This window comes from Psychrobacter sp. UBA5136 (genome assembly GCF_002414005.1).
Classification (GTDB): Bacteria; Pseudomonadota; Gammaproteobacteria; order Pseudomonadales; family Moraxellaceae; genus Psychrobacter.
Map to the genome: position 1 here is coordinate 1 of NZ_DHYG01000053.1, position 57,671 is coordinate 57,671.

Here is a 57,671-nt window from a genome sequence, read left to right on the forward strand (position 1 = left end):
AAAGTTGAGAGTGGGGTTATAGATGGGGATTAATAGCCATTTGCCAAGGCTAACTCAGCGCGCATGGCATCGATAGCAGACTTATAATCTTTCTGGTTAAAAATGGCGGAGCCAGCAACAAACATATCCGCGCCAGCTTCAGCAATAGCGCGGATGTTATTGGCCTTGATACCGCCATCGACTTCCAATCTAATATCACGGTCACTGGTGATAATACGCTGACGCACTTGGCGTACTTTATCCAGAGTACTGTCAATAAACGACTGCCCACCATAGCCAGGATTGACGCTCATGAGTAAGATTTGATCAACCTTATCCATGACATAATCTAGGTAATGCAGCGGCGTTGCGGGGTTTAATACCAAACCACATTCAGCGCCGCCATCTTTAATCAGCTGCAAGGAGCGGTCAACATGCGAGCTTGCTTCTGGGTGAAAGGTGATAATACTGGCACCTGCCTCTAAAAACTGCTCAATCATACTATCGACTGGCGACACCATAAGATGCACATCGATTGGCGCCTCAACACCATAATCACGTAGCGCTTGACATATCATGCTACCAAAAGTCAGATTGGGCACGTAATGGTTATCCATCACGTCAAAATGGATGACATCGGCACCTGCTTCTAACACCCGCTCGACCTCCTCGCCCAGTCTGGCAAAGTCAGCCGATAAAATAGAAGGCGCGATAAGATAAGGTTTAGAGAGGCTAGTCATAATTAAGCTACCTAATTGGGTTGATATAAAGGTTTAACAGTTGGTTTGTCTGTTGAGTTGCCAGTTTATCTGTCGAAGTATCTATCGATTAGCCCATTTGCGCCATGCGCCAGTGGTGCTCGATATGATCATTAATGACGGTTTGAATAAAATAATAGCTGTGGTCGTGACTGGCATGATAACGTAATGTCAGCGGCTGCTGCGCCTTTTCACACGCTTCTTGCAGTTTAGGAGTCTGCAGCTGACCTTCTGCTAAGAAGTTATCGGCAGCGCCTTGATCGACCAAAATACTCGGGTACTGTTGCCCAACGTCTGCTATCGTCTGTGAAGCATCTGCCTGCTTCCATAACGACTTATCATCGCCAAAGTATTCTGAATAAGCCGCTTGACCCCATGCTGATTCGCTGGCCGCACAAACAGGCGATAAGGCAGAAACACTAACAAACTTACTTGGAAATTTAAAGCCCAGTAGTAAAGCGCCATGACCGCCCATCGAATGACCAGTGATGCCGATACTATCAATTGGAAACTCTGCGCGCAGTAAGTCGTATAATTCATCAACGATATAGCTTTGCATATTAAAGTTTTCTGCCCACGGCTGCTGCATTGCATCGACATAATAGCTTGCGCCCTGCCCGACAAAATAACGCTCATCGTTTGGTACATCCTGACCATCACGACTTCTTGGAGAAGTATCGGGCGCGATAAAAATCATGCCAAGCTCGCTACATTTTTGTTGAAAATGCGCTTTATGGGTGACGTTATCCGCATTACAGGTCAAACCCGAGAGATACATAACTGCTGGACAGCGGCGTCCGGCCAGCGCTTCATCTGGCAGATAAATACTAAACGTCATCGGCGTTTTGGTCGCGGTTGATTCATGACGATAGTAGTGCTGCTCGCCATCGAAGCAGCGGTTGACACTGATCTGCTCGATTTTTGAGTGGGTAGATAAACTGTGTTTATAAGTATTATTCATAAGTGATATCCTTTTTATCCGAGATAAAATAAGCGATGAGTGCTAACTATTAGTCATTATTATTTAATCATTATCACTGGTAAGCGAACAGTTAGAGACATTTATTTAAAAACAGTCAGTCACTCAATCGTAGCATTTTAAAAATTCAAAAAGCGCTTGTTAATGGCGATACGAGCCATATTGACCAGCATACCTCAATCATTCTCAGGCATGTTATCGATTGCGCTTGAGGTATCAGGAGCTTGGGTAACCTTAACAGAATTTGGCCGATTAGTCATATTAGCAAGTGACGGGCGTGTTTTATCAAACAACACTTGCTCAAATGCTGGCAGGGCGGTTTCCATTAAGCTACCGATGACCATTTGCGGCTCTGAAGGCTCAAACCCCATATAAAGCTCACGCTCTCGTACGCGATATGCAGCATCTTTAAACGCATCAGAAAAACTGGTATTTTCACGCAAACTTTCGGCAAAGAAAGCCTGACCAAAATACGTCATCTCAGCACTATTGGTGCAACCGAACGACATCTTATCGGCAGCAGACGCAGTAATAATCACCGTCGTTGGCGACGCCAATTCATCGATAAACGAGCCTGAATAGCACGCCGACACCACAATCACGCGCCAACGGATACCAGACGCATCCAAGGCTTCACGCAGCCACGCGGCATCCAAATTATCCATGGCTAGCGGTGGATTCGCCAGTTGGACGATATTTTCATTACCGTGTGATGACAGCGTAAGAAACAGCACATCTTCATCGGCATTCATCTGCTGACCGATGGTTTTTAGGCCGCGCAAAATACTGGTCTTGGTCGCAATCGGCTCATCTAGCCAGGTGTAATCGTTATTAATCAATGCCAATGAATGTCCGCTGGTACCAAAGCGCACATCAAACAATTCACGTACTTTATTAATCTCAGAACGAAAGACGTCTTGACCAGAAAATCCTGCCACACCCATAAAATACCAGTCACTTTTGCCTGGGATACTAGGATCTATACGCTCTAAAGCCTCCTGCAATAAACGCGGCTGCTCATATAAAGCCGCTTCTTCTAAAACGGGCTCAACAGGGATTTGCTTAAATATCGGCTGGTCTGCGACATTGCGTTGCCAAATGGTCAGTAATGCCACCGCCCCTATCAAGACGATGATACGCTCCCACCAAGAGATGCGCAGGCGGCGGAAAAATATCCATAATAACGCGAGGGTTTGCCATAAAAACAGCACTAAAAACAATATCGGTAAAAAGGAGTAGCTCCAACTTGGCAGCCAACCATAGCTACCAAAAAACTGCACGAGGCTTTGGAGGAGTGCTGATAAGGTATCGGCAACGAGCCATAGAATGACGGGCACAAAAACCAGCGTTTGATTGCCCGCGCGGCGTGCCAAAATAATGCCGCTGAGTAAAATAATCGTTGGCCAAATTAAGTAGCTAACCAACCCTTGCTCATTAAAGATGCTGCCGTCTGCCGCGGCCAACCACGAAAACAGGACATTGCTGCCCAGCGCTAATAGGGCGAATACCGCAAACTGGATAAAGGTGGGTTTTACCCAAGAAAACGCCCGCGTCGACCCGACTAGCATCCACAAGGTTGCAATGATATTGGCAGCGAAATTGAGCGAAAAGCGCTGGAGCGATACGGTTTTTAACGACGCAAGTGACAAAGACTTAAACCTCTAGCCAGTCGAGAGAAATAACGCCAATCAATAATAAAAGATTTTGCTGCGCGTGTTTTTAACATGCCACTGCATATAATAAGTCTACACTTTGACGTGGTCTGTCGGCAGCAATTTTATCATTAATTAGCGATAAAATAGGATTAAAAAGCGAGGAAACTGGTTTAATAGTTTAGCTCGCTAATCTATCGCAATTGTAACGGATTGTCGGTCAAGAGGATAAGGCTGATTTGTAAAAACTGCTCGAAAATCACTCTAAACACTGACTAAAATTCCACTAAAAAAGGAGGCCTTAAAATCAAGACCTCCTTTTTTATTAAACAGCAAATATTATTTCATCAATAGCTCATTGACGCGTTTGAGATAGGCCGCTGGGTCTTCTAATTGACCGCCATCAGCCAGTAATGCTTGATCAAAGATTACCTGAGCCAGCTTGTCGAAATTGTCGTCAAACTGCTCGCTACCCTCTAATTTTTTAATCAGTGGATGGTCAGGATTGACCTCAAGCGTTGGTTTGCTCTCTGGTACATCTTGACCCATCTGTTTGAGCATCTGAATCATCTGCGGGCTCAGCTCACCTTCACCAACCACTAGGCAGGCAGGGCTATCCACCAATCGCGTTGAGACTTTGACATCTTTTGCGCGCTCGCCAAGTGCCGTTTTTAACTTATCAACGACTGGCTTCATGGCCTCCACCGCTTTTTCCGCTTCAGCCTTTTCCGCTTCGTCTTGCAAGTCGCCCAAATCAACCGCACCTTTAGCGATATTTTGCAGCGGTGTACCATCAAACTGGGTTAAAAAGTTCATCGCCCATTCGTCGACACGGCTGGTCATCAAGATAACTTCGATGCCTTTTTTCTTAAATAACTCAAGCTGCGGACTGTTTTTTGCCGCCGCTAAATTATCCGCGGTGAGATAATAAATGGCTTTTTGACCGTCTTTCATGCGACCTTTATAATCTTCAAAGCTGGTCTCAACCTTGTCATTCATGCTGGTGGCATAACGCAGCAATTTGGCAATGCGCTCTTGATTGCCCATGTCTTCGCCAAGACCTTCTTTAATCACATCACCAAATTCGCTATAGAATTGGGCAAATTTTTCTTGCTTGTCGCTATCTTCGCTATTGGCAAGGCTCGACAGCAAGGTCAAAATACGACGCGCGTTACCATCACGGATAGATTTGACATCGCGTGATTCTTGCAGGATTTCGCGGCTGACGTTAAGTGGCAAGTCTGCTGAATCGATGACCCCTTTGACAAAACGCAGATACATGGGTAGCAGCTGCTCGGCGTCATCCATAATAAAGACGCGCTTGACGTAAAGCTTTAAGCCATGTTGCTGCTCACGCGTGTATAAATCCATCGGCGCTTTTTTTGGAATATATAAAAGCTGGGTATACTGTACGCGGCCCTCAACGCGGTTGTGTGTCCATGTCAACGGCGCGTCAAAGTCATAAGTGATGTTTTTATAAAAATCAACATATTCCTCATCTTCAATTTCAGATGCTGAACGTGTCCAAAGCGCACTGGCTTTATTGATGGTTTCCCACTCGTCGGTTAATACCATTTGACCGCCGGCTTGCGCGTCGCTGTCATCGCCTTCTTCTTTGACATCTTCTTGCCAAACTTCTTTACGCATCTGAATCGGCAGGCTGATATGGTCTGAGTATTTATTGACCAAACGCTTGATTTTACCGCGGTCTAAATAATTATCTTCGCCCTCGCTATATTCTTCTTTTAGGTGCAAAGTGATGGCAGTGCCGCGCGCCTCTTTGGTAATTGGCTCAACGGTGAAGCTGCCTGTACCATCTGAAACCCAGCGTACGCCTTTGTCAGCCGGCTCGCCCGCTTTACGCGACTCAACGCTAATGGTGTCAGCAACGATAAAGCCTGAGTAAAAACCAACCCCAAACTGACCGATTAATTGACCGTCTTGCTTTTGTGATTCAGACAATTTGTCGAGGAAAGCCTTGGTACCAGATTTGGCAATCGTTCCTAGGTTTTCGATAGCGTCGGTCTCATTCATCCCGATGCCGTTATCGATAAAGGTAATGGTTTTGGCGTCTTTATCGACAGCGATACGAATTTTTAACTCGCCGTCATCCTCATAAAGGCTGTCGTCATTGGTTGCTTCAAAGCGCAATTTGTCGCAAGCGTCCGAGGCGTTAGATACGAGCTCACGCACAAAAATATCGGCATTAGAATAGAGCGAATGCGTCACCAAATGCAGAAGCTGCGCCACTTCTGCTTCAAAGCTATGTTTTTTTATTTCTGGGCTGTCTTTCTTAACATTGATGTCATTAGCGTTTTTATTATCCGCTTGGGCCTGTTCACTCATAAAAACTCCTATTATTGATACCAAAAATGCTGTTGCCAGCACACATAAATCACAAATTTTCCAATACCAGCAGTGACGCGAAACCGACTAATCAGACTAGGCTATAAACACTGCTGGGCTGCTTAATCAGATAAGGGCGCGGGTAAAAATTTCAAGCGCAAAGAGACTAAACTGAGCTAAAAAAATGATTAAGCATCAAAAAACCGCTCTAGTTTCCTAAAGCGGTGTTTTTAGATAAATACAGACGAGATAAATGCTAACGTTTTAGTTTTCTACAGATATTATAGGCAGCTAGGTAAATGACGAGCAGGATCGCTATCACGTGCTGCCATAGCGTCTTCAACGCTCATGCCTAATGCCTTGGCAACGCCTTCCCCATAAGCAGGGTCGCACCAGTTGCAGTTGCGGATATGACGATATTTAATAAAATCAAGCGCATCACCCATTGCGCGGGCGGTATTGTCAAACAATAGCTGCTTTTGCGCCTCATTCATCAGTTTAAACAGCGCCCGCGGCTGGCTAAAATAATCGCTATCGTCTTCACGAAAATCGTAGTGCGCTGCATAGCCATCAATCTTTAAAGCTGGCTCAGCATACTGCGGCTGATCTTGCCACTGCTCAAAGCTGTTTGGCGTGTAGTGTGGTCTGCCGCCATAATTGTCATCTACTCGCATTTGTCCATCACGGTGGTTACTGGTCACCGGACAACGCGGTTTATTAACTGGTATTTGCTTATGATTGACCCCAACACGGTAACGCTGGGCATCGGCGTAGCTAAATAGACGCGCTTGTAGCATACGATCTGGTGAGGCACTGATTCCGGGCACGAGATTGCTTGGCGCAAAAGCCGCTTGCTCGACGTCCAAGAAATAATTGTCTGAGTTTTTATTAAGCTCAATCTCGCCGACTTCAATCAGCGGATAATCACCTTTTGGCCATACCTTAGTTAAGTCAAACGGATGGTACGGCACTTTATCCGCATCGGTTTCTGGCATGATTTGCACGTACATTCTCCACTTCGGGAAATCGCCATTGTCGATGGCATTGAGCAAGTCTTCTTGATGGCTTTCGCGATTACTAGCGATAATTTCAGCGGCTTCGGCATCGGTTAAGTTCTTGATACCTTGCTGGGTACGGAAGTGAAATTTGACCCAAAAACGCTCATTGTCGCTATTAATAAAGCTATAGGTATGCGAGCCAAAACCGTGCATATGTCTGTAAGACGCTGGGATACCGCGGTCACTCATGGTAATGGTGACTTGGTGCAAAGATTCTGGCAATAAGGTCCAAAAATCCCAGTTATTGGTCGCCGAACGCATATTGCTACGCGGGTCACGCTTGACCGCTTTGTTTAAATCAGGAAACTTGCGCGGGTCACGGACAAAAAATACTGGCGTATTATTACCGACCAAATCCCAAATCCCTTGCTCGGTGTAGAACTTTAGGGCAAAACCGCGAATATCACGCTCTGCATCAGCGGCGCCGCGCTCGCCTGCCACGGTACTAAAACGGGCAAACATCTCCGTTTGCTTACCGACTTTGCCAAAAATATCCGCACGCGTATATTTGGTAATATCATTGGTGACAGTAAAAGTACCAAACGCGCCAGAACCTTTGGCGTGCATACGGCGCTCGGGGATAACCTCACGGTTTAAATCCGCAAGCTTTTCGTTTAGCCACAAATCTTCTACTAACAGTGGTCCGCGTTTACCAGCGGTTTTGCTGTCTTCATTATCGACCACTGGAGCACCATTGCTCATGGTCAAAGGTGTGGTATCGTAAGGACATTTGTTATCGTTCATGGTGGTACTCCTGGGAATAGTAGATGAATTAAAATACAAAATTTATTCTGAATACGCGTCTATTAATATCTTTAAGATGGTAGTCAGGGTTTCTGAAAGATGGCTTTTTTGGTTCATAGTAACCTGTCAATACGGGCATTACAGTGGCATTGCAGTGACATTACGTTGTTAATGCTAGTCTGAATGCTTGGCTGTCGTTTTGTTAAATACTATTACAACCGATTGCCATTAATTTGTATAATAAATTAATCACATCCTTTGGTTTTGTTTTTTAGAAGTACCAAATTTTTCTATGAGGTTTTAACAGCTCGTTCTGCTGCCAAGTTAGATCAACGCGGCATCGGGCGAATGGTTAAGATTTGCTCGCTACGACCAAACGGACCGTGGACATCATGCAGCACGGCGCTGGTTAGCCCTATACCATCGTCGCCATATTGTTGCACCGCTTCGATGCCAAGCCAGCGCCCCTTTGGCGCACGATGCATATGAATTTGCAAATCGGTATTGGGAAACATCCACTCCAAACTTGACAAGCCAAGTCCAAGGCGCGGCACGATACCATTTGCCGTATCAACCATGCCTAACAGATGTACCAAGTCGTCAGTTGTTTCGCCTTCTACCATGTCGAGATCATTGGTAATCCATACCATACCCCGGCCAGCGCGGCGCTCGGGTTCAGCAACGAAGCGTACGCTTTCGATAAAACCGCCCGGCCAGCCTTTCATATCTTCCCAGACGGGCAAGTCCTCAGGCTGATGCAGGGCTTTTTGGTCTTCAAGTCCGGCAATCTCGCTGGTATCTTGCGTCATCAATCGCCATGCGCGCGCAATAATGGCATCACGACCGCGACTGCTCATAACGGCTTCAATCAGCTCAATCGTTCTGCCCGGACGAATACAGCGCGTCGTAACCGTAAAATCATCGAGCGGTATCAGCCCTAAAATATCGAGACTAATACGGGCAATACGCATATTTGCTTGCGGCGCATAGCCTTCAAGCTCGGCGGTCAGCAAACCAGTCGCTGGCGCCATGTGCTGCTCGTGTTCATTCCAAGCACCTTGCGCATGCTTAGTTGGCTGATAATGGGCAACGCTGACACCATCTTCTTGTTGTTCGCGTTTGATGAGGCGGTAATAAGCTGACATGACTATCCTTAATGTTTTCGATTCTCTTTTTTATTTACTCGGACTTTAATAAAGGCGTGTTATTTGATCAGCTCTCGCTTTCTCATCCTAAGGAGCTTACGACTTTTTAAAGTTAAAAACAGCAAGCCAATCATGATGACCACAAGTGCACCATAAAAAAGACTGTATGTTTCTATAAATTGCGCTATATCTAGTGCAAGCATCATCACCAATATACCGATGACAAACATGTTGATCTTCAATTGTTTATTGACTTCTTTAAGATTGGCTTCTGCTAGTACGAACCTTTTTCTTTTTTTATTCACTACCCCTCCTATGTTTTATAGGCCCTCGAGTTAGTCAACCACTCTATATATTATTTGCCTACTTGCGTGACGGGAATACGCAGCGCCTTTGGTAAACTAAAGGTGACATTTTCCTCAATACCTGACAGCTCGCTTGGGAAGTCTCCACCCCAATCTTGCAGCTGCTGTAGCACTTCTTGGATTAATACCTCGGGTGCAGACGCGCCAGCAGTGACGCCAACGCTTTGGATGCCATCAAACCAGCTTCTATCCATTTCAGTGGCATTATCAATCAAGTACGCACGGCAATCCATACGCTCAGCCAACTCACGTAAGCGATTAGAGTTTGACGAATTTGGTGAGCCAACCACTAAGACCACTTCACAGCGACCGGCTAAATCCTTGACCGCGTCTTGGCGGTTTTGGGTGGCATAGCAGATATCGTCTTTACGCGGACCTTGGATACTGGGGAATTTTTCCCGCAGCGCATCAATCACGCGCGCGGTGTCATCCATCGACAAGGTCGTCTGGGTGACAAATGCCAAACGCTCAGCGTTTTGTACGGTGAGCGCTTCGACATCGCTTTCATTTTCGACCAGATGAATCTGACCGCCGTGACGACGATTAAAACGTCCCATGGTGCCTTCGACTTCCGGATGCCCTGCATGGCCAATCAGTACCGCATCCATACCATCTTGGGCAAATCGTGCCACTTCGATATGTACTTTGGTGACAAGCGGACAGGTAGCATCAAATACCGTCAAATCGCGGCGCTCTGCTTCATCTTCGACGGCTTTTGAGACGCCATGAGCAGAAAAAATCACAATCGAGCCATCAGGCACTTCGTGTAGCTCTTCGACAAAAACCGCGCCGCGATTGGCCAAATCTGAGACCACAAATTTGTTATGCACGACTTCATGACGCACATAAATGGGTGGCTCAAAACGTGTCAATGCTTCGTTCACTATCGCAATCGCGCGATCCACACCAGCACAAAATCCACGTGGATTGGCAAGATAAATTTGCATAAGAGGGCCTATCATTAGATAATTTAAAGGTAAAACTTAACGACAAACTGCTGCGTATTCACATTTGAGATAAAATCAATGCTCTACTTTAGCATAATTTGCTTTTATTGCCTTTGAAAATAGCGATGCATCAAAAGTCTCAGTATTAAAAAGCTAAGGCAATGAAAAGCCGGCGCTAAATAACATAAAAGCGCTAAAAGCAGTTTATAATGGTGCAACTCAGCATGGCACAATGATTAAGAATGATTAAGACTGCTAACACCATATATTTAATGCCATACATGATGGCATTTTTTCTTTTTACCAGCCTTTTGTCTTTTAACAGCACACTTTGCCAGAACCCGCTCTATTAGGAAACACTTCATTAGAAAACACTTCACTAGGAAACACTGTATGACAGGTTCATTATTTATTATTACCGCCGCCTCGGGTACAGGCAAGACCTCACTGGTAAAACAATTACTTGCCACCACCAATGACTTGACCGTTAGCGTGTCGCACACCACGCGCGCGCCGCGTCCGGGTGAAATCGATGGTCAGCATTATCATTTTACCGACGTCGACAATTTTGTAGCGGCCATCGGTGAAAATAAGTTTTTAGAACATGCCGAAGTGTTTGGTAATTACTATGGCACCTCAGAGCAAAGCGTACGCACACAGTTAGAAGCAGGCGTCGATGTCATTTTAGAGATTGATTGGCAAGGGGCGCTACAAGTCAAAAAAATATTTACCGATGCGATTATGATTTTTATTTTACCGCCGAGCCTAGCAACTTTACGACAGCGCTTGTCGGCGCGCGCGCAGGATAGCATGGAAGTCATCGAGCAGCGTTTGGCTGGCGCAGTCACTGAGATGGCGCAATACGTGCATTTTGATTTTGTGGTGATTAATGACAATTTTGAAGTGGCTTTAACTGAGCTAAAATCCATCATCGTTGCCGACAGACAGACGCTTAAACGCCAGCAGCAGCGCTATCACCGCACTATTACTAATTTGCTAAACAGCCAAGTCGATGAATAAGCGGCGACCAAAATAGCTTTAAGTGCCCGTAGATATAAAAAGCAACTACGCGCCTAAGCAAAAAATGCTATAATGTCTAGCTATCCCCCTTTTATATTTTTGATATTATTTTTATTGAGTGGCAGCCATCTGCCGTGACTGATAAAAACAACCGAGGTAGCTATTTATGGCACGAGTGACGATTGAAGATTGTTTGGATAATGTTGATAATCGCTTTGAGCTGATTTTGGTGGCAAGTAAGCGCGCCCGTCAATTGGCCAAAGGTATCGCTGAGCCGATGGTTGACGTTGATAACGACAAGCCGACTGTATTGGCATTGCGCGAGATTGCCGCGGGCAAAATCACCCGTGATATTTTAAATCAGCCAGAGCATAGTTTTGCCACAAGCTCGCTAGATTTAGCGTTATCAGGTGATCATAGCTTTTAGTAAGAGGTACAACCACTTTATTAAGTGCTGACATCTCTGAACGATAAGAACCACAGCAGCGGCTGTGGTTTTTTGGTTATAAAACTAAAACTATTTATAACACCAAATGCTTGCCAATTTTCGCGACCACTTATAGCGAAAATCCTACCACTTAGGTGGAATTTTTTAATTTATGCCAGACTTACGCGCATAAGAGTTGACATTGAGAACGATTTACGATTAATTAGAGGGTGGTCTGCCCATCTTTTAGTTTTGCTTTCTTAAGCTCTTGCAGAGCAGCTCAGCATTTATTCAGTTGTCATTTACTCAACAGTCCTAAACCGACGAGCAGTGTTAAAGCCATTAGAAGCTCTCAACCGTCAAACAGTCTTAAACTGATAAATAGGTATTGGAAAATAGGATCGCCGCTTTATGAGTCAAGCCTTACCAAAACTCAGTCATCCTTTAGTCGATGACGCTCAATATAATCTGCTGCGCTCAGTAGGTTATCTCACGGCTGCGGAACGCCGTGATATTATTGATGCCTGTGAGTTCGGTGATATTGCGCATATCAAAGACAAGCGCAAATCAGGAGAGCCTTATATTACCCATCCGATTGCCGTCGCCGAAATCTTGGCAGGCTTTCGCTTGGATCGCGATACTATTATCGCAGCCATCCTGCATGACACGGTTGAAGATACCGAGGTTAGCGATGAGCAGATTGAACAGCGTTATGGCAAAATAGTTGCAAGATTGGTCGATGGCGTGACCAAATTAAAATCGTCAACGCATAATAAGCAAGAAAACAAAGCTGCTACCTTTCATAAAATCTTGACCGCTACCTTGGCCGATCCGCGGGTATTGATTATCAAACTGGCTGACCGCTTGCATAATATGTCAACGCTTGACGCCGTGCGCCCTGAAAAGCAACGTACCACGGCGCAAGAAACCTTAGATTTTTATGTCCCCTTTGCGCGTTTGATGGGTCTTAATGACATTGCTGACTATATTGAAGTGCTTTGTTATCGAAATCTTGACTCTGATATGTATAACAAGCTGTCTGATAAGCTGCTACAGCATGGTCTTGGGCGTAATTTTCAACGGGAAGCCATTCATCGTTATTTAAGCATCGTTTTAAATAATCTTGGCCTTGATGGCATGGTTAAGGTCTTGGACAATCGCGTGGTTATTTTCCGTCAGTTTTTCCGCAATCGCGGTGAAATCAATGCGCTACTGCGCCATTATGCGTTTGAAATTGTCCTTGATAATATCGAAGCTTGTGACAAACTGGCTTATTATCTGATTAAAAAGTACCAAATTGATGATAGTCATATCGCGGATAATATTCGCCGGCCGCTGCCCGGTGGCAATCAGTCGCTGACCTTGATTTATGAGCGCGATAATGACTTTGTTAAAGTGACCATTTTAACCAAGCAGATGCAAAGCGCAGCACGGCTTGGCGTTATCGGCGCCGAACATGCCTCCGATGTGAGCCAGTCGGTGATTCAAGCGTCACTACGCAATATGAAAGATTTGGTTGATGAAGACACTTTGGACGCGGACAGCCCTGATTTTTCAGCGGCGGTCTCTACCATTAATGAGCTAATGGACTATCTGCATTCGAGCAAAATCATCTGCTACAGCCCGCAAGGCCGCGCCTATGAGCTGCCGCAAGGCGCAACGGCGCTCGACTTTGCCTATGCCGTCGGCCCTATGGTTGGTAATGTCGCTGTCGGCGCCAACGTCGATAACAAACATGCCAAACTTGGTACGGTGCTTAAAAACGGGCAGTTGGTCGAGATTGAAGTCAGCAGTCAGTCCGAGCCAAAAGCTGAATGGCTGGGCTTTGTGGTGACTAATAAAGCCCGCGTAGAGATTTTGCGCTGGTTTAAAGATTTATCGCCTGCCGATAAGCAGCACCACGGCAGAGAAGCTTTAGATCGGGCGCTAAAAACCTATCAAAAAAGCCTTGATGATTTGACTGAGAGTGATTGGAAAAACCTCACCGAATGGCGGGGTCTGACAGAAAAAAACGCCCTGTTTGAGCAAATCAGCTCGGGCACGCTATTGCCGCAACTTGTCGTTACGCGTTTATTCAGCGATGAAGTCAGCGATATCCAATCGCAAGAGAGCGTTGATGATATGACCCAGCCGCAGCAGCTGATTGTCAATGCGTCAGGCGTTGAGCTTGATTTTGCCAATTGCTGTCATCCGATTTATGGCGACCCTATCGTTGGGCATTTATCGCGTCACGGCTTGGTTGTCCATCGCCACAAGTGCTTCTCGCTGGACGATATCCGTAAAGACAATCCTTATCAGGTTATCCAGCTGCGCTGGCGCAATGATAAAGCCGTTAAGCAGGGCGACTCATCAGGGGAACATAACAGCAAAATCCGCTTCCCTGCTTACTTAAAGCTATCAATTGCCCTAAGCGATGAGCAAATCAGCGAAGTGATTTATCATTTGCGTCAGTTAAATATCGGGGTTGAAAAGGTCGACGTACGTAGTAGCGATACTATTATTCATATTGTCGTGCGTAGCCGCAATCATTTAGCACAAGGTATCCGCGAACTACGCTCACTGCTTGGTTTTCCAAATATCATCCGCCTCTATCAGCTATAAAATCTATTGAAATAAATGTTAAAATCCATCCCTTTTAAAGACATTCAATTTTGAGTATTTAACGTCGCCTAACATTTCTGGCTAATTTTTTAACTAAGTAAACATCAAAACTCTCATAAGGATATAATATGACTCGTCAAACCATTCAAACTGATAAAGCGCCTGCCGCCGTTGGTACCTATTCACAAGCGGTAAAAGTAGGCAATACTGTCTATATTTCAGGTCAGTTAGGTTTTGACCCTGAGACGATGGAGCTTAAAGAAGGCTTTGAAGCGCAGGCGAAGCAAGTATTTGAAAACATCAAAGCCATCTGTGAAGCGGCTGGCGGCAGTTTAAATGATGTGGTTAAATTTAACGTCTCTTTAACTGACCTAAATGACTTTGCGGCGTTAAACGAAGTATTCGTTGCCAATTTAAGCGAGCCATATCCGGCCCGCGCAGCCGTGCAAGTCGCCGCGCTACCTAAAGGCGGTGTGGTTGAAATTGAATCTATCATGTATATCGAATAACCTTATTATTAAGCTCTAACCTTTTACCTTCATTCATAATAAGCTTAGCATCATGCTAAGCTTATTCGTCTCTGGCTGTTTATATTTCCGTTTTTATCCCTATTTTCTATTAATCTGATAAAAAACTGCGAAGCCCATTTATGTTGCTACAAGTTGCCCTACCCGTGCCCCTTTATCGGGTATTTGACTATCGCTTACCGGCCGATACGACTGCGCTGCCAAACGGCGTTTCAATGCCGCTACCGCCAGTTGGTAGCCGCGTTGAGGTGCCGTTTGGTCGTCAAACCTTAATCGGCATCGTGATTGCGCATATTGCTGCAGCAGATAGCGACGTCCCCCTCAATAAGCTTAAACCTATTAATAAATGCTTAGATGCTGAGCCTATTTTAGATGCCAGCATGTTAAAGCTCGCTCACTGGTTGGCGCGTTATTATCATTATCCGCTCGGTGACGTTTTAGCCGTTATGTTGCCAAGCCTTGTGCGTCAAGGAAAGCCGCTAGATTTACTGATTACCCACTGGCGGATTTTGCCGCACGTCACTGACGACGACTTTCATAGCAATGCCGTCAAGCAAAAGCAGCAGTTTGATATGCTTAAATTGCACGGCGAGCACGGCGCCAGTGAGGACGTCTTGCTATTAGAAGGTATGCAGCGACCTTTTTTAAAAACATTGGAAGAAAAAGGTCTTATCGAGCGCTATATTAAAGCAAAATCTGCGCCTGCGCCGGTTACCTTAGCAAAAATGCCGCTTGACCTAAATGAGGAACAACAGCTTGCCGTTACCGCGATTGTTGCCGCCCATAAAGATGAACGCTATACAGGATTTTTATTAAATGGCATTACCGGAAGCGGTAAAACCGAAGTCTATTTGCAAGCGATGCAGGCGGTATTAGAAGCGGATAAGCAGGTGCTGATATTGGTGCCAGAGATTGGATTGACGCCGCAGACGCGCGCGCGCTTTGCCAGCCGCTTTGCCGCTCACATTGTTTTGCTGCATTCGGGTATGAACAATACCCATCGTCTGCAAGGCTGGCAAGATTGCCGTACGGGTCAGGCGCAAATCATTATCGGCACGCGCTCAGCGCTGCTGTATCCGTTTGCAAATTTAGGCTTAATTGTCGTTGACGAAGCACATGATGGCTCTTATAAGCAGCAAGACACCTTGCGTTATCATGCCGCTGACGTCGCGCTCTATCGCGGCTTACAAGCCAATATCCCCGTCGTCCTTGGTACGGCCACCCCATCTCTTGAGCATCTAAAACTGGTCGACGACGGTAAGCTTATGGAATACCAACTGCAAACTCGTCCCGGTTTGGCCAAACCTGCAACCATGCAGCTGATTGATGCGCGCCTGCAAAGTACCCATCAGCAAACCACGGACGATGGCGCGCGTTATGATACGGGGCTGACCGATGCGCTTATCGACGCGATACGGCAAACGCTAGAAGCGGGCGAACAAGTCTTGGTATTTTTAAATCGCCGCGGCTACGCGCCAGTGTTGCTATGCGAAGCGTGCGGCTGGCAAGCAGATTGCCCGCGCTGTGATGCCCATTTAACCGTGCATTATAATAGCCAATCGCAAGCTGGCTCTTATTCAAACAGTTCTTATTCAAGCAGCTCCTATTTAAAATGCCACCACTGCGACTGGCAAGCCTATATTCCAGCGGTTTGCCCTGATTGCGGCAGTCAAAATTTAGAGGCCAAAGGTATCGGAACCACTAGGCTCAGCGAAAATCTGCACGCGATTTTTGCCAATCCGCAAACCAGCAAAACGCTGTATCCTATTATCCAAATCGACCGCGATACCACCAGACGCAAAGACAGCTGGGAAAATATCTACCAACGCATTAATGAAGGTAAGCCTGCCATCTTGGTTGGGACGCAAATGGTCGCCAAAGGCCATCATTTCCCCAACGTGACCTTGGTTTGTTTGCCGAACGCCGATCGCGGTTTTTTATCCGCCGACTTTCGCTCGCCCGAACATACTGCTCAATTGATGATTCAAGTGGCAGGCCGTGCTGGGCGCGGTGACAAATCTGGGCGCGTGCTCATTCAAACGCTGCAACCTGACAATGAGCTGTTATTAAAATTGGTGAAAGATGGCTATTTATCCTTTGCGCGCGAGCTGCTGCAAGAGCGTAAAATGATGGGCTTGCCGCCGCATAGCTATGCCGCCCTGATACGCTGTGAAGGCAAAACGTTAGCCGCCACTATGCAAGCGCTAAAAGATGCCGTAAGCATCTTGCCAAACGGCCATAATCTTGCCGTGCTCGGCCCTATCGATGCGCCGATGAGTAAAAAGAACAGCCGCTACCATGCACAATTGCTCCTTTTAGCTAAAGACAGACAGCAATTACATCGGGTATTACGTTACTGGTGGCAACCTGTACTTGCTTTACCAAGCGCGAAATATCTTAAGCTAACTTTGGATATTGACCCTATCGGTTGGTAACATTTACACCCATCTATTACGCTTCAATGCTAGCTATCACTCTATAGCTGTCCTTTCTCAAAACTAATCTTAAAACTAAGTCATGCATAGCCATACAAAGCCATGCAAAATAGACCATTCATCGTTTACTGCCTAGATACAGCAAGCCTTTATTAAATATGCTAAATTCTTTATATCTGTCTGGTTTATGCACAGCAAGCGCAGCGTTATAAACCATCCCTTTCACCTTTTATTATCATGAGTGCTGTTATGAGTCAAAAGCATCCAAAACCTGAAGAAAACGACCATTCTCATCAAAATGCGGCGGCCGGCACTCATAAACACGGTCAGCAGAATGGGGATGATAATACCAAAGACAGGTATTCTGAGGCGAATCAAGACCATCACGATCATGATGAACACCTAGAGCAAACGGTAGCCGCGCGCGATACTAAGGGTTATCAGCGTACCTTGCTGTTTAGCTTTCTTATTATTACAGGCTATATGTTTATCGAAGCCATCGGCGGCTGGCTCACGGGCAGCCTTGCACTGTTGTCCGATGCTGGTCACATGCTCAGTGATGCCGTGGCGCTTGGTGCGACATTAATGGCATTTAGAGTTGGTGAAAAAGCGGCCACCCATCAAAAAACCTTTGGCTATAAACGTTTTGAGATTTTGGTGGCGACGGTCAATGGCGCGACGCTAGTGGCTATTGCCATTATGATTTTTTATGAGGCGATTAAGCGCTTTAATTCACCGCCCGAAATCGCGACCCAAGGCATGCTTATCGTTGCCACCTTTGGTATGTTGGTCAACATCTTGGTCGCGTGGCTGATGCACCGCGGCAGTCGCGGCGGAGAGGCTCATGGTCACAGTCACGGTAGTAATTACGGTGACAGTCAGGGACAGCAACATAAAAACGACAACGAGAAAAATAAAGGCGAAAAATCAGTTAACCTCAATATGCAAAGTGCTTACTTGCATGTGCTAAGCGACTTGATGGGTTCGGTTGCCGCTATCGTCGCCGCGCTTTTGATGATGGGCTTTGGCTGGGTTTGGGCGGATGCGGCGGCCTCGGTGATTGTCGCCATATTGATTTTATTTAGTGGTTACCGCGTCGTCCGTGATTCGGTACATATCTTGATGGAAGGGACGCCAGAAGGCATATCGCTGGTGGAAGTCGAGGACAAATTGCTTAGCCATCCGCAAGTCCAAAAAGTTCATGACCTGCACGTATGGAGCATTACCAGCGGTCTAAATGCCTTATCTTGTCACGTGGTTGTCGATGGCGAAATGAGCATTTATGAGTCCAGTATTTTGATTGCTAACTTAGAGCAAAGCCTACTTAAACTTAATATTCATCACGCGACCATTCAGGTTGAAAGCTTGGCGCATCCGCAAAATCAGATACATAGCGATGCTTTAGTTTGTGATATTTCACAGCAAGGAGCTGATAATAATAGTCATATTGGACATAATCACTAGATGTGAAAAATTAACCTTTAAAAATGATAAAGTTTTTATCTAAGTAAAAATTGAGTCGCCGCTTATCTAATGGAGTACCAATTATTAGCGACGCTTTAGCAAATAACTTTTTATAAAGGAGCGGCAATAACGCAGCATAAGCCAAATTAGCCAAAGCGTTGTCATCAACCAAATACCTAGGCCTGCTCCCAAAAACATCATGCGAATCCAAAAATCTAGCGCCCCATCCATGATGTGCGGTAAATAGGCAGGTCCCATATTTGACGCCAACAGCAACCAAATCCCAAATACTAGTGCTAAGCCTGCGCCAATCATACTTATGATTATTTTGCTAAAGGTTTTTAATAAGACGCGCCAATTATCATGATTTGAGGAATATTTTGAGCCATTATTCATAAAAACAGCTCCTAAGAAAGAGGCTTAATTTCAAATAAGCTTATATCACGCCGGTTTTTAGCATTGTAATAGCATGTTAAAAATGATGGGGAATTTGGCTTCGTCGCCATATTTTTCTTCTAAATTCTGTATACTTAAGGCTTAAAACCTTTAATCATAACCAATTGATGACCTTTTGCCATGTCGAGACGCTCCGCTCCTTTCGTTGCTCCAAGCTACATTGATGACCCTATTTCAAGCGAGGGTAAAAAGCATGCCAAAGCCTTGCTATCAACGCTACAAGAAGACATTGCCAGCTTCCGAGAGGCGCAGTTTCCGCCCGATATTTTGCGGCAAATCCGTGATATGCCGATTTATGAAGGCAATTTAGCCGAAGTCCAAGCCTATGAGCAGCGGTGGCATAACTTGCTTGAGCGCGCGCTGGCGTTTTACCCTGCCGCCAATCTGCCGCCTGACTATCTGCCGTTGCCCGCCAGCCTTGAGATACCGCAGTTTATTTATCATGTGCAAAGGCTGCATTTGACCAAGACCCGGGCCAAGGAATCCAAAAGCTTTGGTTCGGTCGGTGCGCTTATCGATAAATGCGGCGATTATAGCGCCGATGAAATTGCGCGTATGAGCGCGGTATTTGATAACGATGATGAGGCGCGATTGGTGGCACACCGTGAGTTTATCGATTTACGTGCGTATGTGTTTTGCCGCGATAACAAGGGTGAGGTGTTGGAGCCTGAGCGCGTCCGCTTTTATCGTACGGGGCTTATCGTTCATGCCCTACCCGATTTTAAAATCGTCGATAGTCGCCAGACCCCGCGTAAGCGCCGTAACGATGCTTATACTAATCCGCTGGCAGATAACGGCGTGTGGAAGATTTATCGTAAAAAATAAACTGTGCTAGATTTTTAACTATTGCCATACCCCGCTGTACTGCTTATTTTATCGTTACCGCTAAGGATTCCAGATGTTCGCTGCCGCCACCGGCTCACCAAATTTGATGTTACAAGCTACGATTTTCTTGGGGGCAGCGCTGCTGTTCGTGCCACTTGGTAAGCGCTTTGGTATTGCAACCGTTTTGGGGTATTTGATTACCGGTCTGATATTAGGTCCCAGTGGTTTAGATGTCGCAGGCGACGCGGAGAGCTTATTACATTTCTCCGAGTTTGGCGTGGTGATGCTGCTGTTTATCATCGGGCTTGAGCTGCAACCATCACGCTTGTGGGCTCTGCGGCGCTCAATATTTGTCCTTGGTGGCCTGCAAGTCGGTCTGACTGGCACGCTATTGATATGGCTGTTACATCAATTTTTTGCTTTACCATTTGATACTGCTTTTATCGTTGGTTTTGGTCTTGCACTGTCATCGACTGCGTTTGTGCTGCAAATCCTAACGGAAAAACAGCAGCTTTCTAGCACTCATGGCCGCGAAGCCTTTACGATTTTATTATTCCAAGACATTGCCGTTATTCCTTTGTTAGCGGTCATTCCGTTTTTATCAGGGGTGCGCGAGCAAAGCTATGATTTGATTTATTTTGGCAAAGTTTTTGCTGTTTTCGCCGGCCTTATCTTTGCTAGCCGTTATATTATTCGGCCCTTCTTTAAGTTTGTGGCGTCAAGTGGCGCGTCAGAATTACTAACCGCAGTCGCCTTATTTATCGTGATGGGCGTGTCTATCTTGATGGGGCAAATTGGACTATCGATGGCATTGGGTGCGTTTTTAACCGGGGTTTTATTAGCAGATTCTGAATATCGGCACGAGTTAGAAGCAAGTATCGAGCCTTTTAAAGGGCTGCTACTGGGGCTGTTTTTTATGTCGGTCGGTATGCTGACCGATGTCAAACTTATCTTAGCAAAGCCCGTCTTTATTATCGGCTGCGCGATGGCGTTGATGGTGATTAAATTCGCCGTCATTACCGCCATTGCAAAAGTAACAGGCAATCGCTGGCCGACCAGTATTCGCTTGGGTGTCACCCTGGCGCAAGGCGGTGAATTTGCCTTTGTGTTATTTAGCGTGGCAACAGCGCAGAACGTCTTGCGCCCTGAGCTTGCCAATACCTTAAACCTTATCGTCACCATTTCTATGGCCCTCACGCCATTTGCCTTTTTATTATTAGAAAAAATTGGTGAGCCACTCTTTGCTAAAAGTAAACCAAGCCGCGAGTACGATACCATTCCTGACGATGAGCATCAGGTAATTATTGCTGGTTTTGGGCGTGTCGGGCAGATTATTGGTCGGGTGCTACGTATGCACAATATTGAGTTTACAGCGATTGAACGCTCGGCAAATCGCGTTGATTTCGTGCGTAAATTTGGTAACCAAGTCTATTATGGCGATCCAAAAAACCCCGAGATACTACGCGCCGCTGGTATCAAAAAAGCGCGCGTTTTTATTCTCGCCATCGACGATTTAGAGCGCTCCATTACCACCGCGCAATATTTGCGTAAAAACTATCCTGATATGATTGTCTTGGCGCGCGCCCGTGACCGACAGCATTACTACCGCTTGCGAGAAGTCGGCGTACGTCATATTTGGCGGGAAACCTATTTATCATCTTTAGATATGTCGCGAGAATCGCTACAGCTGCTCGGTATCTCACCAGAAAAAGCGCGCGAAACGGTACAAACCTTCCGTGATTATGACGATGATTTGATTGAACGCCAGCAAGCAATTTATGACGATGAGGCAAGCATGATTGAATCAGCACAATCAGCCATCGCCGAGCTTGAGAGTTTATTTGACGAAGACATCGATAAAGCGCGTAAACTGGATTTGACCGATTTTTATGATGCGCTAAAAAGCCAAGCAACCCCTGCCGGTGAAAAAGACGATCTGACGGCCGATTCTAAAAATTAATTGCCATTAGCTTTTAACCAGCATTTAATTGTCGCTTAGCCGTCATTTAGACGTCATTTAATCATCACTACAGCTTTTAGGCGCCTGCCTTTTATTTAGCGAAGTCGTACAGCTCCAATCATCGCTATTGGGCAGATGATAAAAAACCAGTGTCTGCTCATTTAAGTAACGCAGTGGAAACTTAACGTTCTGAATGGTGGCAATCACCGCGCAATCGGTGTCTGTCACGCCTGCGGCTTTGGTAGCAATGTCGACATTGACTTGCGGTGTGCTCATATTTAAAGGCAGCTCGGTTGGACATTGGCCTGTTTGCCGATAGGTCAGCGTCACGCGATTTTGCGCTGTTTTAGCCGTATCGTAAGCATCGAATAACACTTCATTTTCTTTTGGCTTGGCGACAATTGGCAAAAACTGTACCTTTATCACCGTTAAGGCAAAGGCAAAAAACCCAAAACCCAACGCCAAACCAAATAAACTGACCCCGCCTTCCTTTTTCAAATGCGCTTTTTGCGCGGCTTCATCACGCGGATAATCATTGACAGCGTCAGCAATCTCGCGCCGTGCCATACGGTAATAATAAGCGTCCGTCCAGCGGGCAACCATAAACGACCAAAACAGCCAAATCAGCGCCGCGATAGCAATACGTATGCCCATTTGATAAGTATCGGCAATATAGGGCATCGCGATAAATTCAAACGCCACCAGCACCAGCGCTACATTTAGCTGGATAAATGACCAGCCTGCGACGCTATAGACAATCGCATCCATGTAGCGCTTACGATACAGCAGCCACGGAAAGGTCACAAAAAACGCCGCCCAGTGCCATTTTGGCGACAGGTAGCCTTGCTCATCAAACTCCTTAAAACGTTTAAGATAATAGCGCTGGCTACGTTGACTGATAAACCATTTATCCAGTTGTTCACGTTTGGCAGCGCTCAGTTGTTCTTGATAAAAAGGGGGCGGCGAATCCGTCTCGATAAATAACATGGTGATAAGCCTTACTTGTTATTAAGTATAAAGGTAACGCAATGATTTTTATACGATATTTCTGATTAAAAAATTTTTTAAACCATTCTTTTTAGATGATGCTTATTACATGATAACGCCAAAAGCCGCTTATAGAAAACCCATATATGTGACAGCCGTATATAGAAAAAATAGCTTTATGGCCTTGTATTTTATGGCAAAACCCTAGGAGAACACGAAATACAGCGTAAGCTTGCTAAAATTGGATTGTCCGTTCACAGCCGTCACGATTTCACTTATAATGAAGCAACTTTACCTACCTAATTAAGCCTTGTTAATCCTATGAGTCAACATTCTGATATTAATCCCAGCGTCGATGCTATCCAAAGTGACGTTGAGCAACGTCGCGATGATCAAATAAGCGCTGACGACAGCAAACACATTCGTATCGTTAATACCTTTATGAAACGCCGTACGCACATGAATAAAAATGCCGAGCTGGCATTGACGGCGCCAGAGTTCGCGCATTACTTGGTCAATAACAGCTTCGGTGATGGCAATCTTGATGGCATTAATGATTTGCGCGCCTTATTTGCCGATAGCCCTAATGGCAGTGATGCGCCGCTAACCTTGGAGATTGGTTTTGGGCTGGGTGATTCGTTTATCGAGATGGCTGCTGCTGAGCCGTCGCGTAACTTTGTTGGCATCGAAGTCCATGAGCCAGGCATTGGCAAGTGCGCCTATATGGCGGGCACGCAAGCGCTAACCAACGTTAAAATTATCAACGGTGATGCCATCCAATTGCTAAAACAACTACCAGAAAACCATATTGACCGTATCCAGCTTTACTTCCCTGATCCATGGCAAAAAAAGCGCCATTATAAGCGCCGTTTTGTTAGCCCTGAGCGTATGGCCATTGTCACGCGCAGCTTAAAGCAAGGCGGCTGGTTCCATACGGCAACTGACTGGGAGCATTATGCTTTTTGGATGCTAGAAGTGTTAGATGGTTTTGCTGGACTTAGCAATCAAGCGGGCGCCGGCAACTTTACTGACCGTCCTGACTTTCGTCCAATGACGAAATTTGAGCGCCGCGGTTTAGAGCGCGGGCACGGCGTTTGGGATTTGATCTATATCAAGGACTAAGCTTGATCGCTTTACCCTCGCATTTCTGCATGATAGCAGCTAAGATACGGATAAAGGACTTAGCTGCTTTTTTTGGCACTTCATGTTTCTACTCTTGGCTTAGCTCTTGACATACATGGTTTTGGGTGTTTTAGCTACTCACTTAAAGATTTATCGGCTTTTACAGACTGACTTACAGCTGTAGCGATATGTGAAACATAAGCGTTACAAAGCGATTTTTTCGCTAAATTTACAGTTGCAAAAATAGAAATAACCCTTATTTAGTAGACAGCTTATATTTTTTGTCGGCGCAAACATCGATAGTATAAGGGCTTCGCGAGTTCTCCCCATAAGCTGTGGATAACCCTGTGTATAAGTCGCCACTTGACAGGTATTTCCCTAGATAGCTTAAAGGGTTAGGTAAAATCGTTCATTTTTTGTACAATTTAAAAACCATTAATAATCAATAACTTATATGACATTTAAAAGTAAAATAAAATATTTTTACTATTTTTCAAAATTAATTTAATCCGTAGCAATGTTTCACAAGCCTAAAATAAAAATACTTTTTTTATTGTGGACAACTCATAAAACTATTGACAAGTAACGCTGTTATCACGTTCAAAACTGAGAAGCAACTAAGAATCAAAGCTCCCTTATTTTTAAAAATAGGGGCAAAATCGCAGGCGACACTCACTGTCGTTTAGCCTCCTAACCGCCTAAATTTTAAACTTGGTTTTTGTTATAATAGCCTTATCTAATCAACAGTGATAGAAAATAGGAAGCCTCAAAAAGTCAGCGCCAAATAAACCCCAACCGTGTTATGGCAAATAAGCACGAGCATTTATGAACTTTATTTTGCTTTTGCCATGATTTGATTTTACTGTATAGTAAGGTGATATATTCGATATCACTGTCTGCAACCCAATATAACCATCCACTCCCAACTTGCTAAAAGTGTTTTTTACTGATGATGAAAGTCGTGAGTCATTTCACTGAGCAAGTCGTTATTCGAAAAGTTTTAAACATATCGTTTTAGACACCCAGCTCTAAGCATATGGATTTAAGTAATCAACACTCTTATCATTTTACATTTATTATTTATGACAAGGAGTCCTATATGGACGACAATAAAGCCAAAGCCCTTAAAGCGGCGTTAGGTCAAATTGAGAAGCAGTTTGGTAAAAACACCATCATGCATCTTGGTGATGATTCAGCCACGCTTGACGTCGATGTGGTATCGACAGGCTCATTAGGTTTAGATATCGCGCTTGGTATTGGTGGTCTGCCAAAGGGCCGTATCATTGAGATTTACGGTCCTGAAAGCTCTGGTAAAACGACCATGACGTTGCAAGCCATTGCCGAGTGCCAAAAACAAGGCGGCGTCTGCGCCTTTATCGATGCAGAGCACGCGCTCGACCCTGTTTACGCGCGTAAACTTGGGGTCAATACCGACGATTTACTTGTCTCACAGCCAGATAATGGTGAGCAGGCACTTGAGATTACCGATATGCTGGTGCGCTCAGGCGCAGTCGATATGATCGTTGTCGACTCAGTAGCAGCGCTAACCCCGCGCGCCGAAATCGAAGGTGAAATGGGCGACTCGCACATGGGTCTGCAAGCACGTTTGATGAGTCAAGCGCTGCGTAAAATCACAGGTAACGCCAAACGCTCAAACTGTATGGTGGTCTTTATTAACCAGATTCGTATGAAAATCGGCGTTATGTTTGGTAGCCCTGAGACCACAACCGGCGGTAATGCGCTAAAATTCTATGCATCTGTACGTATGGATATCCGCCGTATCGGTGCGGTGAAAAACGGCGATGATATTATCGGTAACCAAACCCGAGTTAAAGTCATCAAAAACAAAATGGCGCCGCCATTCCGTCAAGCGGAATTTGAAATCACTTATGGTGAAGGCACTAACCATCTAGCCGAAGTGATTGATTTGGGCGTTGAGATTGGCGCCGTCGGTAAAGCAGGCTCTTGGTACAGCTACGGCGATGAAAAAATCGGTCAAGGTAAAGCCAATTCGGTATTGTTCTTAAAAGAAAACCCGGCGATTGCAGAAGAAATCGAAGCCAAAATCCGTGCTGAAAAACTGGGTACAGGTGTGGCAAGCAACACACCAGATGACGACGTCGTTAGCAGCGACGAAGAAATGACCCCTGAGCCGATGCAATAAACGTTTGGTGATTAATCGCTATGATTTATTATGAAAATTAAAACCTTAGCGGAAATACTCGCTGAATCGGAAGCCGGTTCAGCGAGTACTAATAATGCCAAATCAAAAAAAACTTCTAAACCTGCTCACCATTCAGAGCCTACTAAACACACCTATAAAAATGAGTCCAAAAAGCCCAGCAAGACTGGCAAACGCGCGACTTATGCAAAAAAAGAAGCATTTCTTTTTCAAGATGACGCTATAACTGATATAGACTTACTCGTTTCATCTTCCTCTCATCCTAAAACATCTTCTAAAAGCAAAAAGCGTCAAAAACGCTTTCACCCAGCGGCTACCTTTAGCCCTGCGCCTAGTGACGTGCCTGCTTACCAACCTCCAGAAGTACAAAGCATCAAACAGCTGCTTGCCGAGGTTAAACATAATGTTCATGATAGCGAAGATAATGACCATACGGATAGCAAAACTGATAACGGTAATAGTGTATTAAACAATCAAGCCGACAGCCAGACCGATAACCTACCCGCTGCTCTTAAAGCTTATTTGCGCACGCCTGAGCAGCGCCAAGCGGATATCGATGCCATCAAAGCAGAAAGCCGTTTGCGCTGGCTGGCATTTTATTATTTATCACGCCGTGAATACGGCAAAGCTGAGCTCAAACAAAAATTGCTGGATAAAGAGCAAGACCCAGACAAAATCGATGCCCTACTCGATGAGTTTGCAGAAAAAGGCTATCAAAGTGATTACCGCACCACGCTTACGCTGATACGCGAGAATATCCGTAAAGGTCGCGGTCGCGCTCGTATTAAGCAGGAGTTTTATCATAAAAAGCTCGCCATGCCTGCTAACATTGATGAGCTGATTGACATGGCCAACGCCGAATCGGAGGAATTTAGCGAATTTGTCGATGATAGCGCGGATAATTTGGTCGATGGCGTCGATTGGTTAAAGCTCGCCGTCACTGCTCGTACAAAAAAGTATGGCAATGATATCCCGACTGAGCAAAAAGACAAAGCACGCCAGCTGCGTTTTTTACAATATCGCGGTTTTACTAGCGATATCTGCTTTGCGGCGTTAAATTATACATTAGAGACCTTGGATGAGCGCTTTTAATCAATCCCAGTAAACAAATCGTGTTAGTTATTAGTAATATCGCCAAGCGCTTTATTGATAATAACCAAGCAATTAGCAATTAGCAATTAATAATAACCAAGCAGTTTCCACCAAATCAAACCTGCGCCTATCCACACCACTAAATTGACCACACTCATAATGGCCCCAATGCTCCACCATTCTCCTAGTGTCACATAACCTGAGTTAAAAATAACGGGCGCGGTGCCAGTGGCATAATGGGTCAGCGTCATCATGATATTGCCTGCGGCAGCCAAAATAAGCGCGTACAACATCGGCGGCGCGCCTAAGCTTAACCCTACGGCATAAAAGGCGGCAAACAGGGCGGTGATATGCGCGGTGGTACTAGCAAAAAAGTAATGAATATACAAATAAACCAACGTTAAAATCACCACAGCCCCAATCCAGCCAACGCCTACCGCTCCAATCATGGTTTCGATATTGCTTGAGAACCAACCGACTAAACCCAGTTTGTTAAGGTAAGCGGCCATCATAATCAGCGCTCCAAACCATACAATGGTGTCCCATGCCGATTTTTCTTTAAGCACATCATCCCAAGTCAATACACCAGTTAGTATGAGCGTCGTCAAACCAATAAAAGCGGTGGTCGTCGCATCCACGCTTAGCTGCTCACCAAAAATCAGTGCTGGAATATTGGCCCACAATAGCAGCATCAGCGCAAAGACGCCCAACATGATTTTTTCTTGTGTGCTCACCTGCCCCATCTCGGTCAGATTGTCTTTGGCAAACTTTTTTGCGTCAGGCGTAACTTTGACATCGGGTGGATAAATCAGATAAATCACCAATGGCATCAATAGTAAACAGAGTAACCCCGGTACAAACATTGCAACCGCCCAAGTCGTCCATGACAACTGAATCTCACTACCCGTCGCTTTATTGACCAAATCTACCACTAAGGGGTTTGGCGCTGTGGCGGTGACAAACATGCCGGATGTAATCGGGTTGGCGTGATAATTAACCATCGCCAAATAACGGCCGATTTTGTTTTGCGTGCCTTCTTCTGGCGTCGAATGAAAGCTTTGCGCAATCGACTTCATGATTGGGTGAATAATCCCGCCACCGCGCGCCGTGTTAGATGGCGTGATAGGTGCTATCATCAGCTCCGCTGCGGCCAACGAATACGCGACGCCGACGGTTTTTTTACCAAAAATTGAGATAAAGTAATAAGCGATACGCCGGCCCAAACCTGTTTTTATGAGTCCTCGTGATATCATCACTGCAATACCAATCAGCCAAATCAGAGGACTTGAGTAGCTTGATAACGCATCGGCAATGGCTTGTTTGGGACTCTCACTCGTCACGCCAGTCAGCGCCACCAGCGTAACAGCGATAATGGCAAGCGCACCGATGGGCAAGACTTTCCCGATAATGGCAACAATGGTAGCAATAAATAACGCCAACATATGCCATGCTTCTGGCGTCACCCCATTTGGAATCGGAATAACAAACCAGATGATCAAACCAACTAGGATGGCAATCGCTGCTTGAATAGGCTTAAATGGCATGAGTGATATATCCTTATAAAATGCTTATACCTTTATATCGCTGATAACTTTAAATAAAGCGCACTTTTGAGCAAAACTGACTTAAATAAATCAAAGCTATGAAGCAGACCTAAATAAATTATACAGCTATCATAAATTTTTTAAATCACCTTAGTACCCTTGTTCACGGTTTTTAACATATCTATATTTTTAAAATTTAAATGAAATAAATAATAATGAACTTACTTTGCATCTTTCAAACGGCAATAATCTTTATAAAGCAGACAAAAAAAGAGCGCATATATATGCACTCTTTTTTTATTAATAGACCGTTAAAAAAGATAATTATCTTATTTTAACGCTCCTAAACGACTTGATAATTGATTGATGATTTGATCAATCTCTGCATTGGCTTCAGATTCATGCTCTAAATTGCCATTCGGCGTTAACTGATTCATAACTTCAGGCAATAGCTCAGCAAGACCTTGGCGTACTTCCACCTCATTTGCGCCTGTATGCGCCGCTACCTGCTGAATCTCATTTTCATCAAATAAACGGGTAATTTCATTCGGATCTAGATTATCATTGGCTTCTTGATTGCTCATCCAAGAACGCGCTTGGTTTTCATAGCCCATACCCGTGATTTTTGCCAAAGCGCCACTTAAACCACCATTACGTTTAATCCAGTTTAGCACCATCGGCATAAGCGCAGCGATAAGCATGCCTTTGCCGCCAAATCCCGCACGCGAAGTCTGACCGCCCATCGCCTGACCACTTAAGACGCTACCTAAAATATCGCCAAGTCCGCCCGCACCTGAGCTCATGCCGCCACGTTGGTTTGCGCCTGTAAACCCGCCGATGATGTCATCCAGACCAAAACCGTTGTCAGTGCGGCGCTCATAACGCTGTGGATTATAGCCACTCGGTTGGTTGCTGCCGCCTAAGACGCTACCCAAAATATCACCTAACCCGCCTGTGCGGCGCGGATTGATACGTTGGTTGACCGGATTGCGGTGTGCGTCCTCTGGATCCATTGCACTGCGCGCTACTTGACTGACTAAATTGCCTAATAAACTCATCACGTCTTCCTTTTTATTATAAGAACTTAGCGTTAATATAACAAATCTCTTACTTGGCCTAGATAGACGTTTTGTTATGGCATGTAGCCGCTCGTTAGTGTTTAAAAGGGAGAACGGACAGAGAGATACAAGGAATTGCACAATATAGATGAGGCTGCTTACATTTAGTGCTTAACTGCATGGTTGTTATTTAGGCAGTTTTAGGAGCAATGGTATTGGCTAAAACCGTTAATTCACGCCATTGCTCTGCGCTGACTTGATCGCGAAACACCGCGACGGATAAATGGCGCTGATAAGGCTCTACGATAATAAACTTAAAACATATCACCCAATGATAGCTACTGACTGCCGCAAGCTCAGACTGCCAAAGTGCGTCGCCGCGACTGCTCCGTATCAGGAGTTGCCAATGTTGATAGATGCTCTTGCCCAGGGGCGGCTGACTTATATGCAGCAATATCGGTCGCGACAGCGCCAAGTAGCTTACGACGGTGACGCTAACGATAAGTATCAACACATACTGCCATAACGCCAATGAGGCGAGCCCGGCCAATATCAGCATCACACTTGCTAAAAACAGATAAAACAGCAAACGTATACGGCTAGCAGGCTTGATCGGTGCGTCGATACGTAGCGAGGTTGGCGATGTCATAATTGGGTATCCAAGCAGGACTTTATTTATATAATCGAGGCTTATAGGTCAAAGGTTTATATTTTTAGCAAAGCTTAGAAGGTTATATAGTCGGTTCAAAATAAAATCAATACGCTAGTATCATCATGCTACTGGGATCATCTTTCCTTGCTGGCTGTAGGCAGGCGTGACAGAGGCTGCGAAAAAACCATCCCGGTAGCGCCCGCCCTATATCGATCTTAAAGCTATCGAACTACATCGAGCTTTTATTATGGCGCCATGTCTTAATTTTATTGACCAAATTCCAAATCGCTTCATTTTCCGGACGGCTTTGGTTGGTGAAATAATCCAATAAATCAGGATCTTCGTGGGTGAGCATTTCGGCAAAAGTTGCTTGTTCGCTAGGGTCAGCGATTAAATATAGCTCTTTAATATAAGGGTCAATATAAAAGTCCAATTCTTTTAAACCACGGCGTGCTTGATAAATAATACGGCGCTGCTCGAGAGTTGGCTCTGGTTGCTTGCTTGGCTCTGGTTGCTTGCTAGTTGTCATAAAAGTGTTCTCATAGGTTTAAAGATAAATATACAGATGAATCTGCTATAGTATTCAAGCTCATTTCTAAAAAAGCTTTATCAAAAGCAGTCTCATAGATAGGTAGGTATTAGCTTTGATTATACGCCGATAATTGCTGCCATAATGCCACCGCTTGCTGCATCATAGCGACATTGTGAGTCCGGATGATACTTGCGCCCTGCTGTAGTGCAAAAAGACCCGCCGCCGTTCCTACCGCATCACGCTCTATCGCTTGGGTAGTGGCAACCGCTTCGACCCCACTTTTGCTCAAGACTTCTGCCAAAAATCGCTTACGTGAAATACCAAACATCATCGGCAATTTAAGGGTTTGTAAGCGTTCAAGCTGACCTAATAACGCGCAATGATGCTCATAGTTTTTTGCAAAGCCAAAACCAGGATCGATAATGATTTTTTCACGCTTGACGCCAAGACCGGTTGCCTCATCGATACAGACAGTCAGCTCGGCACCGACGTCTTTCATCACATCATCATACTGGGCAAGGCTATTCATTGTCGTCGGCTCGCCGCGCATGTGCATCAGCATGACCGGAATATCTAGCTTGGCTGCCATCACGGCCGCGCCCTCACGCTTAAGCGCACGGACATCATTCCAAATATCAGCGCCCGCTTCAAAAGCTGCCTGCATAACGATAGGATTGCTGGTATCAATGGATAACCAAACATCATTGCCTATATGCTGACGAATCGCTTTGACGACTGGCACCACGCGCTGCATTTCTTCGTCGGTTGACACAGCAGCGGCATTGGGCCGAGTAGATTCACCGCCGATATCGATAATGCTTGCGCCAGCGGCTATCATCTCTTTAGCGTGAGTAAGCGCGCTATCAAGCGCACTAAACTGCCCACCATCAGAAAAAGAATCTGGCGTGACATTTAAAATACCCATAACGTGCGGCTGCGATAAATCTAAAGTTTTATCGCGGCTCGTCACTTGATAGCTAGGTAAAGGGTCAAATAATGACATAACTTATCCATTACAAATTAATTTCTAAAAAATCATTTTAATTTTATTTATACCATTTAAGATATAACTGCCTATGATAGCAGCAAATCTTATCCTGTCCTAAAGTCATGAGCAAATGACAGCCATAAAAAAAGCCCTTTATAAAAAAGGGCTTTTTTTATCGACTATCGATTAGATTGTAATAAACGAGATACTACATCGCTGGTAATGGCGGCGGTGTTGAATTCGTCGGTTTAATATCATTTTTCGATAAGTTTACTTCGTTATGCTGATAGACTCTTGGTGGACGTGGCTCTTCACCGGCCAAAATATCCTGCAATTGGTCACGGTCAATAGTTTCCCATTTCATCAAGGCATCTACCATCGCATGTATCTTCTCTTGATTGCCTTCAATCAATTCGCGAGCGATATCATACTGCTCTTCCAACATACGGCGTACTTCTTCATCAACTTTTTGCTGCGTCGCCTCTGAAATCGTCCGACCACCGCCGCCAAAGTAACCTTGGGAGCTATCGTCATCTTCATAAACCATGACGCCGAGCGCATCTGACATACCGTATTTGGTTACCATTGCGCGTGCCATTTTGGTTGCGCGTTCAAAGTCATTTGATGCACCAGTTGACATCTGGTTAATAAATACTTCTTCAGCAATACGGCCACCAAACAATATCGCAATATCGTTAAGCATTTTTGATTTATACATGCTTGTCTGATCGTGCTCAGGTAGCTGCCAAGTAACCCCAAGCGCAAAACCACGCGGCATAATCGTCACTTTATGTACAGGATCGGTGCCCGGTAGTAATTCAGCAACGAGCGCATGGCCTGACTCGTGATAAGCCGTGGCGCGGCGCTCTTCTTCACGGATGACCATGGATTTCCGCTCAGGACCCATATATAGCTTGTCTTTAGCATCTTCAAAGTCATTCATATCAACGCTACGCTTATTACGGCGTGCAGCAAACAAAGCAGCTTCGTTGACGAGGTTTGCTAACTGCGCACCACTAAAGCCTGGCGTACCACGCGCCAACGCATGCGCATCGACACCGATAGTATTTGGTAATTTACGTAAATGGACTCTAAGGATTTGTTCGCGGCCTTTGATATCTGGCAAGCCAACTTGTACCTGACGATCAAAACGACCCGGGCGTAATAGTGCTTTATCAAGGACGTCTGCACGGTTGGTCGCGGCAATGACGATGACGCCTTCATTGCCTTCAAAACCATCCATTTCAACCAATAATTGGTTCAGCGTCTGCTCGCGCTCATCGTTACCGCCGCCCATACCAGAGCCACGATGACGACCGACCGCATCAATCTCATCGATAAAGATGATACAAGGCGCACTTTTCTTTGCTTGCTCAAACATATCGCGCACACGCGAGGCACCAACACCGACAAACATCTCAACAAAGTCAGAACCTGAAATCGAGAAGAACGGCACTTTGGCTTCACCAGCAATCGCTCTTGCCAATAGCGTTTTACCCGTACCTGGAGGGCCGACCATCAAGATACCACGTGGAATCGTCGCCCCAAGCTTGGTAAATTTATCAGGATCACGTAAAAATTCGACGACTTCAACGACTTCTTCTTTGGCTTCTTCACAGCCCGCAACGTCATCAAAGTTCACCTTAATTTGGTCTTCGGTCAGCATCTTGGCTTTTGACTTACCAAAGCTCATCGGTCCGCCGCCTTTGCCGCCAGCCCCGCCTTGCATATTGCGCATAAAGAATAAAAACAAACCAATAATCAATAAAATTGGGAAACTGGCTATTAGCAATTGCATCAAGACGCTTTGGCGCTTAGGCGCAGTGCCTTGCACTTCAACTTGGTTCTCACGCAAGAGTGGCATCAGCTGCTCATCAGCCACAGCTGGTCGAATGGTCTCAAATGTTGAACCATTTTTCTTTTCGCCGGTGATTTGCTCGCCGTCGATTTCAACACTGGCTACTTGGTTTTCTGACACCGCGGTCACAAATTCCGAGTAGTTAAGGCTATCTGGCTCAGATGATTTGTCAAAGCCGCTAAACACCAGCACTAAAACACCGATCACCACCAGCCACAATAAGGTATTTTTTACCATGTCGCTCACTAGTTATTCCCATCCCTTACTTATTGGTGTGTTTATTAAACACGTGACGTCTATATATAAACGTATGGCTCACTATTCAATGCCTAGTTGCAAATTATTATTAGCGTTTGGATGTGATGACTTTAAAATCACAAGCAAGATAATAATTAGGCAAACTAACATAATTGAGCGGATAAGGCGCTTACTGTTAGACGACTTTGCTTAAAACATAGGCTTGATACATAGATGTAAAAATATAGATTTAAAACAAAGTTAATATATCATGATATGTGGTGCTAACCTGAATAATTCAAGCAGCAATCACATTTATTCAGTTAACTGATTGTAGCGGTTTTACGCTAATTAACCAGACCCTTTATTGTGACTTTTTATCACTTATTGTCACATAAGATATTAGCGCAACTGATTGTCGTTAAAACCTTTTTATTAAGGAGCTTAAACACTGGCTACTTAATGGCAATCCAAAACATCTCTTTTGAGCGCGGTCTTGAAGCGCCAGGTTTGATACTACGAATTTTACTAAAATCCGCCTGCATCTGCTTGCGTAATTCTTGCGTGCCCTCGCCTTGAAACACTTTCATAATAAGCGCGCCACCTTCTGGTAAGGTTGCCAGCGCGAAATCGACCGCCAGCTCGCACAAGTACATCATGCGCGGCTGATCAATGGCGCTATTGCCCGCAGTATTGGGCGCCATATCAGATAGCACCACATCGACCTGTCTATCGCCGACTTCCGCCATAATGCGCTCAAACACTTCTGTCTCACGAAAATCGCCCTGAATAAAGGTAACATCAGGCAAGGTATCCATCGGCAAAATATCAGAGGCAATTAACACGCCTTTTTCACCAACCAATTTGCCAGCAACTTGCGACCAACTGCCGGGCGCACTGCCTAAGTCAACGACGGTCATGCCTTTTTTAATCAGATTGGTTTTTTCATTAATCTCAAGCAATTTATAAGCAGCGCGGGCACGGTAGCCGTCTTTTTGGGCTTTTTTCACATAAGGATCGTCAATATGCTCTTGCATCCAAGCACTGCTGCTTTTTGACAATTTTTTATTTTCAATACGCGTGACCAAAATACCTGCTCCTATTACTTTGTAAAACTTGTTTTGCAAAATACAGATAACGGCTTATAAAGTGATTATCTATAACATGACCATGCCTAAGCACTCAAAGTTTAAGCGCTCAAATTTTCCCACTCACTGAGCAATAAAGGCCTGAATATACCTTTTAACCTTCAACAGTGAAATTCTCTTAGTGAAAACACTGCTTTATAAACCTGTAGCGTTTATAATGTACGCATACTTTCAGTTTAACATTTTCATCACGTAAAATCGTGCAAAATCCTGCTGATCTCATGCAAGGTGTCCACAGTTTATCTATAATGGTCATTATCTGCTCTTAATAACACCCTCTTTTATTTTTATCAACCTCTAGGAATTGTATGCAACTCGATAACGCTACCGTTAAACGCCTAAAAGGCATTGGTCATGACCTTAAACCGATTGTTATGATTGGCAATAAAGGTATTACCCCAAGCATCACGGAAGAGATTGACCGCGCTTTGACGGATCATGAACTTATCAAAGTAAAATTGCCAGCGGGCACAAAAGAAGAGCGCGATGTCATCGGCGCTGAGCTTGCAGCAGCGGCGAATGCGACTTTGGTACACTCAATCGGCCGTATGGCGCTATTGCTGCGTCAAAACCCACACGCCAACCCTAAGCTGTCAAATCTTGCTCGTCATGCGTAGTAATTGATTCATTTAAGCTTAGCTTAGTTTATGTTGTATCCTATCTCAAAAAGCCGCGCTGCAATTGCTCGCGGCTTTTGTTTTATGATTTTTTTGATAAATAGATTCTTGATAAATAGAGCGCTGCCAAATTATGAGCCAAATTTTTAATTTATACCTAGCAACTGACACGTTAGCCGCTGATGCCGAGCAGCTTGGTGTCACCATAGAAGACTTACAAAGCATCCAAGTAGAAGTGGTCGCAACTTTGGTACAAATAGCAAAGATGGCTCCAACAGCGCAGCCAGAGTGGCAATTACAGCTTGACTATCGAATAACGCTGCCGCTTAAAACACTAGCGGCGCAATTAAATTGGTCAACGTGGCAAGCGAGCAATGCGGACTTTGTAGATTATTTATGGGAGCAAACTTGCCTTGAGTGCTTTTTAGCAGGCGATCTGATCACCAGCGCCGTTTCGATTAATGGCGCTGGCGTTAATATAACAGCGCCTTATATTGAGATTAACGCCAGTCCCGATGGACGTTATGCGCTTTATCAGTTTGCCGATTATCGTAGCCCTGCGGCACTGCCGCCAACGCCGCTTTTGCAAGCAGACGGGCAAACACGTGCGTCGATTAATTGGACTGCTAATAAAAAAATTGCCCGTACAGAGCAAAAATCCGCGTCAAAGTCCGTATCACTGCCAACTGAGCCTTTTATCCAATCACTAACCACTAACACCACCACTGCTAAAACTTATCACTACGAGCGTAGTTTTACTTTACCATTAAGCCAGCTGTCTTATACAAAGACTGGTATCGTTGATAATATCATTGGCTCCATTCATCCGTGCGTGATTTTAAGCTTTTCTACAATGTTTGGTACAACGGCGTTATATTTTGCGCCCAAACACGCTTCCCCGCCCGACTTTCACAATCGGCAGTGTTGGTCCTTATTTAATAAACAAGCGGCAATGGTTAAACCTCTTTATAACCCTTAGTCTCATTTAACCCTTAACCTCATTTAACCCCTAACCTCACTTAATCCTAAAGCACTTGCTTTAAAGCATAAAAAAAACCAGTAATGTCATAAAGAGCATTACTGGGTTCGGAGAAAACAGGGAATTAAAAAAATGGCGATAGTTGCTTATTATAAGACTTGCTTAATGGGCGCTTATTATTCAGCCATTGCAAGGTAGATGCCACGGTTTGACGCATCGTCAACGTATTGAGCATCGCGCCAGGTTGTATAGTTATAGACGCCGCTGTACGGGCTAATACTACTCTGACGAAAATCTGAAACCCAATTACTACCGTCAAAAATCTGAATATGGCCATGCGGGTGCTTTGCGCTGCGATCATAGACCACGACGTCGCCAATCTGTGGCTGCTCATTATTACTAATCTTAGCAAAGCCAGCTTGGGCTAGCGTGCCACGAGAGGCATACTGATAAGCTGACGGATTAGGCGTAAATTCGTAACCTGCTGATTGTAAAGCTTTACGGACGTAACGAGCACAGTAACCTGTGCTGCTTGAGCGCGCCACGCGCGAGGCGTTGGCTGCGGCTATTGCAGGGGCAGAATAAGGATCTGGCACTGAATTGGTGCGCTGCTGACGCTGCTCATAAGATAGACGGCTGGTTAGTGAGGCAAGCTGGTATTCTTTTTGTTTTGCATGAGCGCTAAGGCTATCAATTGCTTGACTGATTTCGTCATTGCTTGAAACATAAGCACCGCTATTGGTGCTATAGATATTGCGACTCGAACCGTAGTTCGCAGAAGTAGAGATATTTGTGATGGTATGACTCAAGGTATTATTTGGTTGAAAGGTCGTTTCGACAGCACCACTCGTTTGTGCTATACCCATTCCCAATACTGACAAAATTAATAAAGCTTGTTTCATAAATTTACTACCTATTGTAAATACAAGATTGCTTGCCGTCCGTGACAAAGCATGAATTAATTTAGGGAAGATGATCACGAATTAAACATGATAAAATCCGTAGTACAAAAGCTCGCTGTTTATGATGAATATCGATTTTGTCACCTAGAAGATGAGTGTTTACGATGTCAAAAAAACAACCTAACCGCCTTGCTAAACTGATTGATCATCAAGCTTTTGCCGGTAGTGCGCTACCGCAAACGCTTGCTGATAATATGCGTTTATATCTAAAAGCAACGACCGAGGTAAAAGAGCTTTTGGTAGATTGTCTACCTGAGGAAATCCTCAATAACTGCTGGGTTGTGGGCTTAACCGCTGAGCAGCTTACACTCAGTGTGGACTCGATGACGGCTGCCAACCATATTCGCTATTTACAAAGCGCGTATTTGCAAGTGTTAACAGAGCAGTCGATTACATTTAAACAACTCAAGCAAATCCGTGTCGTCGTAGCGCATATTTCTGCCAATAATAATTATCCTAAATCATCAAAAGCGTCGTCAGCACCCTTATCAAAGCCTCGCAAAGCCCATGAAAATCAGGCCCTTAGCCAAAACACAAAGCGGACTATATCACAGGCTGCAGAGCATGTCACCACCGATAAAAATCTCAAAAATGCCCTTTTGCGCCTACTTGATCAGTAAAAATCCTTCGTTTACTTTGTAAAGTTATGTAATTTAGACCCGTGAGTTACCCTACTAAAGCTGCGTTTTTGTAATTTCATAAACAAAAAAAATCATCTGTCAGTGCCATTCACATTGTGAACCTCACTGACAGATGATTTTATTATTTCCTGCATCTTTTGTTTTATCGATGCTAGAGCAGTTTATCACTAAAATAGCAATGAAAATATCCATTTAAACGAATATTATTTAGTCCTGCTTATAACCAAGTTATGTAATATTACGTAAATGTTTCGATACTTCGTGTATATTCCTGTATTCATCCTTCAACTGTTATACGATTCAAAGGTAAATATTCGATAGGACAGCTTACATTGTCATCAAAAGTTACAATTTCAAAGTTATTAGGGTCGGATAATATCTCCCGTACCAGCATATTATTTAATGCATGACCAGATTTATAAGCATTAAAACGACCTAAAATTGGATAGCCAATCAGGTATAAATCCCCCAAAGCATCTAAGATTTTATGACGTACAAATTCGTCATGAAAGCGCAGACCTTCTTCATTAAGAATACTGGCATCATCAATGACAATGGCATTGTCCATACTGCCGCCCAGCGCTAAATTATTTTGACGTAAGGCTTCAATATCGCGCAAAAAGCCAAAGGTACGCGCTGAGCTTAGCTGCTCGATGAAGTTTTGCGTTGAAAACTGCAACTGTGCATGCTGAAAATCTTTATTGATCGCCGGATGGTCGAAATCAATCTCAAAATTTAGCTCAAAACCGTTATAAGGACGCAGCTCTGCCCATTTATCGTCAACTTTGACGCGTACGGGGCGCACAATTTTAATAAAGCGCTTTAAAGCTTCTTGTTCACAAAACCCTGCCTGTAGCAGCAAACCAACAAATGGCGCTGCGCTACCGTCCATAATTGGTATCTCTGACGCTGATACGCGGATTAACAGATTATCAATGCCAAGACCGGCGACCGCACTAAGCAAATGCTCGACCGTGCCCACGCGTGTGCCGCCAAATACCAGATTTGATGACATCATCGTATCTTGCACCAAAAAGGCACTGGCAGGGATCGGTTCGCTGCCCACAATATCAGAACGCTCAAAAATAATTCCGGTATTAATCGGCTGCGGGTGAAACTCTAAGTCAACAGGTTGACCACTATGAAGACCAGTACCGGTAACGGCTATTGCTGTTTTTATGGTTCGTTGGTTCATGGCTGTCTTCTCACATATTTTGTTACAATTGACATAGTGTAGCATTACCCGCCCCTAGTTCGCTAGCGCTAAAAAGCGTTAATTTGCTTATCTCCTTGATTGATAACACTTATCGTCATTATTTTAACGTTTGTTTTTATAACGTAACAAATGCTCAATCTTTAACAACCTAGAATTTCAAGCAAATTACTAACGTTGCGCTTTATATAAATTCAGCCTTAAAATAAACACAAAAAAGCCAGTATCGAAATACTGGCTTTTTTCACAACCGCTATCTACTACAACGCTTTATTTTATTGACTATTTATTTTGTTGGCGCTTGAGATAGTCTTGAATACTGTTGGTTTTGGTCTTAGGCTGCTCTTGCGGCGCACTTGAGCGTAACGGGCTTTCTTGATACTGAGCTTGCGACTGTTTTTGACTGTTTAGCGCACTGGTATGCAAGTTTGGGTCAACAGGCTGAGTGCTATTGACAGATGGTACTGGCTGCTCGACCACTTCTGGCTCTTCGCCAGCATTTTCATCTAAGGTTAAACCCGTTGCGATAACCGTCACATGCAAGTCATCACCCATTTTTTCATCGATAACAGAACCATAGAAAATGTGGGCGTCGTCGATGTCGGTAATTTCTTCGACGATAACGCTGATTTTGCTCATCTCATCAAGTGATAAAGATTCAGAAGAAATGACGTTTACCAGTAAGCCTTTGGCATTTTCTAGACGTAAGTCGTCTAATAATGGTGATCTGATGGCTTTTTCGGTCGCTTGACGCGCACGATCATCGCCGCTTGCACGGCCAATACCCATCATCGCATGACCTTTGGCGGTCATCGCGGTACGAATATCGTTAAAGTCAATGTTAATCATACCTTCGCTGGCGATGGTTTCTGCAATGCCTTGAACCGCATGCAATAGAACGTCATCCGCTTTTTTAAAGGCGTCTTGCATAGAGATATTGCCGTAAACACTCATCAGCTTGTCATTTGGGATGGTAATGATCGAGTCGACAAAATTGGTCAACTGCTCGATACCCGCTTTAGCCGCCTTGATACGTTTACCACCTTCAAACTTAAATGGGGTGGTCACAACCGCTACGGTTAAGACTTCCATTTCTTTGGCAATACGCGCAACCACTGGAGCGGCGCCCGTACCTGTACCGCCGCCCATACCAGCGGTAATAAATACCATGTCTGAGTGCTCAAGTAAGGCGCGGATAGCTTCTTCATCCGCTTCTGCCGCTTCACGACCAACTTCTGGGTTTGCGCCAGCGCCGAGACCACGGTTGGTTTTGGCGCCAAGTTGCAACTTATGCGGCGCTGTCAGACGATCGAGCGCTTGTTTATCCGTATTGGCACAGACAAACGTTACACCTCTAATCCCTTGTTGTACCATATGCTCAACCGCATTACCGCCGCCGCCGCCCACACCGAATACAGTGAAGCTTGCCTGGCCGTTACTTTGAAGCTGATTATCATCTGGCATGGTGTATTTTGACATAAAAAGGTTTCTCCAGTTGCAGATAGCGTGATGGTCGATACGTAGTAACACACTCATATGGCGCGCTATCGACTTACTATATATAAATGTATTTAAATAAAACAGGGCAATGGCTTAAATAGTAGTGCTCAGCCAATACATGCCATTATTGTACAGGGTGCTGCTATTAATATGCTTACCTATTATGCTGCGTCATACTCTTCACTACTTAGTAGGCGTAATTTGTCAGCAAAATTATAATATCTTTTTGAGTACACTAGCAAAACGTTGTCCTGCACTCTGAAAAACACTTGTGACGCGATTTTTTTGAATCGCTTCTGGCTCGCTTTTTTCACTGTGACGAAACTGCTCGCTTTGACTATATAGTAAGGTACCAAATGCCGTTTGATAAGCGCGATCATTGACCTGCATATTCAGCTGCTTAAATGACTCATCGTTATCAAAATGGTTATAAGCGCTAATGGCGGGATGGGTGTTGGTCAATACCACCGGCATTTTTAGCAGTTTTTTGGCAAAAGGTATCATACCTTTAATGGCACTACCGCCGCCTGTGAGTACAATGCCCTTATCAATATAGCCTAACAAATCAGCGTCATGGAGTTGGCGCACCACTTCAGTAAAAATCTGTACATAACGCGCTTCAATGATGCGCGCCAGATTATACGTACCGATATTAATCTCATCGCCCGTCCCTTGCGGCTTAAATAAAAAGAAGGAGCTGGGATCGACGCTATTGATATCGACGGTACCGTACGTTTTTTTAAGCCGCTCAGCTTCTATCATGGAGATGCCAACATCGGCTGAAATATCCATGGTCACTTCATGGCTACCTGTAGCGATACAGTGGGTAAAAATGAGCTTATTTTCTTTATACACACAAATACTGGTGGTACTCGCACCGATATCAACCAAGCAAACTCCTTGCTGGCGCTCGTCAGGCATCAAGCTATATTCGGCACTGGTAACGGCATCAAAAACAATATGATCGATGCCCACGTCACAGCTTTGCAAGAGTTTTTGGATGTTTTGACGGCCCGCTACTGGCATCATCATCATATGATACATGACGGTGATATTGTGCGCGACCATGTCGATGGCGTCATCAACCATCATCTCTTGATTGTCGATATAAATACCTTGCTGGCAGCAATGCATCAGATAATAGTCAGGCGACAAGTCTTGTGATTTGGCATTGGAGAGTGCTTGTACCATATCTTTGGCACGGACGACTTCGTCCTCAACCCTGACTTCACCTGCACTATTTTTACTCAATAGCTCAGGCGTTGCCAAGGTCAACCAAACACTATGCACGCGGCAATTGGCGGTATCTTCTGCTTCTTGAATCGCTTGTTTGATAGCGCCTTGCAAACGTTCGCGATGCTTTATCTGCCCTTGATAAAAGTCGCTATTTTTAACTTGTCCCACACCCATAATACGAATGTCTTTTGCAGAGACAACGCTGCCAATGACGACGTACACTGCCGTGGCACTTAGATGGACAACAACCAGATTTTCAGTATTTTTCATGGTACCAGACAAATTATCGCTAAACAGGAGAGCAAATGACGTCTCCATTAAATCATTAAAAATGCGCTTTATTACGCGGTCATATTATAAGTAAACTCTCTACCTTAAAAAGCAGACGGCTATAGAACCTTAATTGCTTTCTTAAACTTTATTTCTTAGTGGTTTTTCTTCGTATTCTTACTGGGTGTTTTTGCTTAGTATTTTCACTTAATACCATCGCGAGATGCTTTTTTATGGTGGCGTTTCAGCATTTTTTGGCGGCGCAAGATTCCATGCGATGGTAAATCCATTTTTGTAACGAAGATCGACTGACTGTATTTCTTCTCGGCGGCGGCTTAACTGATTGCCAAGCAGCTGACTTAAATTCAACAGTTTTTGCGCCGTGTTTTCATTATCAACAATGACACGTAAGCCATTATCAAAGCGAATCAGCCACGTCATTCTTGGCGACAATATGATATCAGCAACTTGCATATCAAGCGGCGCAAACCAGTCATTCACTTGCTGCATCTGCTGCATAATGACGGGTGCTTGCGCCATGTTACCTTGCAAAGTTGCAAAGCGCTCTTGGGTCAACTCTCTACTATCCGCAGGAACAAAAACCGCGCCTTTTGCATCCACCAAACGCTCGGTACCAAAATTTGCCACTGCCTGTTTCGGCAAAGCTTTAATCACGATACCTTGTTGCCAATCACGGCTGACACTGACTTGGTCAACCCACGCAAGACTGGTGGAAATGTCTCTCAGTGCTTGCAAATCAGAGGTAAAAAAGCTGCTCACCCTCTGCTGGTTCATGAGTTGTTGTAACGCTCGGTACTGCACCACGGTCAAGCCATGTTCATCGACATGGATAGCGGCAGGCGGTGCGTCACGCAATGCTTTACCACCCATGACCAATATCAGTACGAGCAAACCGAGCACCAATACCGTAAAAAAATATCTGACCATTGTCGGTATTTGAAAGCTAGAGTTAGGGCGAGAGGCTTTATCACTCATCAAGTCAGCGATGTCATTGACAGTTTGAGTCATAATACACGTCTTCCCTATTTTTTCTTAATGCCATTTACGTAACGCCAATGGAGCTTGTATTAAAGGTAAATCTGCTATTTATGCGCAGCACTTTATAAACTGACATGTTATCAATTTATCTATCTAAAACGGCCTATAAAGCTTGGTTATATGCTTTAAAACGTAACATTTTTCTCATTTAATGAATAACTTAAGAGAAAATGCATAAATAACCATAAATATCACTAATATAGACCAATAATTACAATATTAACGTATTTTACGTTTAAACAATAGCGCCTCGCTCACTGCCAACAACGAATTTACACAAGATTACATTAAGTTGTGTTATAGCAGGGCTAGTGATACATTTGCATGAATTTAAGAAAGCCTTGTATTTTAAATAAATAGCGTTTAAAGAGTCGTTTTAAACATTCTCTGCAAAACCTTATTTTTATTAATAAAGATTTATAGGGTTTGCGCCAGAATGTGCCAACACAAGGTATCAAAATCCATCCCACGCGCTTTAGCCGCCATCGGCACCAAACTATGACTGGTCATGCCCGGCACGGTATTAATCTCAAGTAGCCAAAAGTTGCCAGCTTCATCTTGCATCGCATCGATACGTCCCCAACCTTTGGCATCAACGGCGCGAAATGCCGCCAAGCTCAATTCTTGCAGATGTTTTTCGTCGGCAGCGCTTAGTCCACAAGGTATATAATAGCTGGTATCATTGCGATTGTATTTGGCTTCAAAATCATAAAAGTTAGTAATGTCGGCAGGCTCAAGGCGAATGACCGGATAAGCTTCGTCGTCGATAATGACAATGGTAAACTCGCGGCCCGTAATCCAGCGTTCCGCCATCACGGCATCACCGCACTGCACCGCCGTTGCATACGCAGCAGGCAGCTCATCGAGGTTATTAACTTTGGTCATACCGATACTTGAGCCTTCATGGACAGGCTTAATAATTAGCGGTAGACCTAGCATATTAACCACTTGCTGCCAGTCGGTATCCGCTGTTAGCAATGAAAATGGCGCAGTCGATAAACCGCAACCTTGCCATAGCTGTTTGGTACGTACTTTGTCCATCCCAAGTGCTGATGCCAAAATACCAGAACCGGTTTGCGGAATATTAAACCACTGCAGCACGCCTTGTAATAAGCCATCTTCGCCGCCGCGACCATGCAAGACGTTGAACACGCGGTCGTACGCCCGCAGTTCAGTAATGTCTTGATACTTAGGGTCAAAATGCGTGGCATCAACGCCTTGGTTTTGCAGCGCCTGTAATACGGCAGCGCCACTGTCTAACGACACGCTGCGCTCGTTGCTAGTGCCGCCATATATCACCGCAACTTTACCAAACTGACTGGCATCTTTGACTTTGCTGTTTGCGATGCTAGGCATAGCCTCATGGTTTGACTGGTCACTTGCAATCTTTTCCTGTTCTGCTTGCGCCGCGGCGGCCAGTGCAGGTTCTGGATTGGTAATCGCCGTTTTAGCGTCTGCATTCATACCTTTATCAACGCCGCCTTGATTTTCTTGGTGGTGGTTTTCTTGGTGATTGTTTTCTTGTTTACTGTGTTCTTGGTTATTGGTAGTCATCAGTTTTGTTCCTAAAATGCTTTTGCGGCTTGTTTGATATATAGATCATTGGCAGCCAATTCGATTGCTATTTGCCCAACATTACCTGCGCCTTGGGTGATTAACATGTCATTGGCTTTAAGTAGGCGCTGCATCACAGGGGCGATATTCTCTTTAGCGATAATCGTTGGCTCAACGGCGCCGCGCATGCGAATACTACGTGCCAAGGCTTTGGTATCAGCGCCAGCAATCGGGCTTTCACCAGCGGGATAAACATCCAATAATAATAGTTCATCGACGCTTGAGAGCACTTCGACGAAATCATCAAAGCAATCACGCGTGCGGCTGTAGCGATGCGGCTGGAACATCATGACTAAACGGCGCTCAGGAAAACTTTGACGCGCCGCTTTAATCGTCGCATCCACCTCTCTTGGATGGTGACCATAATCATCAATTAGCAAGACATCACCATCATCTATCTCTACAGCTGCCTGCTGCTCAAAGCGGCGACCAACGCCAGCGAATTTTTGCAAGGCGCGGGTAATCGCTTCGTCATCAACGCCTTCGTCGGTTGCCATCGTAATCGCAGCCAGCGCGTTATAAACGTTGTGTACACCTGGAATATTCAGGGTCAGACGCAGTGGGTCGCGGTCGCGGCGCAAGACGGTAAAGTGGGTTTTTGTCCCTTCACTGACCAAATCAACGGCTTGGACATCGTTAAAGGGCTCAAGACCAAAGGTTAATACCGGACGTCCAATGTCATCAATCATAGCGTACAATTCAGGGTCGTCGCCGCAAACCACCGCCAGACCATAAAACGGCATGTTTTGTAAAAACTGGATATAAGCGGCTTTTAATTTATCAAAACTATTGCCGTAGGTTTCCATGTGGTCTTGATCGATATTGGTGACAATCGCCGCCATCGGATGCAAAGTCAAAAATGACGCGTCGGATTCATCGGCTTCAGCAATTAAATAACGACTGCTACCAAGCGCAGCATTTTTACCCGAAGCATTTAATTTACCACCAATCACATAGGTCGGATCAAGCTGCCCTTCTGCCATCATGGTCGTCAGCAAGCTGGTGGTGGTGGTTTTACCATGCGCGCCAGCAACGGCGATACCATGACGGTAGCGCATCAACTCGCCGAGCATATCCGCACGGCGTACCACGGGCAGACGCGCCTCAAGCGCCGCTTTTACCTCAGGATTGCTACGGTCAATAGCGGACGATACAACGATAACGTCGGCATTGGCGATATTTTTGGAATCATGACCAATCGCAATATCGATACCAATCTGCGCTAAGCGCTTAGTGACCAAGCTCTCCGCAATATCAGAACCGCTGACTTTATAGCCTTGATTGTTCATCACCTCAGCGATACCGCACATCCCCGAGCCACCAATGCCGATAAAATGTAAATGCTGAATACGGCGCATTTCTGGTATTTCAATCAAACGCTTAGTTAAAGATTTAGCAGAGGTTGGCATAGGGTTTTCTCTTTATTGAAGACAAACAAATTTAATTGGTAATAAATAACAAATAATAAGTAATAAAATTAACTTTTATACAGCTTGCCAGATAATATCGGCAACTCGCTGGCAGGCTTGACGATTGGCAAGCGCATGGCCTTTTTCTGCCATCTCTAAACATACTTGCCTATCTAACCTATTAAGCTCATCACCCAAGCGTTTTGCGGTCAGCTCGCTTTGTGGCAACAAAATCCCGGCTTGGTGTTCGGTCAAGGTGCGCGCGTTTGCCGTTTGATGGTCATCAACGGCGCTTGGTAGCGGCACAAATATGGCCGCCATACCGACATTTTGAATTTCCGTCACCGTTAACGCTCCTGCCCGGCAAACGACAATATCTGCCCAATTGTACGCCGCTGCCATGTCGTCAATAAATGGCTGTACGGTAAATTGATGGTTGCTTAATGCTTCACTGTCGTAGGCTGCTTGCGTGGTGGCCTCGTTATTGCGGCCACATTGATGACGCACCTCAAACGGACGATCAATCAACGCCAGTGCTTTTGGCAACGTCTCGTTTAACACTTGCGCCCCAAGCGAGCCGCCAACGACCAGCAATTTCAGCGGCGAGCTGTCGTTAACGTCGTACCGCACGCTAGGGTTAGCAACACCGCTTATAGCATTACGCACGGGATTCCCCACCGTTTCAATCTTGTTATCACTCTCGCTATCGCTATCGCTATTAGCAAAAGTATTTTCAAACGCTTGCAGTACCTTGGTCGCCATCTTGGCCAAATAGCGATTGCTCATGCCAGCAATGGCATTTTGTTCATGGATAATCAGCGGCGTCTTGGTCAAACGCGCTGCAATACCGCCGGGCGCGGTGACATATCCGCCAAAACCGATAACCACGTCTATTTGGTTGCCGCGAATGACTTTAATCGCCGCCATGGTCGCTGACAATAAAGTAACCGGTAGCTTAAGCAGGCGCCCCAAACCTTTACCACGCAGCCCTTGCATATCAATCGCATGAAAAGGATAGCCAGTTGGCGCAACCAAGCCATTTTCCATGCCATTTGGTGTACCCAGCCAGTGAATCACAGCGCCGCGCTTGGTCAATTCTTCGCTAACTGCCAGCGCTGGAAATACATGCCCGCCTGTCCCCGCAGCCATCATTAATATATGCGGTGTTTTCATGAACCTCTGCCTATCTTTTCTTTATTTATATGAAAGACTTATTAACTTTTGTCACTATTTTTTATTGCACCAAAGCGAGCCTATAAAAGCTCGCATAGTATAGTGTAAATCACTACCTGATAGACAGCACTTTATGCAGCGTAAATAACAAAAATCCAAGCCGTGAGCAATCGCGGCTTGGCTTTGATAAATAGAATTATCCAATCATAAAAGCTTCAGCTCTCATAAACTGGCGATGACACATCTTAGCACAACCGTTTTTAAGCTTTGTGCTTATCGCTTAGTCATAAATTACTCTATCCTTACTGCTTGGTGCAAAAGTCTTTTTAAGCTGCCTTTTAAACTACTTTGTTTAAGCTGCTGCCTAGCTGAAACTGCAAGGTTAAACCGCCAGCTTTTTCTCAATAGCAATAACAAAGTCAGTCGCAATATCAGTCCCGCATTGATCATTAATCTCGCGCACACAGGTTGGACTGGTGACATTAATCTCAGTGATACGGCCACCGATGAGGTCTAAACCGACGAACATCAGCCCTTTTTCTTTCACAATCGGCGCAACCACTGCTGCCACTTGACGTTCGACATCGGTAAGTGGCATCGCAACGCCACTGCCACCTGCCGCAAGATTGCCGCGCGTCTCGCCTTTAAGCGGAATACGTGCCAAGCTATATTCGACCACTTCCCCATCGACGATGAGCACGCGCTTATCGCCATCGGCAATCTCTGGTAAATAGCGCTGCGCCATAATCGGCAGGGTTTCAAGCTCGGTTAACATCTCAAGCGTGACACCAATATTTGGACTGTCAGCGGTCAAACGGAAAATACCTGTGCCGCCCATACCATCTAAGGGTTTGACGATAACGTCTTGCTGCTCGGCGATAAACTTGCGAATATGCGCCTGTTTACTGGTCACAATCGTCGGGCTCATATAGTCGCTAAACCAAGTGGCAAATAGCTTTTCATTACAATCGCGAATCGCTTGTGGGTCGTTGACCACCAGCACGCCTGCAGCTTTGGCGTGGTCAAGCAAATAAGTGGCATAAATAAAGCGCATATTAAACGGTGGATCTTTACGCATCAAAATCACATCATAATCGCTGACGGGCGCCGTTGCTTTGTCGCCTAAGGTATAAAAATCGTTTGGAACACGCTTCACCGTCACCGGCTGGCTATCAACCATCAGCTGACCACGGTCTAACCATAAATCATGAATTTGGCAATAGCCAAGGCTGTGCCCGCGATCCTGCGCTGACCACATCATCGCAAGGGTAGTGTCTTTTTTATAATTGACCAGCTCGATAGGGTCCATGATGACGAGTATGTTTAACGATTTTTTTTGTTGTTCTTGGCTCATGATAGGGCTCACTTACGTTATATAGTAGATGCAATTTAAAAGTATGGTAGCATAGCTACGATAAATTATACGCCGTACTGGGCGCGGTAATGCTGCATTTTTGCAAGCTGGGTGGCATCACTGTCTGCACTACTTTTTGCTAAATAACTGATTAAATCATCGATATCGACCAGTGCACGAACTGGTACGTCTAAGGTTGCCGCCAGCTCTTGAATGGCAGAGCGCTCTGCCAAACCTTTTTCTTTACGGTCAAGGGCGACAATGATACCCGCCACAGTTGCGCCAGCTTGCTCTAAAATCTCAACCACTTCGCGCATCGCCGTGCCAGCAGTAATCACATCATCGAGCACCCAAACGGCTTTGCCATTGACATCGGCGCCGACCAAATTACCCCCTTCACCATGGGTTTTGGCTTCTTTACGGTTATAGCCCCATTTGGCATTGATACCATGATGTAACCACAACGCTTGCGCCGTTGCCGCAACAAAGGGAATGCCTTTATAAGCCGCACCAAAAATGACCAGCTCTTGCTCGTCTGCGCCACTGCTTGCCCCATTCATTTGTTCAGCCACTTTTTCAGCTAAGGCATCGGCATAACCACGCGCTAATAACGATAACATCTCACCCGACGCCAGCAGCCCTGCGTTAAAAAAGTAGGGACTAATGCGCCCAGACTTTAAGACAAACTCGCCAAACTTTAACACCTGATTGTCGAGTGCTAATTGAATAAATTGATGCGATGAAAATGAAACGTTTTGAGCATGTTGGGCAATTTTAGGCATAGCGGCATTCAGCATAGGGTCTTCCTATCAGCAAAAAGAAAATGAAAATTGAACAAGCAAAAAGTTGTGAGGGGCATTATAGTCGTGGCAGCTTAACTTGACCAACCGTTGATATGATAATCCTGCATATTTGCATAACGCGTCAATAATCCGCAGCGCGATGAGATATTAAAGTAGCATTGACCGTCGTGACTGACTTGTATGTCCCAGCCCAAATGATACGCCGCCACAACAATGTGCCCAGCAAATATGCGCACTTGACGGTAGGCATGGCGCTGCGCGGGCTCAAACACAATTTGGCTGAGCAGATAGCTGCGCACGTGCTGACAAATTTGCGCCGCGCTATAGCTGTGGTTAATCGTTTTGCGCGTAGCGCACTGCTTTAACGCATAGACGGCAACGCTGCATGCCATAAGATCAGTCGCCAAACTGCCTTCGCCTGTATCAAATTGCTGCGGCTGCAACACTACTTGCCAGTCATCGGCATACGCACTATTCAGCAGCTCATCAGGATTATAACGTCTGGTCAATGCTCGCAGAGATTCTGCCGCTAAAGGTTTCTGACCATTATTTTGAGTATTTATAGTATCAGCAACCATAAACCCATAACGTGTCAGCTTTGGATATACTTGTAGCGCGCGCTGGATATCCGCCATATCAAGCAAAGTCATGTCGGTGAGTGGCGATAATAACGGCTGCTCGCTATGGTTATGATAAAAACTCTCGGGCAGCACGATCAGTTTTGCAGCCTTCAGTAATGCCAAATGCTCAGCCAATGCTTCTGACGCAATCAGCGCCCATTTCGATAAGCTGTCTGTCTTGGGCTGATAAAAACGCGTAGAGCTGCCATATAAGCGGCGCAGCTGTCCATTTAAGCGCCGTGCAGGTTCTGGTATGTCACTTAATGGCCGAGCAGGATCAAGGGGCGAACGCTTTGGATCAAAATTGGGATGCACAATCGCAGGCTGCTGACTATTTGCTAACCCTACTGCCTGCTCAGCATTGCCCTCTGCAAGCTGCGCTTCTTCTGCTGTAAAGCCAGCATTGGAAAAACGGTCATCAGAAGTAGAATGCTGGGTCATGGATTTTCCCTAGGCTTGCACATTTAAAAGCGGTAAAAATAAAAGCTATAAAAATAAAATCAATCAAATCAAACGAATATTTTACTCTGAATGTTGATTTTGATGTTGCTGCTGATGACGCAAAATATCTCGGTAACCTGCTTGCCAATCAGGATAGCCCAGCCACGCTAACGGAATATTGCTATGCAAACGCTTTCCCGTTACCGCGGTTTTATTGTCATCAATAACAGGCGGCACTTCCCCTATTTGCTTACTTAACCACGTGCCCAGCTCGAAAGTGGTCACGGGCGCATAATCGGTGGCGATATAAAGCGGTTTTGGCGCGTCTATGGTCATAACTTTAGCAATAATGGTGACCAAATCGCGATCCATAATCCGATTGCTCCAATGCTCGGCGGCAACTGGCTCTTTTTGTTTTTCCTTGGCTTTACGCAGGCGCATGAGGCGCTCGCGGCCATAAATACCGCTTGGACGAATGATAATGGCCTTAGCACCAAAGCCTTGTTGTAATGCTTGCTCTGCTTGCAATATAACCTGTGAGGCCTCACGCTCTGGGGTCACAGGCGCGGTGTTTTCATCAATCCATGCACCATTATCTTGCCCATAAACGCCCGTTGATGAAATAAAAACGACGCGCGCAAGGTTGGTTAGTTTATCTGCTAAGGTTGCCAAATGCTGGCAAATTGCTAAATAACTGTCGTGATAACCGCTGGTTGAATAGTCATCGGGGGTGACAATAATTGCTATCGCAGTAAAGTCTTGTAGCTGCTCAGCAGTTAGCGTTAATGCATCGGTTTGCAAAAACTTAGCGTTCGCATGGAGATCATAATGATGACGCTCACGGCGTGCCAGCCCTGTGACGTTTAGGCCGTCTTGAGCCAGCTTATTGGTGACTGGTAAACCAATGTCACCTTGACCAATAATCAGTAAATTTTGCGCACTCATCATATATCCTTTATTTAAAGACGGCTTTTAGCTAAAGCTGGTCATAACGGGTCATAACTGGCGCTAAAAATAGCGTCTATACGACAGTTGTATGTCTTCTTTGGCGTCGATACGATCTTGCCATTCGTAGTTGGCATTGAGACGTAACGCTTGTTTTTTATCGATATCGTACTGTAGCCCTAACGTCGATATCGGCTGCCAGTAATGACCGCGGGCGTTGGATTCATCGCTGCTGCCATGATACCAATATGGCAGTTGCAATTCAGCCTGCGCGCGTAACTGATTGTTAATCTGATAACGGCAACCAGCATTCACGCCCGCTCCAACACGGTAGCCTTTATTAATACCGCGCCCTGCTTGCGCGGTACCTGCCAAAAACGTATAGCATAGCTGCGGCGGCATCTCGCCTGTATTTGCGCTCGGCGTACCAAACGCCCACGACCAGCCCGTCTCATAGCCTAGACTGCCAACTAAATGATCGCTGCCATCTTGCTGCGAGCCGTCATTTACGCGGGTCGCTTCGATACTTGCGCCCCAGGTTTTGCCTTTTTTGGCAGAATTGACCGGATTAAACGAGCGCCCTCGCACCAAGGTAAGATTTTGCAAGACCACACTGCTTGGCTGATTGGCTTTATCATTATCGGTGTCATACAGACGTAAGGTTACAGCCGCGCCTTCTAAATCAAAGAACTGCGGAAAACCCGACGGTCGGTCGAGAGTATCGTGATAGCCTGCGCGCACGCCCAAATCGATATAATTGTTATCTCCGCGCTGCCCCACTCCAACATGAGCCAGTTGCAGCGGATGCCTATCTATTGGATTGTTATCCGCCACTGCAATTTGGCGTGGTAGTAAGGTTTGCCCGTCGGCTGACATGCTAGAAATCGGATTTAACTGGGCAGATTTAATCTCATTTAGCGTTTGTTTGGCGCTGTTATGATAGCCCAACTGTGCACGCTGCGCTTTAACCTCATTTAACTGCGCTTGGCGTAAGGTACTATCGGCGGGCGTATAATCGGTGCTGGCCAGTAAGTTTTCGCTGTCCAGTAACTGCACGACATCGGAGGGAATCACCGCATAAGGCAGGCGACTTAACAGATGCTGCTGCGGGCGTACCACGTCGATTAGACGCAAAATCTCAGACGCGCAGTTATCAGTGGTAAAATAATACGGCAGCTCTAAATCTTTGGTTTCCCAAACGTGCAACATAATTTGCTGCACTTCCGCTGGGGTCAAATCCAATTGATACGTCCACGCATCACGCTCATCTTCTTGCAGATACTTCGCAAGCTTCTCTGAATAAGGATCAATTTCGATCAGATTGTCATAACCGCCAGTCATCGATTTAAGAGCATAGAGCAAAAAGTTATCGCTTGAGTCACCGCCCACCGTATAATTTAGCGCAATCGCATGATGAATTTGGCTTGGATCGGCAACGCTGGCTTTGGAATCGATACGTAATAACGTATGAGCAAAGGCTGAAATCGGATTGTCTAAGTATTCTTGCGCAAACATGATAGACAGCTGCTCAGGTGCCAACTTTTGCATCCAGTCATTAAGCTCTGGGCAGTCAGCGTGTAAAGCACTCTTATCGATATTTAAGGTATCAGTCAGCCATTGGACGCGCGCGGGAAAACGGCACAATACTGAGCTTTGTACTGGGTCTTGTACTGAGTTTTGAGCCGTGCGCTTAGACAGTTTGTTATTAGCAGTGCTGTTGTCTGGAGTCCCGTTATCTGGAATCCTATTATCTGGAGTCGTGACCATTTCATCAGCAAGCGCAACAAGCATCGCATCAAGTTCTGCCGCTGAGTCTTGCTGTCCATTTTCACTTAAAAAAAAGTCAGTATCAGTAACGAGACTGCTCTCTTTTTTCTTACCAATGAGATTTTTTTGATCGTCGAAGAAATACAATAAGCGGCGCCATGTCGTATGCTGGGCGAGGTTTTTTGCTTTTGCTTGCTTGCGCCATGACGCTAGTAGCTGCTCAGTATTGGCATTGCTAGTATTTTGAGCGTTGGAGGTAGAAGAAACTAAATCTTTATTTGGGTCACTGCTTTGCTTGATGATATTATTTGGCTCAGAATAAGCCGTCAATTTTGGCTCAGTACTTTGCGATTTATCAGCATCAAGTTCGTCCAATGCCAATTCACCTGTCGTCACAAGCGATGCCGGCGTTGGCAAAAACGCCTGTGCCTGTGCGCTCAGCAGTAAGCCCGCTATCGTAAGCGGCAAACGCGCTCGTCTGCCAATATTGGTTGGCGTACAATCTAGCGCCAGCATATTTAAAAATTTAGACATGAGTAACATCTCGCACTGTGGGGTCAGACGCTTATCGCGTGATTGAGTCTATTAAATTATTAAAGTTACAGGATAAGCCTCTGTTTTAAAGGACAGTTTTAAACCATTTTTTTAGGTAAATGTACCATGCATTTATAGAAAACTATAATCATCAGCATTTACTGCGCACTTATTAACATGATTAAAGAGAGTATTATGTCCACAGCATCGTCAATGACTATTCATGCTGGTCGATTATCAGCCGCGACGTGGTTTGCGTCACCCAACTTCAATAAACGTCCGGAAAATATCGCGATTGATGCCATTGTCATTCACAATATTAGCTTACCACCCAGTGAGTTCGGCGCTTGCGGTAAGGATGGCGTGCATTACGTCAAAGCCTTGTTTACCAATAAATTAGACTGGGAAGCACATCCTTACTTTCAGACAATTAAAGGCGCAGAGGTCTCAGCGCATTTATTTATCGAGCGCGATGGCGCGATGACGCAGTTTGTCAATTTTAATGAGCGTGCGTGGCATGCCGGACGCTCTAGCTACTTGGGTCGCCCCGAATGTAATGATTATAGCATTGGCATTGAGCTTGAAGGTTCGGATTTTGTGTCCTTTAGCACTGCTCAATATGAAGTGCTTGCAAAAGCTATCGTCGCCATCTATGACGCATATCCAAAAACCCGTCGGCATCTTACCGGTCATAGCGACATTGCACCCGGGCGCAAAACTGACCCCGGTGATTATTTTGACTGGACAAAGCTACGCGAGCTGGTTACTCATCATCTTGCAAGCCAATCATAGTTTTATAAGCGCGCCTAAGCAAATAGCCCCATTGCCCCATTAAAATTTCTGTAAACAACAGTTAGTGTTTCAAAACCATTGCATTTATCAGCGTGATGAAAGTGCTATAATCCGTCAGTTTTTTGGCAACGCTGTATCAGAAAACGAGCATCAGCAAACACCCATCAGTAAACACATAAGCAAAATAGGTTCTCATGGCAAAAAGTCGATTATTTCGTTCAACCATGGTGGTCAGTAGCATGACCATGTTGTCGCGTATTTTAGGTTTGGTGCGCGATGTCGTCTTGTTAGGCGTGTTTGGCGCAGGGGGTCTGATGGACGCCTTCTTGGTCGCCTTTAAGATACCCAACTTTTTACGCCGTCTGTTTGCCGAAGGCGCTTTTAGCCAAGCGTTTGTCCCTGTCTTGTCCGAATATAAAGAAAAATACAGCTTAGAGCAGGTGCAGATTTTAGTCAGTCGCACGTCAGGAGCGCTGCTGCTGGTGCTATCCATGCTGACGGTGGTGGTCATTCTAATCGCCCCGTGGGTGGTGACTTTATTTGCCCCTGGTTTTGCTGACCAGCCCGATAAATTTGCCATCACTGCTGAACTGCTGCGCTTAACCTTTCCCTACTTATTGTTTATTTCTATGACCGCCTTTGCCAGCGGCATTTTACAAAGCTACGGGCGTTTTGCTGCGCCCGCCTTTGCTCCAGTTTTGTTAAATCTATCTATGATTGGCGGCGCGCTGGTTTTAGCGCCTCTGTTTGAAGTGCCGATCATGGCGCTTGGCTACTCTGTTGCTATCGCAGGTTTGCTGCAGCTATTGATACAACTGCCGCAGTTATCGCAACAAAAACTACTGGTCGCGCCAAAAATTGATTTTCAGCATGAAGGCGTGCGCCGTATTTTAAAATTGATGTTGCCAGCCATTTTCGGCGTTTCTGTCACACAGATTAATTTGCTACTCAATACCGTATTTGCCTCGTTAATGATTGGCGGCTCGGTTTCTTGGCTCTATGCCGCCGAGCGCATGAGTGAGCTGCCACTTGGCTTAATTGGCGTGGCAATCGGCACGGTCATTTTGCCAAGTCTATCAAAAAGTGAAGCGCAAAAAGATGATGTCAGCTTTAAAAAGACCATTGATTGGGCGGCGCGCTTGATTATTTTGGTCGGCGTACCGGCATCAGCGGCCCTATTTATACTCTCCGATGTGCTTATGCAAGCGCTGTTTTTACGCGGCGAATTCACCCTACGCGATGCGCAGATGAGCTCCTTAGCGCTGCGTAGTATGGCAGGCGGTATTTTAGGTTTTATGTTAATTAAAATCTTTGCTCCCGCCTTTTTTGCCCGTCAAGATACCAGAACGCCTGTTAGAATTGGTATTGTTTCCGTCTTTGCCAATATGATTTTTAGTGTCATTTTTATCGGCATCTTTTATTTCTTAGACATGCCGCTACATGGCGGTTTGGCCTTGGCAACGACGGGCGCTGCGTTTGTAAACGCGGGCTTGTTATATTACTTCTTACACAAGCGCGAGATTTTCCGCTTTGGCAGCCACTGGAAAAAACTGTTTACCCAGTTTGCGATTGCTACTGCCTCTATGCTCGCCGTGCTTTATGTCATGCTACCCTATTTCCCAACCGATGAGGCCCAGTGGCAACGTATCGTCGCGCTACTGATTTTGTGCGTCGTTGGTGCGGTGGTTTATGGCGTTGTGCTATTAGCAACAGGTTTCCGTCCACGCCATCTAAAACATGGCTAGCAGGTTTTGACTTACCAAACCAAAACAAGCTTGGTATGAGAATTGACAGTGAACAGCGCTGATAGTTGCCATAATTACTGATAAATAAATTTACCGATAAATAAACATTTAAAGGTGGGATATGACAACGATGGATACAACAACCAAACAGCGAGCCTTTCAGCGCTTACCATTGCTGCTTGCTACTGGCTTATTAAGCACAGGGCTGCTTTTAAGCGGTTGTAGCAACAATGATAGTGGGAGTAATGATAAGGCTGAAACCGAAATAGCTGACCTGAATACCGAAGAGGCGCCAGCGGTAATTGAAGCTAGCGAAGAGACTGGCAGCAACCAAGTGCAAGACCTTGATACTAACACTGACATCGATACTGATACTGCGGTTAAAGCCGAGGAAGAAGCCGATAACGCTAAAGATAAAACCATCATTACAAGCGATAACATTAATCCAGTCACTGCTCCTGCTAAGCAAAAAAGCCTAGTGACCAATCCGACTAAAGAGGGCACGCCGGAGGATACGGTTAAAAAAGCGCTCGATAGCTTATACTATGGCGACGCCAAGCATGCTGCGACCTATTATAAAGTAGATATGGCAAACTTTGAGGAAGAGCTTGCCAATACGCAATCAGCGTTTCAGCAGACCGTTGATGGTGTCACGATCACAGATACCAAATACAACGATGATAAAACCCGCGCGACCATCACTGGTGAGCTGATGCTAAGAGGACAAAGCGAACCTGCGCCATTGACGTATGAGCTGCAAAAAATCGGCGGCAAATGGAAAATTTTAGGTTAAAGCATCTGACTCTTATTAGCTAAAGGTGTTGTGCAAGTTTTATTTATCCGACGTCATCATTTGACTTGACCGCTTTACCAAGCATCAGCACATCGGCGATAAAACCATCCATATCG

48 protein-coding genes (1 of these 48 running past the window's edge) are annotated in these 57,671 nt (G+C 45.2%); 17 read left to right on the plus strand and 31 right to left on the minus strand.

Translation table 11 applies throughout. The features are described from left to right. Window positions 1-29: 29 nt before the first annotated feature. The 8 genes from rpe to ispH all read right to left on the minus strand — a co-directional run bounded on the left by rpe (window position 30) and on the right by ispH (window position 9,973). Window positions 30-719, minus strand: a complete 690-nt coding sequence (rpe, locus tag B4240_RS07625) for a ribulose-phosphate 3-epimerase (RefSeq protein ID WP_296238001.1) — start codon at window positions 717-719, stop codon at window positions 30-32. Between the two features lie 88 nt (window positions 720-807). Continuing rightward, window positions 808-1,698 carry an S-formylglutathione hydrolase gene (gene fghA, locus B4240_RS07630; RefSeq protein ID WP_296238002.1) on the minus strand — a complete coding sequence of 297 codons (891 nt, stop codon included), beginning with the start codon at window positions 1,696-1,698 and terminating at the stop codon, window positions 808-810. Between the two features lie 194 nt (window positions 1,699-1,892). Beyond that, window positions 1,893-3,365 carry a C13 family peptidase gene (locus B4240_RS07635; protein ID WP_296238004.1) on the minus strand — a complete coding sequence of 491 codons (1,473 nt, stop codon included), beginning with the start codon at window positions 3,363-3,365 and terminating at the stop codon, window positions 1,893-1,895. A gap of 342 nt (window positions 3,366-3,707) precedes the next feature. Continuing rightward, window positions 3,708-5,714 (minus strand): molecular chaperone HtpG, encoded by a 2,007-nt coding sequence (htpG, locus tag B4240_RS07640; protein WP_296238007.1) that lies wholly within the window; start codon window positions 5,712-5,714, stop codon window positions 3,708-3,710. Window positions 5,715-5,995: 281 nt separating this feature from the next. Continuing rightward, window positions 5,996-7,516, minus strand: coding sequence for a catalase (locus tag B4240_RS07645; RefSeq protein WP_296238008.1), 1,521 nt, complete (start codon window positions 7,514-7,516; stop codon window positions 5,996-5,998). 329 nt (window positions 7,517-7,845) lie between these two features. Further along, window positions 7,846-8,661, minus strand: a complete 816-nt coding sequence (locus B4240_RS07650) for a thioesterase family protein (protein WP_296238010.1) — start codon at window positions 8,659-8,661, stop codon at window positions 7,846-7,848. Window positions 8,662-8,720: 59 nt separating this feature from the next. Continuing rightward, entirely contained in the window at window positions 8,721-8,966 is a 246-nt protein-coding gene (locus B4240_RS07655) for a hypothetical protein (RefSeq protein ID WP_296238011.1), read from the minus strand. A gap of 50 nt (window positions 8,967-9,016) precedes the next feature. After that, on the minus strand, window positions 9,017-9,973 hold the full coding sequence (gene ispH, locus B4240_RS07660; RefSeq protein WP_296238013.1) for a 4-hydroxy-3-methylbut-2-enyl diphosphate reductase: 957 nt from the start codon (window positions 9,971-9,973) through the stop codon (window positions 9,017-9,019). A 393-nt stretch (window positions 9,974-10,366) separates the two neighbouring features. Here ispH and gmk point away from each other — a divergent pair, with 393 nt between their 5' ends. The 6 genes from gmk (at window position 10,367) to B4240_RS07690 (ending at window position 18,447) form a co-directional block, all read left to right on the plus strand. Continuing rightward, entirely contained in the window at window positions 10,367-10,993 is a 627-nt protein-coding gene (gene gmk, locus B4240_RS07665) for a guanylate kinase (RefSeq protein ID WP_296238014.1), read from the plus strand. A gap of 166 nt (window positions 10,994-11,159) precedes the next feature. Further along, window positions 11,160-11,420, plus strand: coding sequence for a DNA-directed RNA polymerase subunit omega (gene rpoZ, locus B4240_RS07670; protein ID WP_296238016.1), 261 nt, complete (start codon window positions 11,160-11,162; stop codon window positions 11,418-11,420). Between the two features lie 411 nt (window positions 11,421-11,831). Further along, window positions 11,832-14,021 (plus strand): RelA/SpoT family protein, encoded by a 2,190-nt coding sequence (locus B4240_RS07675; protein ID WP_296238018.1) that lies wholly within the window; start codon window positions 11,832-11,834, stop codon window positions 14,019-14,021. A 128-nt stretch (window positions 14,022-14,149) separates the two neighbouring features. Then, window positions 14,150-14,530, plus strand: a complete 381-nt coding sequence (locus B4240_RS07680) for a RidA family protein (RefSeq protein WP_201563303.1) — start codon at window positions 14,150-14,152, stop codon at window positions 14,528-14,530. Window positions 14,531-14,670: 140 nt separating this feature from the next. Beyond that, the gene (locus B4240_RS07685) at window positions 14,671-16,983 is read left to right on the plus strand and encodes a primosomal protein N' (RefSeq protein WP_296238020.1); all 2,313 of its coding nucleotides are present in this window, start codon (window positions 14,671-14,673) and stop codon (window positions 16,981-16,983) included. A gap of 249 nt (window positions 16,984-17,232) precedes the next feature. Further along, the gene (locus B4240_RS07690) at window positions 17,233-18,447 is read left to right on the plus strand and encodes a cation diffusion facilitator family transporter (protein WP_296238021.1); all 1,215 of its coding nucleotides are present in this window, start codon (window positions 17,233-17,235) and stop codon (window positions 18,445-18,447) included. A gap of 84 nt (window positions 18,448-18,531) precedes the next feature. On the opposite strand, the gene B4240_RS07695 is transcribed toward B4240_RS07690, so the two are convergent. Then, window positions 18,532-18,843: a hypothetical protein gene (locus B4240_RS07695; RefSeq protein WP_296238023.1), complete on the minus strand. Its 312-nt coding sequence runs from the start codon at window positions 18,841-18,843 to the stop codon at window positions 18,532-18,534. Window positions 18,844-19,023: 180 nt separating this feature from the next. Between B4240_RS07695 and B4240_RS07700 the strand changes: the two genes are divergently transcribed. Together B4240_RS07700 and B4240_RS07705 are read left to right on the plus strand one after the other, a co-directional pair. Then, window positions 19,024-19,728 carry a hypothetical protein gene (locus tag B4240_RS07700; RefSeq protein WP_296238025.1) on the plus strand — a complete coding sequence of 235 codons (705 nt, stop codon included), beginning with the start codon at window positions 19,024-19,026 and terminating at the stop codon, window positions 19,726-19,728. Window positions 19,729-19,801: 73 nt separating this feature from the next. Then, window positions 19,802-21,688: a monovalent cation:proton antiporter-2 (CPA2) family protein gene (locus tag B4240_RS07705; protein ID WP_296238026.1), complete on the plus strand. Its 1,887-nt coding sequence runs from the start codon at window positions 19,802-19,804 to the stop codon at window positions 21,686-21,688. A gap of 57 nt (window positions 21,689-21,745) precedes the next feature. Here the strand turns inward: B4240_RS07705 and B4240_RS07710 are convergent, their stop codons facing one another. Continuing rightward, the gene (locus B4240_RS07710; RefSeq protein WP_296238029.1) at window positions 21,746-22,675 is read right to left on the minus strand and encodes a DUF2628 domain-containing protein; all 930 of its coding nucleotides are present in this window, start codon (window positions 22,673-22,675) and stop codon (window positions 21,746-21,748) included. A 321-nt stretch (window positions 22,676-22,996) separates the two neighbouring features. Between B4240_RS07710 and trmB the strand changes: the two genes are divergently transcribed. The 3 genes from trmB to B4240_RS07725 all read left to right on the plus strand — a co-directional run bounded on the left by trmB (window position 22,997) and on the right by B4240_RS07725 (window position 27,071). Further along, window positions 22,997-23,797 carry a tRNA (guanosine(46)-N7)-methyltransferase TrmB gene (trmB, locus tag B4240_RS07715; protein ID WP_296238031.1) on the plus strand — a complete coding sequence of 267 codons (801 nt, stop codon included), beginning with the start codon at window positions 22,997-22,999 and terminating at the stop codon, window positions 23,795-23,797. A 1,099-nt stretch (window positions 23,798-24,896) separates the two neighbouring features. After that, entirely contained in the window at window positions 24,897-25,961 is a 1,065-nt protein-coding gene (gene recA / locus B4240_RS07720; protein WP_296238033.1) for a recombinase RecA, read from the plus strand. Window positions 25,962-25,991: 30 nt separating this feature from the next. Further along, window positions 25,992-27,071: a regulatory protein RecX gene (locus tag B4240_RS07725; RefSeq protein WP_296238035.1), complete on the plus strand. Its 1,080-nt coding sequence runs from the start codon at window positions 25,992-25,994 to the stop codon at window positions 27,069-27,071. Window positions 27,072-27,157: 86 nt separating this feature from the next. Here the strand turns inward: B4240_RS07725 and B4240_RS07730 are convergent, their stop codons facing one another. The 7 genes from B4240_RS07730 to B4240_RS07760 all read right to left on the minus strand — a co-directional run bounded on the left by B4240_RS07730 (window position 27,158) and on the right by B4240_RS07760 (window position 35,028). After that, window positions 27,158-28,615 (minus strand): DASS family sodium-coupled anion symporter, encoded by a 1,458-nt coding sequence (locus B4240_RS07730; protein WP_296238037.1) that lies wholly within the window; start codon window positions 28,613-28,615, stop codon window positions 27,158-27,160. Window positions 28,616-28,944: 329 nt separating this feature from the next. Continuing rightward, window positions 28,945-29,673: a YidB family protein gene (locus B4240_RS07735; RefSeq protein ID WP_296238039.1), complete on the minus strand. Its 729-nt coding sequence runs from the start codon at window positions 29,671-29,673 to the stop codon at window positions 28,945-28,947. Window positions 29,674-29,863: 190 nt separating this feature from the next. Continuing rightward, window positions 29,864-30,322 carry a hypothetical protein gene (locus B4240_RS07740; RefSeq protein WP_296238041.1) on the minus strand — a complete coding sequence of 153 codons (459 nt, stop codon included), beginning with the start codon at window positions 30,320-30,322 and terminating at the stop codon, window positions 29,864-29,866. A 232-nt stretch (window positions 30,323-30,554) separates the two neighbouring features. Further along, window positions 30,555-30,854, minus strand: coding sequence for a succinate dehydrogenase assembly factor 2 (locus tag B4240_RS07745; RefSeq protein ID WP_296238043.1), 300 nt, complete (start codon window positions 30,852-30,854; stop codon window positions 30,555-30,557). A gap of 109 nt (window positions 30,855-30,963) precedes the next feature. Then, on the minus strand, window positions 30,964-31,860 hold the full coding sequence (gene folP / locus B4240_RS07750; protein ID WP_296238044.1) for a dihydropteroate synthase: 897 nt from the start codon (window positions 31,858-31,860) through the stop codon (window positions 30,964-30,966). 193 nt (window positions 31,861-32,053) lie between these two features. Further along, the gene (gene ftsH, locus B4240_RS07755; RefSeq protein WP_296238046.1) at window positions 32,054-33,949 is read right to left on the minus strand and encodes an ATP-dependent zinc metalloprotease FtsH; all 1,896 of its coding nucleotides are present in this window, start codon (window positions 33,947-33,949) and stop codon (window positions 32,054-32,056) included. A 446-nt stretch (window positions 33,950-34,395) separates the two neighbouring features. Further along, window positions 34,396-35,028, minus strand: coding sequence for an RlmE family RNA methyltransferase (locus B4240_RS07760; RefSeq protein ID WP_296238048.1), 633 nt, complete (start codon window positions 35,026-35,028; stop codon window positions 34,396-34,398). Between the two features lie 368 nt (window positions 35,029-35,396). Here B4240_RS07760 and B4240_RS07765 point away from each other — a divergent pair, with 368 nt between their 5' ends. After that, complete coding sequence (locus tag B4240_RS07765) at window positions 35,397-35,705, plus strand: YhbY family RNA-binding protein (RefSeq protein ID WP_296238050.1); 309 nt, start codon at window positions 35,397-35,399, stop codon at window positions 35,703-35,705. A gap of 133 nt (window positions 35,706-35,838) precedes the next feature. Then, window positions 35,839-36,684 (plus strand): hypothetical protein, encoded by an 846-nt coding sequence (locus B4240_RS07770; protein WP_296238052.1) that lies wholly within the window; start codon window positions 35,839-35,841, stop codon window positions 36,682-36,684. Between the two features lie 176 nt (window positions 36,685-36,860). Here the strand turns inward: B4240_RS07770 and B4240_RS07775 are convergent, their stop codons facing one another. Further along, entirely contained in the window at window positions 36,861-37,586 is a 726-nt protein-coding gene (locus B4240_RS07775) for a CHAP domain-containing protein (RefSeq protein ID WP_296238054.1), read from the minus strand. Window positions 37,587-37,750: 164 nt separating this feature from the next. Between B4240_RS07775 and B4240_RS07780 the strand changes: the two genes are divergently transcribed. Further along, window positions 37,751-38,266 carry a DciA family protein gene (locus B4240_RS07780; protein WP_296238056.1) on the plus strand — a complete coding sequence of 172 codons (516 nt, stop codon included), beginning with the start codon at window positions 37,751-37,753 and terminating at the stop codon, window positions 38,264-38,266. Between the two features lie 298 nt (window positions 38,267-38,564). Here the strand turns inward: B4240_RS07780 and lpxC are convergent, their stop codons facing one another. The 12 genes from lpxC to B4240_RS07840 all read right to left on the minus strand — a co-directional run bounded on the left by lpxC (window position 38,565) and on the right by B4240_RS07840 (window position 54,225). Next, a complete protein-coding gene (lpxC, locus tag B4240_RS07785) occupies window positions 38,565-39,482 on the minus strand; it encodes a UDP-3-O-acyl-N-acetylglucosamine deacetylase (RefSeq protein ID WP_296238058.1) in 918 nt (305 codons plus the stop codon). A gap of 300 nt (window positions 39,483-39,782) precedes the next feature. Next, the gene (gene ftsZ, locus B4240_RS07790) at window positions 39,783-40,979 is read right to left on the minus strand and encodes a cell division protein FtsZ (protein WP_296238060.1); all 1,197 of its coding nucleotides are present in this window, start codon (window positions 40,977-40,979) and stop codon (window positions 39,783-39,785) included. A 234-nt stretch (window positions 40,980-41,213) separates the two neighbouring features. Further along, window positions 41,214-42,506 carry a cell division protein FtsA gene (ftsA, locus tag B4240_RS07795; protein WP_296238062.1) on the minus strand — a complete coding sequence of 431 codons (1,293 nt, stop codon included), beginning with the start codon at window positions 42,504-42,506 and terminating at the stop codon, window positions 41,214-41,216. 231 nt (window positions 42,507-42,737) lie between these two features. After that, entirely contained in the window at window positions 42,738-43,535 is a 798-nt protein-coding gene (locus B4240_RS07800) for a cell division protein FtsQ/DivIB (protein ID WP_296238064.1), read from the minus strand. 447 nt (window positions 43,536-43,982) lie between these two features. Beyond that, window positions 43,983-44,921 carry a D-alanine--D-alanine ligase gene (locus B4240_RS07805; protein WP_296238269.1) on the minus strand — a complete coding sequence of 313 codons (939 nt, stop codon included), beginning with the start codon at window positions 44,919-44,921 and terminating at the stop codon, window positions 43,983-43,985. A gap of 209 nt (window positions 44,922-45,130) precedes the next feature. Next, complete coding sequence (murC, locus tag B4240_RS07810) at window positions 45,131-46,588, minus strand: UDP-N-acetylmuramate--L-alanine ligase (RefSeq protein ID WP_296238066.1); 1,458 nt, start codon at window positions 46,586-46,588, stop codon at window positions 45,131-45,133. A gap of 75 nt (window positions 46,589-46,663) precedes the next feature. Beyond that, window positions 46,664-47,761, minus strand: coding sequence for an undecaprenyldiphospho-muramoylpentapeptide beta-N-acetylglucosaminyltransferase (gene murG, locus B4240_RS07815; protein ID WP_296238069.1), 1,098 nt, complete (start codon window positions 47,759-47,761; stop codon window positions 46,664-46,666). 382 nt (window positions 47,762-48,143) lie between these two features. Continuing rightward, entirely contained in the window at window positions 48,144-49,115 is a 972-nt protein-coding gene (gshB, locus tag B4240_RS07820) for a glutathione synthase (RefSeq protein WP_296238071.1), read from the minus strand. Window positions 49,116-49,180: 65 nt separating this feature from the next. Beyond that, window positions 49,181-49,912: an orotate phosphoribosyltransferase gene (gene pyrE, locus B4240_RS07825; RefSeq protein ID WP_414707108.1), complete on the minus strand. Its 732-nt coding sequence runs from the start codon at window positions 49,910-49,912 to the stop codon at window positions 49,181-49,183. Between the two features lie 77 nt (window positions 49,913-49,989). Next, window positions 49,990-50,979, minus strand: a complete 990-nt coding sequence (locus tag B4240_RS07830) for a hypothetical protein (protein WP_296238072.1) — start codon at window positions 50,977-50,979, stop codon at window positions 49,990-49,992. Window positions 50,980-51,060: 81 nt separating this feature from the next. Continuing rightward, entirely contained in the window at window positions 51,061-51,924 is an 864-nt protein-coding gene (locus B4240_RS07835; RefSeq protein WP_296238074.1) for an SDR family oxidoreductase, read from the minus strand. 63 nt (window positions 51,925-51,987) lie between these two features. Next, on the minus strand, window positions 51,988-54,225 hold the full coding sequence (locus B4240_RS07840) for a DUF4105 domain-containing protein (RefSeq protein WP_296238076.1): 2,238 nt from the start codon (window positions 54,223-54,225) through the stop codon (window positions 51,988-51,990). A 195-nt stretch (window positions 54,226-54,420) separates the two neighbouring features. On the opposite strand from B4240_RS07840, the gene ampD reads away from it, so the two are divergent. The 3 genes from ampD to B4240_RS07855 all read left to right on the plus strand — a co-directional run bounded on the left by ampD (window position 54,421) and on the right by B4240_RS07855 (window position 57,555). Continuing rightward, window positions 54,421-55,017, plus strand: a complete 597-nt coding sequence (ampD, locus tag B4240_RS07845) for a 1,6-anhydro-N-acetylmuramyl-L-alanine amidase AmpD (protein ID WP_296238078.1) — start codon at window positions 54,421-54,423, stop codon at window positions 55,015-55,017. 194 nt (window positions 55,018-55,211) lie between these two features. Further along, window positions 55,212-56,762 carry a murein biosynthesis integral membrane protein MurJ gene (gene murJ / locus B4240_RS07850; RefSeq protein ID WP_296238080.1) on the plus strand — a complete coding sequence of 517 codons (1,551 nt, stop codon included), beginning with the start codon at window positions 55,212-55,214 and terminating at the stop codon, window positions 56,760-56,762. Window positions 56,763-56,883: 121 nt separating this feature from the next. Beyond that, window positions 56,884-57,555: a hypothetical protein gene (locus B4240_RS07855; RefSeq protein ID WP_296238081.1), complete on the plus strand. Its 672-nt coding sequence runs from the start codon at window positions 56,884-56,886 to the stop codon at window positions 57,553-57,555. A 43-nt stretch (window positions 57,556-57,598) separates the two neighbouring features. Here B4240_RS07855 and B4240_RS07860 read toward each other — a convergent pair whose 3' ends face one another. Continuing rightward, on the minus strand, window positions 57,599-57,671 hold the 3' end of the coding sequence (locus B4240_RS07860) for a GNAT family N-acetyltransferase (protein WP_296238083.1). The gene runs 569 nt beyond the window's last position; the window shows 73 of its 642 coding nt (coding positions 570-642); the start codon falls outside the window, past its right edge; its stop codon occupies window positions 57,599-57,601.

What these genes read in the sequence shown, in the direction of transcription:
- fghA (WP_296238002.1), bottom strand. Translation starts at nt 1,698, where the DNA reads ATGAATAATACTTATAAACACAGTTTATCTACCCACTCAAAAATCGAG.
- B4240_RS07680 (WP_201563303.1), top strand. Translation starts at nt 14,150, where the DNA reads ATGACTCGTCAAACCATTCAAACTGATAAAGCGCCTGCCGCCGTTGGT.
- B4240_RS07650 (WP_296238010.1), bottom strand. Translation starts at nt 8,661, where the DNA reads ATGTCAGCTTATTACCGCCTCATCAAACGCGAACAACAAGAAGATGGT.
- B4240_RS07685 (WP_296238020.1), top strand. Translation starts at nt 14,671, where the DNA reads ATGTTGCTACAAGTTGCCCTACCCGTGCCCCTTTATCGGGTATTTGAC.
- rpe (WP_296238001.1), bottom strand. Translation starts at nt 719, where the DNA reads ATGACTAGCCTCTCTAAACCTTATCTTATCGCGCCTTCTATTTTATCG.
- pyrE (WP_414707108.1), bottom strand. Translation starts at nt 49,912, where the DNA reads ATGCTGAATGCCGCTATGCCTAAAATTGCCCAACATGCTCAAAACGTT.
- B4240_RS07765 (WP_296238050.1), top strand. Translation starts at nt 35,397, where the DNA reads ATGCAACTCGATAACGCTACCGTTAAACGCCTAAAAGGCATTGGTCAT.
- murC (WP_296238066.1), bottom strand. Translation starts at nt 46,588, where the DNA reads ATGCCAACCTCTGCTAAATCTTTAACTAAGCGTTTGATTGAAATACCA.
- ispH (WP_296238013.1), bottom strand. Translation starts at nt 9,973, where the DNA reads ATGCAAATTTATCTTGCCAATCCACGTGGATTTTGTGCTGGTGTGGAT.
- B4240_RS07690 (WP_296238021.1), top strand. Translation starts at nt 17,233, where the DNA reads ATGAGTCAAAAGCATCCAAAACCTGAAGAAAACGACCATTCTCATCAA.
- ftsA (WP_296238062.1), bottom strand. Translation starts at nt 42,506, where the DNA reads ATGAAAAATACTGAAAATCTGGTTGTTGTCCATCTAAGTGCCACGGCA.
- B4240_RS07770 (WP_296238052.1), top strand. Translation starts at nt 35,839, where the DNA reads ATGAGCCAAATTTTTAATTTATACCTAGCAACTGACACGTTAGCCGCT.
- B4240_RS07780 (WP_296238056.1), top strand. Translation starts at nt 37,751, where the DNA reads ATGTCAAAAAAACAACCTAACCGCCTTGCTAAACTGATTGATCATCAA.
- B4240_RS07800 (WP_296238064.1), bottom strand. Translation starts at nt 43,535, where the DNA reads ATGACTCAAACTGTCAATGACATCGCTGACTTGATGAGTGATAAAGCC.
- B4240_RS07745 (WP_296238043.1), bottom strand. Translation starts at nt 30,854, where the DNA reads ATGACAACTAGCAAGCAACCAGAGCCAAGCAAGCAACCAGAGCCAACT.
- murG (WP_296238069.1), bottom strand. Translation starts at nt 47,761, where the DNA reads ATGAAAACACCGCATATATTAATGATGGCTGCGGGGACAGGCGGGCAT.
- gmk (WP_296238014.1), top strand. Translation starts at nt 10,367, where the DNA reads ATGACAGGTTCATTATTTATTATTACCGCCGCCTCGGGTACAGGCAAG.
- B4240_RS07735 (WP_296238039.1), bottom strand. Translation starts at nt 29,673, where the DNA reads ATGAGTTTATTAGGCAATTTAGTCAGTCAAGTAGCGCGCAGTGCAATG.
- B4240_RS07830 (WP_296238072.1), bottom strand. Translation starts at nt 50,979, where the DNA reads ATGACCCAGCATTCTACTTCTGATGACCGTTTTTCCAATGCTGGCTTT.
- B4240_RS07730 (WP_296238037.1), bottom strand. Translation starts at nt 28,615, where the DNA reads ATGCCATTTAAGCCTATTCAAGCAGCGATTGCCATCCTAGTTGGTTTG.
- lpxC (WP_296238058.1), bottom strand. Translation starts at nt 39,482, where the DNA reads ATGAACCAACGAACCATAAAAACAGCAATAGCCGTTACCGGTACTGGT.
- B4240_RS07835 (WP_296238074.1), bottom strand. Translation starts at nt 51,924, where the DNA reads ATGAGTGCGCAAAATTTACTGATTATTGGTCAAGGTGACATTGGTTTA.
- htpG (WP_296238007.1), bottom strand. Translation starts at nt 5,714, where the DNA reads ATGAGTGAACAGGCCCAAGCGGATAATAAAAACGCTAATGACATCAAT.
- B4240_RS07695 (WP_296238023.1), bottom strand. Translation starts at nt 18,843, where the DNA reads ATGAATAATGGCTCAAAATATTCCTCAAATCATGATAATTGGCGCGTC.
- B4240_RS07645 (WP_296238008.1), bottom strand. Translation starts at nt 7,516, where the DNA reads ATGAACGATAACAAATGTCCTTACGATACCACACCTTTGACCATGAGC.
- ftsZ (WP_296238060.1), bottom strand. Translation starts at nt 40,979, where the DNA reads ATGTCAAAATACACCATGCCAGATGATAATCAGCTTCAAAGTAACGGC.
- ampD (WP_296238078.1), top strand. Translation starts at nt 54,421, where the DNA reads ATGTCCACAGCATCGTCAATGACTATTCATGCTGGTCGATTATCAGCC.
- murJ (WP_296238080.1), top strand. Translation starts at nt 55,212, where the DNA reads ATGGCAAAAAGTCGATTATTTCGTTCAACCATGGTGGTCAGTAGCATG.
- B4240_RS07805 (WP_296238269.1), bottom strand. Translation starts at nt 44,921, where the DNA reads ATGCCTAGCATCGCAAACAGCAAAGTCAAAGATGCCAGTCAGTTTGGT.
- gshB (WP_296238071.1), bottom strand. Translation starts at nt 49,115, where the DNA reads ATGAGCCAAGAACAACAAAAAAAATCGTTAAACATACTCGTCATCATG.
- B4240_RS07710 (WP_296238029.1), bottom strand. Translation starts at nt 22,675, where the DNA reads ATGTTATTTATCGAGACGGATTCGCCGCCCCCTTTTTATCAAGAACAA.
- B4240_RS07675 (WP_296238018.1), top strand. Translation starts at nt 11,832, where the DNA reads ATGAGTCAAGCCTTACCAAAACTCAGTCATCCTTTAGTCGATGACGCT.
- recA (WP_296238033.1), top strand. Translation starts at nt 24,897, where the DNA reads ATGGACGACAATAAAGCCAAAGCCCTTAAAGCGGCGTTAGGTCAAATT.
- trmB (WP_296238031.1), top strand. Translation starts at nt 22,997, where the DNA reads ATGAGTCAACATTCTGATATTAATCCCAGCGTCGATGCTATCCAAAGT.
- B4240_RS07775 (WP_296238054.1), bottom strand. Translation starts at nt 37,586, where the DNA reads ATGAAACAAGCTTTATTAATTTTGTCAGTATTGGGAATGGGTATAGCA.
- B4240_RS07840 (WP_296238076.1), bottom strand. Translation starts at nt 54,225, where the DNA reads ATGTCTAAATTTTTAAATATGCTGGCGCTAGATTGTACGCCAACCAAT.
- B4240_RS07855 (WP_296238081.1), top strand. Translation starts at nt 56,884, where the DNA reads ATGACAACGATGGATACAACAACCAAACAGCGAGCCTTTCAGCGCTTA.
- B4240_RS07740 (WP_296238041.1), bottom strand. Translation starts at nt 30,322, where the DNA reads ATGACATCGCCAACCTCGCTACGTATCGACGCACCGATCAAGCCTGCT.
- B4240_RS07705 (WP_296238026.1), top strand. Translation starts at nt 19,802, where the DNA reads ATGTTCGCTGCCGCCACCGGCTCACCAAATTTGATGTTACAAGCTACG.
- rpoZ (WP_296238016.1), top strand. Translation starts at nt 11,160, where the DNA reads ATGGCACGAGTGACGATTGAAGATTGTTTGGATAATGTTGATAATCGC.
- folP (WP_296238044.1), bottom strand. Translation starts at nt 31,860, where the DNA reads ATGTCATTATTTGACCCTTTACCTAGCTATCAAGTGACGAGCCGCGAT.
- B4240_RS07700 (WP_296238025.1), top strand. Translation starts at nt 19,024, where the DNA reads ATGTCGAGACGCTCCGCTCCTTTCGTTGCTCCAAGCTACATTGATGAC.
- B4240_RS07725 (WP_296238035.1), top strand. Translation starts at nt 25,992, where the DNA reads ATGAAAATTAAAACCTTAGCGGAAATACTCGCTGAATCGGAAGCCGGT.